At 53.1% G+C, this 57671-nt stretch carries 53 protein-coding genes and 1 pseudogene (2 of these 54 cut by a window edge); 23 read left to right on the forward strand and 31 right to left on the reverse strand.

Features of this window, described 5'->3' with window-relative positions; translation table 11 throughout:
• From aceE to ACLJPQ_RS11335, 4 genes are all read left to right on the forward strand, one after another.
• A protein-coding gene (aceE, locus tag ACLJPQ_RS11320; protein WP_000003841.1) for a pyruvate dehydrogenase (acetyl-transferring), homodimeric type crosses the window boundary here: on the forward strand, positions 1 to 146 show its end. It extends 2518 nt beyond the left edge of the window; only the last 146 of its 2664 coding nucleotides appear in the window; its start codon lies off the left edge, out of view; the stop codon is at positions 144 to 146.
• Between the two features lie 14 nt (positions 147 to 160).
• Positions 161 to 2053: a pyruvate dehydrogenase complex dihydrolipoyllysine-residue acetyltransferase gene (gene aceF / locus ACLJPQ_RS11325; RefSeq protein ID WP_080184986.1), complete on the forward strand. Its 1893-nt coding sequence runs from the start codon at positions 161 to 163 to the stop codon at positions 2051 to 2053.
• 201 nt (positions 2054 to 2254) lie between these two features.
• On the forward strand, positions 2255 to 3679 hold the full coding sequence (gene lpdA / locus ACLJPQ_RS11330) for a dihydrolipoyl dehydrogenase (RefSeq protein WP_001519338.1): 1425 nt from the start codon (positions 2255 to 2257) through the stop codon (positions 3677 to 3679).
• Positions 3680 to 3967: 288 nt separating this feature from the next.
• Complete coding sequence (locus ACLJPQ_RS11335; protein WP_000765363.1) at positions 3968 to 4252, forward strand: outer membrane protein; 285 nt, start codon at positions 3968 to 3970, stop codon at positions 4250 to 4252.
• A 37-nt stretch (positions 4253 to 4289) separates the two neighbouring features.
• Here the strand turns inward: ACLJPQ_RS11335 and ACLJPQ_RS11340 are convergent, their stop codons facing one another.
• Entirely contained in the window at positions 4290 to 5081 is a 792-nt protein-coding gene (locus tag ACLJPQ_RS11340) for a DUF2950 family protein (RefSeq protein WP_000757452.1), read from the reverse strand.
• A 12-nt stretch (positions 5082 to 5093) separates the two neighbouring features.
• Positions 5094 to 6716, reverse strand: a complete 1623-nt coding sequence (locus ACLJPQ_RS11345; RefSeq protein ID WP_080184985.1) for a DUF3300 domain-containing protein — start codon at positions 6714 to 6716, stop codon at positions 5094 to 5096.
• 388 nt (positions 6717 to 7104) lie between these two features.
• On the opposite strand from ACLJPQ_RS11345, the gene acnB reads away from it, so the two are divergent.
• A complete protein-coding gene (gene acnB / locus ACLJPQ_RS11350; protein ID WP_023138991.1) occupies positions 7105 to 9702 on the forward strand; it encodes a bifunctional aconitate hydratase 2/2-methylisocitrate dehydratase in 2598 nt (865 codons plus the stop codon).
• Between the two features lie 31 nt (positions 9703 to 9733).
• Here the strand turns inward: acnB and ACLJPQ_RS11355 are convergent, their stop codons facing one another.
• Complete coding sequence (locus ACLJPQ_RS11355) at positions 9734 to 10705, reverse strand: DUF4424 family protein (RefSeq protein ID WP_080184984.1); 972 nt, start codon at positions 10703 to 10705, stop codon at positions 9734 to 9736.
• Between the two features lie 138 nt (positions 10706 to 10843).
• Here ACLJPQ_RS11355 and ACLJPQ_RS11360 point away from each other — a divergent pair, with 138 nt between their 5' ends.
• Complete coding sequence (locus ACLJPQ_RS11360; protein ID WP_227490259.1) at positions 10844 to 11866, forward strand: DUF4431 domain-containing protein; 1023 nt, start codon at positions 10844 to 10846, stop codon at positions 11864 to 11866.
• The gene (locus tag ACLJPQ_RS11365; RefSeq protein ID WP_080184982.1) at positions 11867 to 12208 is read left to right on the forward strand and encodes a hypothetical protein; all 342 of its coding nucleotides are present in this window, start codon (positions 11867 to 11869) and stop codon (positions 12206 to 12208) included.
• Between the two features lie 14 nt (positions 12209 to 12222).
• Here the strand turns inward: ACLJPQ_RS11365 and ACLJPQ_RS11370 are convergent, their stop codons facing one another.
• Positions 12223 to 13155, reverse strand: a complete 933-nt coding sequence (locus ACLJPQ_RS11370; RefSeq protein ID WP_080184981.1) for a DUF4424 family protein — start codon at positions 13153 to 13155, stop codon at positions 12223 to 12225.
• A gap of 74 nt (positions 13156 to 13229) precedes the next feature.
• Here ACLJPQ_RS11370 and ACLJPQ_RS11375 point away from each other — a divergent pair, with 74 nt between their 5' ends.
• Together ACLJPQ_RS11375 and ACLJPQ_RS11380 are read left to right on the forward strand one after the other, a co-directional pair.
• Positions 13230 to 14363: a DUF4431 domain-containing protein gene (locus tag ACLJPQ_RS11375; protein ID WP_020898395.1), complete on the forward strand. Its 1134-nt coding sequence runs from the start codon at positions 13230 to 13232 to the stop codon at positions 14361 to 14363.
• A gap of 88 nt (positions 14364 to 14451) precedes the next feature.
• Positions 14452 to 14544: pseudogene (locus tag ACLJPQ_RS11380) on the forward strand (hypothetical protein); the annotation flags it as partial.
• Between the two features lie 39 nt (positions 14545 to 14583).
• Here the strand turns inward: ACLJPQ_RS11380 and ACLJPQ_RS11385 are convergent.
• Positions 14584 to 15048 (reverse strand): membrane protein, encoded by a 465-nt coding sequence (locus ACLJPQ_RS11385; RefSeq protein ID WP_000110435.1) that lies wholly within the window; start codon positions 15046 to 15048, stop codon positions 14584 to 14586.
• Positions 15049 to 15457: 409 nt separating this feature from the next.
• Positions 15458 to 15781 carry a low molecular weight protein tyrosine phosphatase family protein gene (locus ACLJPQ_RS11390; protein ID WP_001101536.1) on the reverse strand — a complete coding sequence of 108 codons (324 nt, stop codon included), beginning with the start codon at positions 15779 to 15781 and terminating at the stop codon, positions 15458 to 15460.
• A gap of 270 nt (positions 15782 to 16051) precedes the next feature.
• Here ACLJPQ_RS11390 and yacL point away from each other — a divergent pair, with 270 nt between their 5' ends.
• From yacL to ACLJPQ_RS11415, 5 genes are all read left to right on the forward strand, one after another.
• Positions 16052 to 16414, forward strand: coding sequence for a protein YacL (gene yacL, locus ACLJPQ_RS11395; protein WP_000384308.1), 363 nt, complete (start codon positions 16052 to 16054; stop codon positions 16412 to 16414).
• 234 nt (positions 16415 to 16648) lie between these two features.
• Positions 16649 to 17602, forward strand: a complete 954-nt coding sequence (locus tag ACLJPQ_RS11400; protein ID WP_001022089.1) for a 2-keto-3-deoxygluconate permease 1 — start codon at positions 16649 to 16651, stop codon at positions 17600 to 17602.
• On the forward strand, positions 17599 to 18870 hold the full coding sequence (dtnK, locus tag ACLJPQ_RS11405; RefSeq protein ID WP_023138986.1) for a D-threonate kinase: 1272 nt from the start codon (positions 17599 to 17601) through the stop codon (positions 18868 to 18870). Before ACLJPQ_RS11400 ends, dtnK begins: the two co-directional genes overlap by 4 nt.
• Complete coding sequence (locus ACLJPQ_RS11410; RefSeq protein WP_000448745.1) at positions 18860 to 19843, forward strand: D-threonate 4-phosphate dehydrogenase; 984 nt, start codon at positions 18860 to 18862, stop codon at positions 19841 to 19843. The genes dtnK and ACLJPQ_RS11410 overlap by 11 nt, the downstream gene beginning before the upstream one ends.
• A 9-nt stretch (positions 19844 to 19852) precedes the next feature.
• A complete protein-coding gene (locus ACLJPQ_RS11415; RefSeq protein WP_000678254.1) occupies positions 19853 to 20620 on the forward strand; it encodes a DeoR/GlpR family DNA-binding transcription regulator in 768 nt (255 codons plus the stop codon).
• Positions 20621 to 20649: 29 nt separating this feature from the next.
• Here ACLJPQ_RS11415 and speD read toward each other — a convergent pair whose 3' ends face one another.
• The 3 genes from speD to ACLJPQ_RS11430 form a co-directional block, all read right to left on the reverse strand.
• The gene (gene speD / locus ACLJPQ_RS11420) at positions 20650 to 21444 is read right to left on the reverse strand and encodes an adenosylmethionine decarboxylase (RefSeq protein WP_000734276.1); all 795 of its coding nucleotides are present in this window, start codon (positions 21442 to 21444) and stop codon (positions 20650 to 20652) included.
• 20 nt (positions 21445 to 21464) lie between these two features.
• Positions 21465 to 22325: a polyamine aminopropyltransferase gene (gene speE, locus ACLJPQ_RS11425; RefSeq protein WP_001534394.1), complete on the reverse strand. Its 861-nt coding sequence runs from the start codon at positions 22323 to 22325 to the stop codon at positions 21465 to 21467.
• Between the two features lie 106 nt (positions 22326 to 22431).
• Positions 22432 to 22779: a YacC family pilotin-like protein gene (locus ACLJPQ_RS11430; protein ID WP_000846613.1), complete on the reverse strand. Its 348-nt coding sequence runs from the start codon at positions 22777 to 22779 to the stop codon at positions 22432 to 22434.
• 201 nt (positions 22780 to 22980) lie between these two features.
• On the opposite strand from ACLJPQ_RS11430, the gene cueO reads away from it, so the two are divergent.
• A complete protein-coding gene (cueO, locus tag ACLJPQ_RS11435) occupies positions 22981 to 24591 on the forward strand; it encodes a multicopper oxidase CueO (protein WP_080184979.1) in 1611 nt (536 codons plus the stop codon).
• Between the two features lie 77 nt (positions 24592 to 24668).
• On the opposite strand, the gene ACLJPQ_RS11440 is transcribed toward cueO, so the two are convergent.
• A complete protein-coding gene (locus ACLJPQ_RS11440; protein ID WP_000829732.1) occupies positions 24669 to 27059 on the reverse strand; it encodes a glucose/quinate/shikimate family membrane-bound PQQ-dependent dehydrogenase in 2391 nt (796 codons plus the stop codon).
• 205 nt (positions 27060 to 27264) lie between these two features.
• On the opposite strand from ACLJPQ_RS11440, the gene hpt reads away from it, so the two are divergent.
• Positions 27265 to 27801: a hypoxanthine phosphoribosyltransferase gene (gene hpt / locus ACLJPQ_RS11445; protein WP_000683342.1), complete on the forward strand. Its 537-nt coding sequence runs from the start codon at positions 27265 to 27267 to the stop codon at positions 27799 to 27801.
• 57 nt (positions 27802 to 27858) lie between these two features.
• Here the strand turns inward: hpt and can are convergent, their stop codons facing one another.
• A complete protein-coding gene (can, locus tag ACLJPQ_RS11450) occupies positions 27859 to 28521 on the reverse strand; it encodes a carbonate dehydratase (RefSeq protein WP_000651590.1) in 663 nt (220 codons plus the stop codon).
• A gap of 108 nt (positions 28522 to 28629) precedes the next feature.
• On the opposite strand from can, the gene ACLJPQ_RS11455 reads away from it, so the two are divergent.
• Together ACLJPQ_RS11455 and ACLJPQ_RS11460 are read left to right on the forward strand one after the other, a co-directional pair.
• Positions 28630 to 29556 (forward strand): ABC transporter ATP-binding protein, encoded by a 927-nt coding sequence (locus ACLJPQ_RS11455; protein ID WP_138010015.1) that lies wholly within the window; start codon positions 28630 to 28632, stop codon positions 29554 to 29556.
• On the forward strand, positions 29553 to 30323 hold the full coding sequence (locus tag ACLJPQ_RS11460; RefSeq protein ID WP_000983418.1) for an ABC transporter permease: 771 nt from the start codon (positions 29553 to 29555) through the stop codon (positions 30321 to 30323). The genes ACLJPQ_RS11455 and ACLJPQ_RS11460 overlap by 4 nt, the downstream gene beginning before the upstream one ends.
• Before the next feature lie 112 nt (positions 30324 to 30435).
• Here ACLJPQ_RS11460 and ACLJPQ_RS11465 read toward each other — a convergent pair whose 3' ends face one another.
• The 4 genes from ACLJPQ_RS11465 to stiA are packed head-to-tail and all read right to left on the reverse strand — an operon-like array spanning position 30436 to position 35358.
• Complete coding sequence (locus tag ACLJPQ_RS11465; protein WP_042947563.1) at positions 30436 to 31512, reverse strand: fimbrial protein; 1077 nt, start codon at positions 31510 to 31512, stop codon at positions 30436 to 30438.
• An 8-nt stretch (positions 31513 to 31520) separates the two neighbouring features.
• The gene (locus ACLJPQ_RS11470; RefSeq protein ID WP_061424202.1) at positions 31521 to 34067 is read right to left on the reverse strand and encodes a fimbrial outer membrane usher protein; all 2547 of its coding nucleotides are present in this window, start codon (positions 34065 to 34067) and stop codon (positions 31521 to 31523) included.
• 26 nt (positions 34068 to 34093) lie between these two features.
• Positions 34094 to 34777 (reverse strand): fimbrial biogenesis chaperone StiB, encoded by a 684-nt coding sequence (gene stiB, locus ACLJPQ_RS11475; protein WP_001086403.1) that lies wholly within the window; start codon positions 34775 to 34777, stop codon positions 34094 to 34096.
• Between the two features lie 47 nt (positions 34778 to 34824).
• Positions 34825 to 35358 (reverse strand): Sti fimbria major subunit StiA, encoded by a 534-nt coding sequence (stiA, locus tag ACLJPQ_RS11480; RefSeq protein ID WP_061424200.1) that lies wholly within the window; start codon positions 35356 to 35358, stop codon positions 34825 to 34827.
• 369 nt (positions 35359 to 35727) lie between these two features.
• On the opposite strand from stiA, the gene ACLJPQ_RS11485 reads away from it, so the two are divergent.
• Both ACLJPQ_RS11485 and ACLJPQ_RS11490 read left to right on the forward strand, forming a co-directional pair.
• Positions 35728 to 36168, forward strand: coding sequence for a PTS sugar transporter subunit IIA (locus ACLJPQ_RS11485; RefSeq protein WP_000901958.1), 441 nt, complete (start codon positions 35728 to 35730; stop codon positions 36166 to 36168).
• Between the two features lie 61 nt (positions 36169 to 36229).
• Complete coding sequence (locus tag ACLJPQ_RS11490) at positions 36230 to 37459, forward strand: polysaccharide deacetylase family protein (protein ID WP_000245316.1); 1230 nt, start codon at positions 36230 to 36232, stop codon at positions 37457 to 37459.
• Between the two features lies 1 nt (position 37460).
• Here ACLJPQ_RS11490 and ACLJPQ_RS11495 read toward each other — a convergent pair whose 3' ends face one another.
• The 16 genes from ACLJPQ_RS11495 to thpR all read right to left on the reverse strand — a co-directional run bounded on the left by ACLJPQ_RS11495 (position 37461) and on the right by thpR (position 51983).
• Positions 37461 to 38522 carry a fimbrial protein StkG gene (locus ACLJPQ_RS11495; RefSeq protein ID WP_000777845.1) on the reverse strand — a complete coding sequence of 354 codons (1062 nt, stop codon included), beginning with the start codon at positions 38520 to 38522 and terminating at the stop codon, positions 37461 to 37463.
• A gap of 11 nt (positions 38523 to 38533) precedes the next feature.
• The gene (locus tag ACLJPQ_RS11500; protein WP_001186616.1) at positions 38534 to 39133 is read right to left on the reverse strand and encodes a fimbrial-like protein; all 600 of its coding nucleotides are present in this window, start codon (positions 39131 to 39133) and stop codon (positions 38534 to 38536) included.
• Between the two features lie 18 nt (positions 39134 to 39151).
• Positions 39152 to 39709, reverse strand: a complete 558-nt coding sequence (locus ACLJPQ_RS11505; protein WP_000673424.1) for a fimbrial protein — start codon at positions 39707 to 39709, stop codon at positions 39152 to 39154.
• Positions 39710 to 39735: 26 nt separating this feature from the next.
• On the reverse strand, positions 39736 to 40320 hold the full coding sequence (locus tag ACLJPQ_RS11510; protein ID WP_001267119.1) for a fimbrial protein: 585 nt from the start codon (positions 40318 to 40320) through the stop codon (positions 39736 to 39738).
• Between the two features lie 22 nt (positions 40321 to 40342).
• A complete protein-coding gene (locus ACLJPQ_RS11515; RefSeq protein ID WP_023181808.1) occupies positions 40343 to 42940 on the reverse strand; it encodes an outer membrane usher protein in 2598 nt (865 codons plus the stop codon).
• Positions 42941 to 43007: 67 nt separating this feature from the next.
• Positions 43008 to 43760, reverse strand: coding sequence for a fimbrial chaperone (locus ACLJPQ_RS11520; RefSeq protein WP_023181807.1), 753 nt, complete (start codon positions 43758 to 43760; stop codon positions 43008 to 43010).
• A gap of 86 nt (positions 43761 to 43846) precedes the next feature.
• Positions 43847 to 44452: a fimbrial protein gene (locus ACLJPQ_RS11525; RefSeq protein ID WP_020898401.1), complete on the reverse strand. Its 606-nt coding sequence runs from the start codon at positions 44450 to 44452 to the stop codon at positions 43847 to 43849.
• 280 nt (positions 44453 to 44732) lie between these two features.
• On the reverse strand, positions 44733 to 45113 hold the full coding sequence (gene panD, locus ACLJPQ_RS11530) for an aspartate 1-decarboxylase (protein ID WP_000621526.1): 381 nt from the start codon (positions 45111 to 45113) through the stop codon (positions 44733 to 44735).
• Between the two features lie 94 nt (positions 45114 to 45207).
• Positions 45208 to 46062: a pantoate--beta-alanine ligase gene (gene panC / locus ACLJPQ_RS11535; protein ID WP_080184978.1), complete on the reverse strand. Its 855-nt coding sequence runs from the start codon at positions 46060 to 46062 to the stop codon at positions 45208 to 45210.
• Positions 46063 to 46187: 125 nt separating this feature from the next.
• The gene (gene panB / locus ACLJPQ_RS11540; protein ID WP_000805493.1) at positions 46188 to 46979 is read right to left on the reverse strand and encodes a 3-methyl-2-oxobutanoate hydroxymethyltransferase; all 792 of its coding nucleotides are present in this window, start codon (positions 46977 to 46979) and stop codon (positions 46188 to 46190) included.
• Positions 46980 to 47099: 120 nt separating this feature from the next.
• A complete protein-coding gene (gene folK / locus ACLJPQ_RS11545; RefSeq protein WP_000150778.1) occupies positions 47100 to 47579 on the reverse strand; it encodes a 2-amino-4-hydroxy-6-hydroxymethyldihydropteridine diphosphokinase in 480 nt (159 codons plus the stop codon).
• A complete protein-coding gene (gene pcnB / locus ACLJPQ_RS11550) occupies positions 47576 to 48973 on the reverse strand; it encodes a polynucleotide adenylyltransferase PcnB (RefSeq protein ID WP_204355897.1) in 1398 nt (465 codons plus the stop codon). Before pcnB ends, folK begins: the two co-directional genes overlap by 4 nt.
• A gap of 161 nt (positions 48974 to 49134) precedes the next feature.
• Positions 49135 to 50031 carry a tRNA glutamyl-Q(34) synthetase GluQRS gene (gluQRS, locus tag ACLJPQ_RS11555; RefSeq protein WP_001682576.1) on the reverse strand — a complete coding sequence of 299 codons (897 nt, stop codon included), beginning with the start codon at positions 50029 to 50031 and terminating at the stop codon, positions 49135 to 49137.
• A 68-nt stretch (positions 50032 to 50099) separates the two neighbouring features.
• Positions 50100 to 50555 (reverse strand): RNA polymerase-binding protein DksA, encoded by a 456-nt coding sequence (gene dksA, locus ACLJPQ_RS11560; RefSeq protein ID WP_001155232.1) that lies wholly within the window; start codon positions 50553 to 50555, stop codon positions 50100 to 50102.
• 176 nt (positions 50556 to 50731) lie between these two features.
• Positions 50732 to 51436 (reverse strand): DNA/RNA nuclease SfsA, encoded by a 705-nt coding sequence (gene sfsA, locus ACLJPQ_RS11565; RefSeq protein ID WP_000899412.1) that lies wholly within the window; start codon positions 51434 to 51436, stop codon positions 50732 to 50734.
• A 16-nt stretch (positions 51437 to 51452) separates the two neighbouring features.
• Positions 51453 to 51983, reverse strand: coding sequence for an RNA 2',3'-cyclic phosphodiesterase (gene thpR / locus ACLJPQ_RS11570; RefSeq protein ID WP_001294178.1), 531 nt, complete (start codon positions 51981 to 51983; stop codon positions 51453 to 51455).
• Between the two features lie 72 nt (positions 51984 to 52055).
• Between thpR and hrpB the strand changes: the two genes are divergently transcribed.
• The 3 genes from hrpB to fhuA all read left to right on the forward strand — a co-directional run.
• Positions 52056 to 54485 carry an ATP-dependent helicase HrpB gene (gene hrpB, locus ACLJPQ_RS11575; protein WP_023252167.1) on the forward strand — a complete coding sequence of 810 codons (2430 nt, stop codon included), beginning with the start codon at positions 52056 to 52058 and terminating at the stop codon, positions 54483 to 54485.
• A 140-nt stretch (positions 54486 to 54625) separates the two neighbouring features.
• Complete coding sequence (gene mrcB, locus ACLJPQ_RS11580; protein WP_000918127.1) at positions 54626 to 57148, forward strand: bifunctional glycosyl transferase/transpeptidase; 2523 nt, start codon at positions 54626 to 54628, stop codon at positions 57146 to 57148.
• A gap of 292 nt (positions 57149 to 57440) precedes the next feature.
• Positions 57441 to 57671, forward strand: the 5' end (the start) of a protein-coding gene (gene fhuA, locus ACLJPQ_RS11585) for a ferrichrome porin FhuA (RefSeq protein ID WP_000113213.1). It continues 2013 nt past the right edge of the window; the window shows 231 of its 2244 coding nt (coding positions 1-231); its start codon is at positions 57441 to 57443; the stop codon falls past the right edge of the window.

Consider the following 57671-nt stretch of genomic DNA (forward strand, 5'->3'; position numbering starts at 1 on the left):
ACCACTTCGAAGTTGATGCTTCTTATGTGGTTGTCGCAGCGCTGGGCGAACTGGCTAAACGTGGCGAAATCGATAAGAAAGTGGTAGCGGATGCGATTACCAAATTCAACATCGATGCAGATAAAGTTAACCCGCGTCTGGCGTAAGAGGTAAAAGAATAATGGCTATCGAAATCAAAGTACCGGACATCGGGACAGATGAAGTTGAAATCACCGAGATTCTGGTCAAAGTGGGCGACAAAGTGGAAGCTGAACAGTCGCTGATCACCGTAGAAGGCGACAAAGCCTCTATGGAAGTCCCATCTCCGCAGGCTGGCGTCGTGAAAGAGATTAAAGTCTCTGTCGGCGACAAAACCGAGACCGGTGCACTTATCATGATTTTCGATTCCGCCGACGGTGCAGTCGACGCTGCACCTGCTAAGGCAGAAGAGAAGAAAGAAGCGGCTCCGGCAGCAGCACCTGCTGCGGCAGCGGCGAAAGACGTTCACGTTCCGGATATCGGCAGTGACGAAGTTGAAGTGACTGAAGTGATGGTGAAAGTGGGCGACACCGTAGAAGCTGAACAGTCGCTGATCACCGTAGAAGGCGACAAGGCCTCAATGGAAGTGCCGGCGCCGTTCGCGGGCACCGTGAAAGAGATCAAAGTGAACACCGGCGACAAAGTGTCTACCGGCTCTCTGATTATGGTCTTCGAAGTGGCGGGTGAAGCAGGCGCAGCAGCACCAGCGAAAGCGGAAGCCGCTCCGGCTGCGGCTGCTCCAGCAGCAGCGACGGGCGTGAAAGACGTTAACGTACCGGATATCGGCGGCGACGAAGTTGAAGTCACCGAAGTGATGGTCAAAGTCGGCGATAAAGTTGCCGCTGAACAGTCGCTGATCACCGTGGAAGGCGACAAAGCCTCCATGGAAGTGCCTGCGCCGTTCGCGGGCACCGTGAAAGAAATCAAAATCAGCACCGGCGATAAAGTGAAAACCGGTTCTCTGATTATGGTCTTCGAAGTAGAAGGCGCAGCGCCTGCGGCCGCTCCGGCTAAACAGGAAGCGGCGGCACCGGCTCCGGCGGCGAAAGCTGAGAAGCCTGCTGCCCCGGCTGCCAAAGCGGAAGGCAAGTCTGAGTTCGCTGAAAACGACGCTTACGTTCACGCTACCCCGCTGATTCGCCGCCTGGCGCGCGAGTTTGGCGTCAACCTGGCGAAAGTGAAAGGCACCGGTCGTAAAGGCCGTATTCTGCGCGAAGACGTTCAGGCTTACGTGAAGGATGCTATCAAACGCGCCGAGTCTGCACCGGCAGCATCTGCTGGCGGCGGTATCCCGGGCATGCTGCCCTGGCCGAAAGTGGACTTCAGCAAGTTTGGTGAAATCGAAGAAGTGGAACTGGGCCGTATCCAGAAAATCTCTGGCGCGAACCTGAGCCGTAACTGGGTGATGATCCCGCACGTTACGCACTTCGACAAAACCGATATCACCGATCTGGAAGCGTTCCGTAAACAGCAGAACGCCGAAGCTGAGAAGCGCAAACTGGATGTGAAATACACGCCAGTGGTCTTCATCATGAAAGCGGTTGCCGCTGCTCTGGAACAGATGCCGCGCTTCAACAGCTCTCTGTCCGAAGACGGTCAGCGTCTGACCCTGAAAAAATACATCAACATCGGCGTGGCGGTTGATACCCCGAATGGCCTGGTGGTTCCGGTCTTTAAAGACGTGAATAAGAAGAGCGTGACCGAGCTGTCTCGTGAACTGACCACCATCTCCAAAAAAGCGCGTGATGGTAAGCTAACCGCTGGCGAAATGCAGGGTGGTTGCTTCACTATCTCCAGCATCGGCGGTCTGGGAACTACCCACTTCGCGCCGATTGTTAACGCGCCGGAAGTGGCTATCCTCGGCGTTTCTAAGTCGGCGATGGAACCGGTGTGGAATGGGAAAGAGTTTGTGCCGCGTCTGATGATGCCTATCTCTCTTTCCTTCGACCACCGTGTGATCGATGGTGCTGATGGTGCGCGTTTCATTACCATTATCAACAATATGTTGTCTGACATTCGCCGTCTGGTGATGTAAGCGAAAAAGCCGGCCCGACGGCCGGCTTTTTTTTGATAATCTCATGTATTTTGTGAGGTTATTAGCGAAAGCGATAATTCGTGATCCGTTTGTTGTTTCAAAATTGTTAACAATTTTGTAAGATACGGGCGGATAGAACGACCCGGTGGATGATGGGCGATCAAGTACCCCGGACCGCCGGATACAAATAAAGAGGTCATGATGAGTACTGAAATCAAAACTCAGGTCGTGGTACTTGGGGCGGGCCCGGCAGGCTATTCTGCCGCTTTCCGTTGCGCTGATTTAGGTCTGGAAACCGTAATTGTAGAACGCTACAACACCCTTGGCGGTGTTTGTCTGAACGTCGGCTGTATCCCTTCTAAAGCGCTGCTGCACGTAGCAAAAGTTATCGAAGAAGCCAAAGCGCTGGCTGAACACGGTATCGTCTTCGGTGAGCCGAAAACTGATATCGACAAGATTCGTACCTGGAAAGAGAAAGTGATCACGCAGCTGACCGGCGGTCTGGCGGGTATGGCCAAAGGCCGTAAAGTGAAAGTGGTCAACGGTCTGGGTAAATTCACCGGGGCTAACACCCTGGAAGTTGAAGGCGAAAACGGCAAAACCGTGATCAACTTCGACAACGCGATTATCGCGGCAGGTTCTCGTCCGATCCAATTACCGTTTATTCCGCATGAAGACCCGCGCGTATGGGATTCTACCGACGCTCTGGAATTGAAAGAAGTACCGAAGCGTATGCTGGTCATGGGCGGCGGTATCATCGGTCTGGAAATGGGTACCGTATACCACGCGCTGGGTTCAGAGATTGACGTGGTTGAAATGTTCGACCAGGTTATCCCGGCGGCTGATAAAGACATCGTTAAAGTCTTCACCAAGCGCATCAGCAAGAAATTCAACCTGATGCTGGAAACCAAAGTGACTGCCGTTGAAGCGAAAGAAGACGGTATCTACGTTTCGATGGAAGGCAAAAAAGCCCCGGCTGAAGCGCAGCGTTATGATGCGGTTCTGGTGGCGATTGGTCGTGTGCCGAACGGTAAAAACCTCGACGCGGGCAAAGCTGGCGTGGAAGTTGACGACCGTGGCTTTATCCGCGTGGACAAACAGCTGCGCACCAACGTGCCGCACATCTTTGCTATCGGCGATATCGTCGGTCAGCCGATGCTGGCGCACAAAGGCGTTCACGAAGGTCACGTTGCCGCTGAAGTTATCGCCGGTAAGAAACACTACTTCGATCCGAAAGTTATCCCGTCTATCGCGTACACCGAGCCAGAAGTGGCATGGGTTGGCCTGACCGAGAAAGAAGCGAAAGAAAAAGGCATCAGCTATGAAACCGCCACCTTCCCGTGGGCAGCTTCTGGCCGTGCTATCGCTTCTGACTGCGCAGACGGTATGACCAAACTGATTTTCGACAAAGAATCTCACCGCGTGATCGGCGGGGCGATTGTCGGCACCAACGGCGGCGAGCTGCTGGGTGAAATCGGTCTGGCGATCGAAATGGGCTGTGATGCGGAAGACATCGCGCTGACCATTCATGCGCACCCGACGTTGCACGAGTCCGTCGGTCTGGCTGCTGAAGTGTTCGAAGGTAGTATTACCGACCTGCCGAACCCGAAAGCGAAGAAGAAATAATCTTCTGTAGGTGGCAATGCGCCACCCGATACAAAAAAGCGGCTTTACAGCCGCTTTTTTTATGCATGGCAAATCAGATGTGTCAAATGATGGCGAAGGATAACGAAACCGCAAAATTTATCGTTTCCGCAGCAGTACGTTTTTCAAAGCTTATGCCGTCGGTAGTGCCTTTGTCTGTCATTTTCGACCAACTAATTGTTTCATAAGAAATACCTCTCCTTACTTTGTCATCACCCTGAAATTAGTAACGCCATAAAATAATAGCGAGCTAATTATGAGGTTTGATATATGAAACTTTTTCTGACAACAGCAGCGCTAACCGCGACGTTGATCTCCGGCATGGCATTTGCCAGCGATCCCGTCATCCCCTGGGCGACTAACAGCGGCGGTACGGAAAGCACGCATATTGCGGCAATGGGCGAGGATTTGAATGCGCAGCATCAGCAGATCACCCACACGCATGAAGGCGTATGGGCGGCCAATTCCGGCAGCATTCAGGCTGATGAAGCCGCGCTGACCAGCAACAAGCCGCCGGTACAAGGTCACCCGGAATTAATGCCGCATCAGGGCTAATGATCACGGCCTGGCGATAACGCCAGGCGCTTACGGGTTATTCGGCGACCTGCCACTGCGCGTCTGGCGCAAAACGCGTGATAGCCTGAACTTTACTCTCCGTCTCCTTGCCTAAATCCGCCTGATAAATACGATCGTCCTGGTTGACCATAAAACTCATCACCCCGGTTTCGCCGTAATGCATCGGCCAAGCCAGAAGCGCCGCGCCGTGACCGTCGTTATCGCTGATAATACGGAAATGGTAGCCGTGGTAACCCTCGTCTGGCGCTGCGGGGCTAAAGTTTGGGCCTAAGGGACTGGGGACGTCGCCTGCTTTGGTTGGCCAGTACAGGCCATCTTTTTGGCCTTCGCTACTGATTATCCTGTGCGCCCAGCGATGGTTTTGTAAGTAATAGTCCTGCTGCGCATCAACGTAAGCATGCATGGCCTGTAAGGTAGAAAGTTCATTTCGCCCAATAGTACGGGTGAGGATCTCATTCCCGGCTGCCGCCATATCAAAGCGCCAGCCGCCAGTCTCTTTCACCATGGGCACCGGGAGCTGCCAGTCTTCTCGTCCGACATTCAGGTGCGCCGTATTGTCTTTCTGTACAATGCGATGGCCTTCGCGCCAGTCACGATTGAAGCGGGCCACGGCCTCGGGATCGGCACCTTCCGGCGGCAGAAATTGCCGCCAGTCATCGCCCAGTAGCGCGGTAAGCTGCGTTTCGTTTTTTCCGGCTACCGCCGCGGCGAAGGCGCTGGCGGCCGCTTCCGGGGAGGGGAACCGTTCCTGCGCGTAGCCCAGCAAGGGTAACGACAGTAACAGAGCGCTTAACATAACCTTTTTCATTATCTGCTCCGGTTAACGGCGATGAAATTCATGATGTTCAGAAAAATGTTCCCGCGCGGCGGCGCGTTGCTCGGTGTTTAAGTGACTGCCGCGACGGCTTTCCAGGCCGCGTAGCTGTTGCGATTGCCATGACGGCGATCGACTGTCGTTCCCGCTAAACACATTGGCGTGCATATTCTGGCGAAATGCCTGACGCTGCTGCGGCGTAGAGGATTCAATACGCTGGCGGGCGGTGTCTCTCTGCTGCTGTGAAACAGGGTGCTGCTGGGCTTTAGCCTTCAGCTCGGAACGATGCTGCTGCGTGGTGGATTTATTCAGTGTCTGCTGCGCCGCCTCGCGACGACTGCTGTTTTGTGTTCCGTCATAGCCACGGTAATTATTACGCTGGGCAATTTGATTTAACTGCTGCGATGCCGCTTTGCGCTGTCTATCGCGGGATGTCTCGCCTGACAGGTTAGCGGGTGATGTATGGCTGCGCTGTTGGAATTGCGTCATGGCCGCCTGGCGCTGACTGTCGCGAGACACTGGCGCTTGCTGCGTTGCGCTTAACCCGCCGCTAACATTGGTGGGATGGAACCGTTGCGCAACGGTATTATTCGGATAGGGGACGCCATTGCGCCAGGCGGGATTATGCTGCCAGCCCATCGTTTGGCCCGGCAGGTTTTGCCCGGATATCCGGTTGAAATTATTGACATTGATGTTGATATTATCGCCATTATGTTGATAACCGTTACCATCATGATGGTAATCATCATCATGATGGTCGTCGTCATGGTGGTGATGATCGTCGTCATCCCAGTCTATGCTGCTGAACAACGCATAGGTGGTAGCGACGCCCAGACTATAACCAAAACCTTTAACAAAACTGTCGGCAAACTGCTGCCCCGGAGGAGGCGGTAAATACACCGGCGGATAAGCGGTATTGGGCCAGGCGCCATACACCGTCGCGGGGTTATAGTTCGGCACGTACACCACCTGCGGATTCGCGGGTTCAATTTTGATGACGGTCGACGGTGTCGCTGGCGTAGTGGTGGATGTGGTGGTTGTCGTCGTGACGGCGGTAGAAGCGCTGGACTTCGGCACGCTGGTAACGGTTTGCTGCGGCGTTGATTTTAGCGAACCGGTTTGTTGAGCGAGCAGACGCAACCTTTGCACCGCATCCATCACATCCTGTGGCTGGGCTAAGAACGCATCGCCCAGGTTTTGCACCCATTGCGGATTCTCGCCCATAAGCGCCATCAACTGGGGAAAGGCGACCAGCGATTTGACGCTGGGGTCCCACGGTTGGCTGGCCACCGCCTGAATAGCGGCATCGCCCTGCAGCGTGGGGTTATCTCGCGACCACTGGACGGCCTGAACCACGTTCGCCGGGTAGGTGGAGGCCATGAGCACCTGCGACAGCAGGGCATCGGGATAAAGCGCGACAGGCGCGACCCATTGATCGATTTGCGCAGTGGTAAAGGTCGTTTTCGCGACAGGCGCGGGCACAGCGGTCTGCGTTTGCTCAGGGGCGGGAGCTGCCGCCTGCGCGGGCGCTTCGGGAGCGCGGCTTTTAACATACAGTACGCCCGAAGCGGCAAATAACCCGGCACTGCACACAAGGGCAATGAGATGGGGTTTAAAGGGCAACGTCATTTTATCTCTCCCGATTCCAGAGAATCGCTATGGTCATTATGCCTGCCGCCGACGGGGTGCAGTTTCGCGTGAGTATAAAGGGACGATAGTTTAATTTTTAGCTAATGTTGGGATCGATAACGTTACGTGACGATCAAAGCACGAAATGAGGTAAGCATTTATGGCTGCAGCTCCCGCCTCAGTAGAGCATTAGACCATCCTTAACGATTCAGCCACTTTTTTATGTTGCTTTTTTGTAAACAGATTAACACTTAAAGAAAATCCTGTTATTGTGCCTTATGCGGTACCGGGCATTTACCCTACTAACTACTGTCTCACAGGAGCGTGAAGAGAATCGCCCATCAACAAAAGCGCCGCATTATGACAATGAGAGCGAGGAGATATCGTCGTGCTAGAAGAATACCGTAAGCACGTAGCTGAGCGTGCTGCCCAGGGGATTGTGCCAAAACCTTTAGACGCAACCCAAATGGCTGCGCTTGTCGAGCTGCTGAAGACCCCGCCTGTGGGCGAAGAAGAATTCCTGTTAGACCTGTTGATCAACCGCGTTCCTCCTGGCGTAGATGAAGCCGCTTATGTTAAAGCCGGTTTTCTCGCTGCTGTCGCGAAAGGCGACACCACCTCCCCGCTGGTCTCCCCAGAAAAAGCCATTGAACTGCTGGGCACCATGCAGGGGGGTTACAACATTCATCCGCTGATTGATGCGCTGGACGATGCGAAACTGGCGCCGATTGCGGCCAAAGCGCTGTCCCACACCCTGCTGATGTTCGATAACTTCTACGACGTAGAAGAGAAAGCCAAAGCGGGCAATGAATATGCCAAACAGGTGATGCAATCCTGGGCCGACGCCGAATGGTTCCTGAGCCGTCCGCCGCTGGCGGAAAAAATCACCGTCACCGTTTTCAAAGTGACCGGCGAAACGAATACCGACGATCTCTCTCCGGCGCCGGATGCGTGGTCGAGACCGGATATCCCGTTACATGCGCAGGCGATGCTGAAAAACGCCCGTGAAGGCATTGAGCCGGATCAGCCAGGCGTTGTCGGCCCGATCAAACAAATCGAAGCATTGCAGAAAAAAGGCTACCCGCTGGCTTACGTGGGTGACGTGGTGGGCACCGGTTCTTCCCGTAAATCCGCGACCAACTCCGTGCTGTGGTTCATGGGCGATGACATCCCGAACGTGCCGAATAAGCGCGGCGGCGGCCTGTGCCTCGGCGGCAAAATTGCGCCTATCTTCTTTAACACTATGGAAGATGCGGGCGCGCTGCCGATTGAAGTTGACGTTTCTAACCTGAATATGGGCGATGTGATTGACGTCTACCCGTACAAAGGCGAAGTGCGTAACCACGAAACCGGCGAGCTACTGGCAACCTTCGAACTGAAAACCGACGTGCTGATCGACGAAGTGCGTGCCGGTGGTCGTATTCCGCTGATTATCGGCCGTGGCCTGACCACCAAAGCGCGTGAAGCGCTGGGACTGCCGCACTCTGATGTTTTCCGTCAGGCAAAAGACGTGGCGGAAAGCAGCCGTGGCTTCTCTCTGGCGCAGAAAATGGTCGGTCGCGCCTGCGGCGTGAAAGGTATCCGTCCGGGCGCGTACTGCGAACCGAAAATGACCTCCGTCGGTTCTCAGGATACTACTGGCCCGATGACCCGCGATGAGCTGAAAGACCTGGCCTGTCTGGGATTCTCCGCCGATCTGGTCATGCAGTCGTTCTGTCACACCGCAGCCTATCCGAAGCCGGTTGACGTCACCACGCACCACACGCTGCCAGACTTCATTATGAACCGCGGCGGTGTCTCCCTGCGTCCGGGCGACGGCGTGATCCACTCCTGGCTGAACCGTATGCTGCTGCCGGATACCGTCGGTACCGGCGGCGACTCCCATACCCGTTTCCCGATTGGTATCTCTTTCCCGGCGGGCTCTGGTCTGGTTGCGTTTGCCGCCGCGACTGGCGTGATGCCGCTGGATATGCCGGAATCCGTGCTGGTGCGCTTCAAAGGCAAAATGCAGCCGGGCATCACCCTGCGCGATTTGGTCCATGCCATCCCGCTGTACGCCATCAAACAGGGCCTGCTGACCGTTGAGAAGAAAGGCAAGAAAAACATCTTCTCTGGCCGCATCCTGGAAATCGAAGGTCTGCCGGATCTGAAAGTGGAGCAGGCGTTTGAGTTGACCGATGCTTCTGCCGAGCGTTCCGCTGCGGGTTGTACCATCAAGTTGAACAAAGAGCCGATCATTGAATACCTGACCTCCAACATCGTCCTGCTGAAGTGGATGATTGCGGAAGGCTACGGCGACCGTCGTACGCTGGAACGTCGTATCCAGGGCATGGAAAAATGGCTGGCGGACCCGCAGCTGCTGGAAGCCGATGCTGACGCGGAATACGCAGCGGTGATCGACATCGATCTGGCGGATATCAAAGAGCCAATCCTGTGCGCGCCGAACGATCCGGACGACGCGCGTCTGCTGTCTGACGTGCAGGGCGAGAAGATCGACGAAGTGTTCATCGGTTCCTGCATGACCAACATCGGCCACTTCCGCGCGGCTGGTAAGCTGCTGGATAACCACAAAGGCCAGTTGCCAACCCGCCTGTGGGTGGCGCCGCCAACCCGTATGGACGCCGCGCAGCTCACCGAAGAAGGCTACTACAGCGTGTTTGGTAAGAGCGGTGCGCGTATTGAGATCCCAGGCTGTTCCCTGTGTATGGGTAACCAGGCGCGTGTAGCCGACGGTGCGACGGTGGTCTCTACCTCTACCCGTAACTTCCCGAACCGTTTAGGTACCGGTGCGAACGTCTTCCTGGCCTCTGCGGAGCTGGCGGCGGTTGCAGCGCTTATCGGCAAACTGCCGACGCCGGAAGAGTACCAGACCTACGTGGCGCAGGTGGATAAGACGGCGGTGGATACCTACCGTTATCTGAACTTCGACCAGCTTTCTCAGTACACCGAGAAAGCAGATGGGGTGATTTTCCAGACTGCGGTGTAAAAGTGACTGGCCCGGATTTCCGGGCCAGTTTTTACAGCGAAGAATCGTAATAAAAATGGATATCCAGGTTTTCATCGGGCTTGAAGTTTTTTTGTTTAAACTCCAGGGTTAACGGATCAATTTGTTTTAGCGGGTAATTAAAGCAGGGGACAACCACTTCAGTCTCATCCTTCTTATGAATGCGCAAGGTAAAGTCGCCAATGATACCCTCTTTCCAGTTAGCGCCAGTTTTCAGAATATAGCCCAGATAGCCCCAGCCGATATTCGCGCTACCGTCTTCGTTTTTATATTTTATTCCTGCATCCAGCTGTTTTAACGCCTTGCGAGTGGCGGCGGTCAGGCATTGATCGCCGAATTCATCACCAAGAAGACTGTCAAGGCTGTCAGGCACGCCGGTGGATTTACTGGGCGTGTATGAGTGGTGAATAACGATCTCCTTGCCCGCCGGAAAACGTTGTTGCCAGATAAAATATTGTTGAACGGCAATATTCAGATAGCCGTCATCAAACCACTCTGACGGTAATTGCTGTTTTCCCTCTTTATATCCTTCTTCAATAGAGGCTTTGCCCTCGCGATTGAGGACATGGCGTAGCTGTGGGATCGTCCAGCCGGTTTGCAGTAGTTTCGCCGTAATGTCTTCTTCACCTTTACCGCCTAAGTCATGGATGACTCGCCAGCGGGACTCGCTTTTAACCGGTTTACCGTCCACGCTGATCTTAAAGTTGGCAATACCTTCTGTACTATCTCCCATATATCGTTGGGAAATAGCCGGCATCGGAAAGGCTACCGGAACGGTAATATCCTGCGCCGAATGATTAATAAATACATAATCGACATTGATACGATCGCTGGCAATCAACAATCGCTCTTTCGCCATGCTGATCTCATTTTGTTGCAGAAATTCAATGGAACCATTGGTTTCCCCGACCGCCGAGTCGTTTGCATAAGCATGGTAACTGGTAATAAAACACAGGAGTACGCTCAGCCATTTAAAATATGTCATACCGGTGCATTCCATGTCCGAAACATAATCATTATCATAATCCGGCGAGTGCCGTTTTTCGAGGGAAGAAAAATGCGGTATTATTTATTTTTATTATTAATAATTTGCCAAAATACATTTGCCGAAGAAATAAAATCATTGCCACAAGGTGATACCTGGCGCAAATATATTGCCCTGTCGCTGCGCGATGAAGAAGGGCTTGAGGATGGGCTGTTTAACCTGCGGCGGATTGAAGCAAACAGTAGCATTGCTTACGTTTGTGGCTTAATAAAAGACAAAAACGATAATTTTCTGACAGATGGGCAAAATCAATATCATCTTTATGACCGCGTGATGGCGATAGGTTATCGCTGGAGTTGGGGCAGCGTTGTGCGCTTTGATAAAACCATTGCTTCGCCGCAGGATGTTCACTGCCATTATGGTAAAAACGTACCGTTAACGTCTGCGCTCTTACGTGAGCAGGTCGCCGCGCAAGGGCGCAAAAATATTTGCCAGCCGGTAAAAGCCAACGACCCGCTGCGAAGCGATATTCTGAACGGCCTGCGCGCCAGTTATATTGGCGACAGCAATAGCTTAACCCTTAACGGCCCGCTGCCGACGGTAAAATTTATCGTCGAAGACCTTTGCGCCACGGAAGATTATGCTTACTTTTTGGGTAAGGCGACGGGAGATAAAACGAGTTTTTTTATCCATGATGACGCCAATAATCGGCTTCGCGTCGTGTTGAAAAAATCCCCGGATGGCGTGTGGCGCCCGCAGCCGGAAAACAACCTGCTGACACAACAATCTAAAGTGAGCGGCGGGTACTATAGCGATGGCACGCTGCGAGAAACCGATTTAGCGCAACTGGCGCAGGCGTGCAGGGTGGAGGGAGACACCGTTAACCTCACCGGCACGCTTCGCCAGCAGGGTGACGGCGAGTCCGCTTACTGGACCCTGACCCCGGATAACCCCCTTGCCTGCGTGCGCGATGCCAATAAGCAGCAGCCTGGCTGGAACCAGACGATGCAACTGGTGCTAACCCCACAAGAGCGGGAATCGCTCAACAATTTGGTCGGTAAAAAAGTCAGCGTCGGGGGCGATATTTTTCTGGCGCTGAGCGCCTCGCATCATACGCCGCTGTTACTGGATAATATTTTTCGCTTAACGGAAATAAAGTGAATGAGAAAGTTATGGGTTATAGGAATGCTATTGATGCTATGCGGCAACGCTGATGCGGCGGCTAAATTACAGTATTTACACGTTACTAACGGTGGGATGATGGCATTTTACGATGACGGTAACGCAAAAATGTGCGCGCGCTGCGAACCGATGGTGCAGAATCTCAAAGCAATGAATAACAAGGCGCCTTATGCCCGTTGGAAACAAATGGGGGATGTCATAAAACTGAAGTCGCCAAATAGCGAGAGTGATTATGAATTTTACCAGCAGGGTGAAATTCTTTCTACCTGGTGGATTTTTAATTATAAGACGCTTCATGCGCTCGTGGATTTGAGTGAGTAAAGCGTTTTATGCCATCATTCGTACATAGACGATAAAGAATAAAACGTCACTGCCAAATTTTCCGCAGGCCGGAAATTTTTCTGCTTAAATTCCAGCGTAGTGGCGTTAACCCGCGTCAGCGGCGGCTGAAAGCAGGTGGTTATCGCATCGCCGTGAAGGCGCAGCGTAAACTCGCCGATGTCTCCCTCTTTCCACGCGGGATCACCGGTTAGCACCACATCCATCCGGTTTTGCCCCAAAGCGCCTGCCGGGCCTTGCGTCGCCATTAACTGATCCAGCGCCTGCTGTATTTGCTGGCGGTTTTCCGCCGTCGGGCAGGTGTTGTCATTGCCCAGCTCATCCGTTGACATTAGCGCGCTGAGTGACACGCTCGGGGTATAAACCTGGTGGATCGTCACCGCTTTCCCCGCCGGAAAGGTCTGCTGCCAGATGAAGTTGCGCTGGATAGTAAACTGCGGCTGATTATCCTTAAACCATTCCGGCGGCAGCGCCGGGAGATCCGCCGGAGGCGAAAATTCACCGTCGCTTAGCGCGGCGATCAGTTGCTCCACCGTCCAGCCAGCCTGCTGAAGTTTATCGGTGATCTCTTCCAGCGGAGCATTCAGTACTACGGTCCAGCGTGGTTGCGGGGTCACGATCTGACCATCGACGCGGATTTTAATGTTGCGGATGCCGGGGATGTAATCTTCGCCAACTTCGTTAACGTCGCTAAATGACAGCGGCGGCATGGGGAAAACGACAGGAACGGTAATATCCTGCGTGGTCGGATTCACAAACAAATAATCGGCATTAATCCGCTCGCGTTCAATTAACAGACGCTCTTTCGCTAGTTGAATATCGCTCTGTGCCAGTAAATGCAATGAACTATTCGCCACGGCCTCATTGGCTTGCGCCGGATAAGGCAATACTGCCAGCAATAACGGGAAACCGAACGCGATCTTTTTCATGAGCAAATGATTACTGATAATAACGCAAAGCGCTATTATGGCACCCTCAATGCAATTTTTCGACGGTCACGTTCATGCGTTATTTTTTATTGGTGTTGATGATGATTTGTTGCAATTTATATGCATCAGATATGTTCCCGCTGAAGCCTGATGAAAATCCACGCGGCGCTATTGCATTAACGCTACGCGAGGAGGTTGGGCTATTAAACGCCCGCTTCGATATCAAGCGGATTGAAATCAACGAGACGCGCGAACTGGCCTATTTTTGCGGCCTGCTAAAAGATACTGACGGTCAGTATATTAAAGATGAAGATGATAAATATTATCTCTTCGATCGTATTCTGCTGGACAGCGGTACCGAAGGGTGGGTGAGTACGGTTTACCTGGATGAAGAGTTTAGCGCGCCGGAGCAAGCAAAGTGCCACTTTGCCGGGAATGTTGACCTGAAGTCACAGGAATTACGCGCGCTGGTGAAACAGTACGGGCGCATCGCAGCTTGCCTGCCGGTAGAAAAAGGCGATCCGTTGCGCACGCAACTGCTTGACGCGGTACGTGAAAACTACGTTGGCGATCTTAATCGTAAAACAACGCTGAATAATACGCCTGTGCCATCCTTCGTGGTGACGCAGCTATGCGCGGCGCAAAAATATGCCTATTTTTGTGGCGAACCTGCCAATGCCGATGCTGACTGGTATAGTCAGGATAGTAAAAAGCTGGATGTGGTATTGCAGAAAGACGCTAATAATACATGGTGGTTGCCCGTTCCTCAATTTCAGGGCATTAGTCGCCAAAGCTCACTGGCCTGGTGTAACCACAGCACCGACATTTTGCCAGTCAAAACGGTTGAAGAAATGGCGAAAAAACGGCAACAGCGCTGCGTGCGGGAAGGCGATACCGTGTCATTGCGCGGAATACTGGCAGAGCAAAAAAGCGGCGCGCAGCGTTATTGGGTGGTTAAACTCGAAGAACCGTTAACCTGCGTCCAGGATGCCGACATGCAGACAGCCGACTGGAATGGGCAAGTGCAACTCTTGTTGAGCGATGAGATCATAGAAAGAGTTAAAGTACAGTACGGCGACGATTTGTTAAACCAAGAAATTGTTGTCACAGGTGATGTTTTACTGGCATTAAGTTCAGATCACCACACGCCACTGGTACTGGAGAATATTGTGAAACTCATGCCCGTGATGGAGGGGCCGGGCTGGTGATGTGAGACTCCCCATTTTTAATGACTGCGCTCTTCCGGCGCATAATAAAAGGTCATCGACAGATCGTTTTCCGGCTTCTGCGGAGCTGGCGGCGGTGGATACCTACCGTTACCTGAGCTTCGACCAGCTCTCTCAGTACACTGAGAAAGCGGACGGCGTGATTTTCCAGACGGCGGTGTAACAGAGACGGGCCCGGATTTCCGGGCCCGAATGGCGCTTCTTATTTATTATTACGCTTCACTTCCCGTAGCCCCGGCAAATACGTAATTACCCCGCCCATTATTGCCCCGGCTACAATCGCTGGAATAAGCATAATCAATACTTCACCATATATTAATGGTAGTATGCTTATGTCAAAACCATATCGCGCAAAATTAAACAGCGTCGTGATCAGACCACCTGCAATGGCGCAAAGGATCATCCTGTTAATTATTTTTTGATATAATTTCAGGGGTATCAGCGCGCAGGCGACACCGGTTAACCATGCGGGGAGGAGACTGTATATCCAGCCGGTAATAATCACTAATTCTGGTATTGTTCTGCAGAAATAGAACAAAAATGAGTCTGGTCCGCCAATAATGGCGGGTAAAAAGTTTATGATACCTATCGCGATGGCTGCGCCTATTAACGGCCCAAACAGAATAAACCAACCGCTATGATAAATTATTCGTCGAAATACAGACATAATGTATCCTTCCTGAATTTTCCTTCAACCGTCTGACAAAAAATACAACTCACTACGGCTTCTCTGCTGATATCGCCCATTGCTGGAGCTCAGTTGAAAAGCGCTTATCAAGTAGCCAACAATTTCATGACAACGACCCGGATGATAAGGAAGCGTCTGAAAGACTAGCAGGCGTCGGCGTGGGCAGGGTATTGATGATTTCTGAAAAAACGCCAGAGGGACACCGGGCTGGTAATGCTATAACTGGATGAGGGGCAGCCATTTTTAATGACTGCGCTCTTCCGGCACATAATAAAAGTTCATCTAAACGGCGTGCTGCCTGATGTGAAATTTGTCGTCGAGTTTTCGCTTAACGGAGAGTAAGTGAATGTAAACGTGATCGATGATGGACATTTCCTTGCGGCAATGCCTATATCCCCAACACTTCCGGCACCAGCTCTTCCAGTTGCCTGACCAGCTCAGGGTCCATGTAGCGGTAGTCGTCGGGGATGTCGAGTACGTGCAGGGGCTTATTTTCAATAATACGACGATATTCAGCCATCAACCGGTCTTTATGTTTCTGCTCCATAACGCAGATAACGTCAGCCCACTGAAGTAACCCGCACGACACGCTTTTTTTGGCATTACGGCTGGTGCCGGCGGAACGGACGCTAAGGCCGGGATAGCGGCGGAACACCTGCTCCGCCGTGGGGCTGCGCCATTGATTACGGCTGCATATGAAAAGCACATTCATTAAATAAATACTCTCCCAGATCGCGCTTCGCTAACGGCGAGTTTGTCAGTCGTGGAGACTCAATACCCCACGGTGCGGCACGTAGCACTTTGTCGGAGCGCGTGTAGATATATTGAAGCGCTAGAGTGACTTTCTGTATGAATAATAAACCGTTTTGGCATTTTTATTTTATCTTTTGTGCGCCCCGCTGTTTTTCTTTCACCGTGCTGCGATAATTACCTCAAGGCGCAATGCGGTATTGGCGCATTGCCAGGGCAGAGGAAAACAATTATGGATTACGAATTTCTGCGCGACGTTACCGGAGGGGTAAAAGTACGAATGTCGATGGGCCACGAGGTGGTCGGTCACTGGTTTAATGAAGAGGTTAAAGACAATCTCTCGCTACTGGATGAAGTAGAACAAGCCGCGCGTACGGTCAAAGGCAGCGAACGCTCCTGGCAACGAGCAGGGCATGAATACACGATCTGGATGGACGGCGAAGAGGTGATGATTCGCGCCAATCAGCTGGATTTTTCCGGCGATGAGATGGAAGAGGGGATGAGTTATTACGATGAAGAGAGTTTATCCCTGTGCGGCATGGAGGATTTTCTACGGGTCGTCGCCGCGTATCGGGAATTCGTCAGTAAAGCCTGACCCTCTCTTCGTTATTGTCCCGCAACGCCAGTCGACGGACAGTTGGGGGCGGTAGTGGAAACGAAATCACCACACATTCCAGCCGGGAGTATCCCGGCTTTTTTATAGCAGAATGATTTTTTGATTTTTATTAATCATTTTAAAACTGTGATCTGACGCGTTTGTGATCTTAATTTGATTGAATATAATCGTTATGATTTTATTCAATCACAACAAGCAACAGGCGGTAAGACCATGAACATCAAAAAAGCAATAGAGCGCGTACCCGGCGGCATGATGGTCGTACCGCTCGTTATTGGCGCAGTCATTAACACCTTCGCCCCGCAGGCGCTTGAGATCGGCGGTTTTACCACTGCCTTATTTAAAAACGGCGCGGCGCCGCTGATTGGCGCTTTTCTGCTGTGTATGGGAGCCGGTATCAGTGTGAAAGCTGCGCCCCAGGCGTTATTGCAGGGCGGGACGATTACGCTCACCAAGTTGCTTGTCGCCATCGGCATTGGCCTGGGCGTGGAGCATCTTTTCGGCGCGGAGGGTATTTTTGGCCTGAGCGGCGTGGCGATTATCGCGGCGATGAGCAATTCAAATGGCGGACTTTATGCTGCGCTGGTAGGCGAATTCGGCAATGAGCGCGACGTCGGCGCTATCTCTATTTTGTCTCTTAATGATGGCCCTTTCTTTACGATGATTGCGCTGGGCGCGGCAGGGATGGCGAACATTCCCATTATGGCGCTGGTGGCGGTGCTGGTTCCGCTGGTTGTCGGCATGATCCTCGGCAATCTTGATCCTCATATGCGCGATTTTTTGACCAAAGGCGGCCCGCTGCTCATTCCTTTCTTTGCTTTTGCGCTGGGGGCGGGCATCAACCTGGAAATGTTACTGCAAGGCGGACTTGCCGGAATTCTGCTCGGCGTGCTGACAACGTTCGTTGGAGGTTTCTTTAATATTCGCGCAGATCGTCTGGTTGGCGGAACTGGCATTGCCGGGGCGGCGGCCTCCAGCACCGCGGGTAATGCCGTTGCGACGCCGCTGGCTATTGCGCAGGCCGACCCTTCGCTCGCCGAGGTGGCCGCTGCTGCCGCTCCGCTGATTGCCGCCTCGGTGATCACCACGGCAATCCTGACGCCAGTGTTGACCTCCTGGGTTGCGAAAAAACAGGCGCGTCAGGCTTCTTTGGAGAAAAACGCATGAAAATGATGGTTATCGCCGATGATTTTACCGGATCGAATGATACCGGCGTCCAGTTGGCGAAGAAGGGGGCGAGAACGGAAGTCATGTTGAGCGCGTCGCAAAAACCGTCCCGCCGCGCCGATGTGTTAGTCATTAACACCGAAAGCCGGGCGATGCCCGCAGATCAGGCGGCATCTGCCGTTTATGCCGCGCTTTCCCCGTGGTGTGAGACATCGCCAGCGCCGCTGGTGTACAAAAAAATCGACTCTACATTTCGCGGCAATATCGGCGCCGAAGTGACGGCGGCCATGCGCGCCAGTCAGCGAAAACTGGCCGTTATCGCCGCGGCGATCCCTGCGGCCGGACGCACGACGCTTGAAGGAAAATGTCTGGTTAATGGCGTCCCGCTACTGGAAACAGAATTTGCCAGCGATCCGAAAACGCCCATTGTCTCTTCCCGCATTGCCGAGATAGTGGCGTTGCAAAGTGAGATCCCTGTGTATGAAGTCTTTTTGCAGGATGTCCGACGCGGTGGGTTAAGCGCCTTACTTACGGCTTATGCGGCTGAGGGCGAAGGGATTATCGTCGTGGATGCGGTGGAAGAGCGGGACCTGACGTTGATTGCGCAAGCGGCGTGCGAACAACCGTCGATGCCGCTGCTCGTCGGCGCAGCGGGTCTGGCGAATGCGTTGCCGGTTGAACTTTTTATGCAAGACCGGCAGCGGCTGCCGGTGCTGGTGGTGGCCGGTTCGATGAGCGAAGCCACGCGACGTCAGGTGGATAATGCGCTGTGCCGGGGACGTGCGGAGGTCGTGGATATTGATGCCGCGCGCATGGTGTCGGATAGCGCGGAACAGGAAATCGCGTCTGTCGTAGAGCAGGCCTGCGCGCTGTTAAGTCAGCATCGACATACGATATTACGCACCAGCCGTCGCGCAGAAGATCGACAGTTAATCGACGCGCTGTGCGAAAAATCCGCGATGAGCCGTCAGCAATTGGGCGAGCGACTGAGCCAGCGGCTTGGCGTCGTCACGTTAAACATTATCGAGCAGGCGCGGATTGGCGGGCTGTTTCTGACCGGCGGCGATATCGCTACCGCCGTCGCCAGCGCGCTTGGCGCTGAAGGTTATCGCATTCAGAGCGAGGTGGCGCCCTGTATTCCCTGTGGAACGTTTGTAAACAGCGAAATTGACGATCTGCCGGTCATTACCAAAGCGGGCGGATTCGGTTCAGACAGTACGTTGTGTGACGCGCTTTATTATATTGAGGAGATGTATTGTGGAGACTAAAACCGTTGCCATTACCATGGGCGATCCAGCGGGCATTGGGCCGGAAATTATTGTTAAAGCGCTAAGCGAAGACGGTCTCAACGGCGCGCCGCTGGTGGTTATTGGATGCCTCGCAACGTTGAAACGTTTACAGGCGAAGGGCATCACGCCGAACGTTGAGCTACGGGCCATTGAACGGGTCGCCGAAGCGCGTTTTGCGCCCGGCATCATTCATGTGATTGATGAGCCGCTGGCGCAGCCGGAGGCGCTGGAGGCCGGGAAAGTTCAGGCGCAGGCGGGGGATTTAGCGTATCGCTGCGTGAAGCGCGCCACCGAGTTAGCGTTACGGGGCGACGTACAGGCTATCGCTACCGCGCCGCTGAATAAAGAGGCGCTGCATCTGGCGGGGCACAACTATCCGGGCCATACCGAGCTGCTCGCGACCCTGACCCATAGCCGCGATTACGCGATGGTACTTTACACCGATAAACTAAAAGTGATTCACGTTTCAACGCATATCGCGCTGCGTAAATTCCTTGATACGTTAAGTACCGCGCGTGTCGAAACGGTGATTGGCATTGCTGATACTTTCCTCAAGCGTGTGGGTTACGTTAAACCGCGTATCGCCGTGGCAGGCGTGAATCCTCATGCGGGCGAGAATGGCCTGTTTGGCGATGAAGAGACGCGTATCCTGACGCCAGCCATTACCGATGCCCGCGCAAAAGGTATGGACGTTTATGGGCCGTGCCCGCCGGATACTGTATTTCTCCAGGCTTATGAGGGACAGTATGATATGGTGGTGGCGATGTATCATGACCAGGGGCATATCCCGTTGAAATTGCTTGGCTTTTATGATGGCGTGAATATCACCGCAGGGCTGCCGTTTATCCGGACTTCTGCCGATCATGGCACCGCATTTGATATCGCCTGGACGGGAAAAGCAAAATCTGAGAGCATGGCCGTATCGATCAAACTGGCAATGCAACTGGCATAATTCCCTGTTATGAAAGGACAACACCGTCTGGATCTCATTGTGGCGTATCTGAAAAATCATACGCTGGTTACGGTAGAACAGCTGGTTGAGGCGGTTGACGCATCGCCAGCCACTATCCGTCGCGATTTGATCAAGCTGGATGAGCAGGGCGTGATCAGCCGTAGTCATGGCGGCGTGGCGCTGCGGCGTTTTGAACCCGCCCAGCCCACCACCAATGAAAAACAACTGCGATCGCCCGCTGAAAAACGGGCGATCGCACGCGTTGCCGCATCGCTGGTCAATGCTGGCGATGCCGTCGTGCTGGATGCCGGTACGACAATGATGGAACTGGCGAAATGCTTAACCCATCTTCCGCTGCGGGTCATCACCGTCGATCTGCATATTGCGCTGTTTTTAGCTGAGTTCCGGCAAATTGAAGTGACGATTGTCGGCGGTCGTATCGATGACAGCAGTCAGTCCTGTATCGGTGAGCATGGGCGTAAGCTGTTGCGTAGCGTGTATCCGAACATCGCGTTTATGAGCTGTAATTCATGGGGGGTAAAAACGGGCGTGACGACCCCAACGGAAGATAAGGCCGGGCTTAAACAGGAGATTATTGCTAATGCGCAGCGCAAAGTGTTGCTGGCGGACAGCAGTAAGTATGGCGCGCATTCGCTCTTTAATGTGGTGCCGCTTGAGCGCTTTAATGACGTGATTACCGACGTCAATCTGCCGCCGTCAGCGCAGGTTGAACTGAAAGGGCGCGCTTTTGCGCTAACGCTGGTGCAGCCGGAGTGACAGCGCCGTCAGGCGCTGTCAGTGATGAATCAGACCGCAGAAATATTGCGGCCGTAGTAAATCTCGCGCATCTCTTTCCACAGCGCGGCGGTGATCTCCTGGCGTTCGGTTTCAGTGAGATCTTCTGGTTTGGTGTGAAACATGTAGTGCTTAAGATCGAACTCTTTAAGCAGCATCTTGGTATGGAAAATATTTTCCTGATACACGTTTACATCCACCATGTCATACAGCGACTTCATATCTTCCGACATAAAATTCTGAATAGAATTAATCTCATGATCGATAAAGTGCTTCATACCGTTGACGTCGCGCGTAAAGCCGCGCACGCGGTAATCGATGGTGACAATATCGGACTCTAGCTGGTGGATCAGGTAATTGAGCGCTTTTAGCGGTGAAATCACCCCGCAGGTTGACACTTCGATGTCGGCGCGAAAGGTGCATAGCCCGCCTTCCGGATGGCTTTCCGGATAGGTATGCACGCAGATATGGCTCTTATCGAGGTGCGCCACCACGGTTTCCGGCAGCGGGCCGGGATGTTCGGTTTGATCGATAAGTTTCGGGTCGATCGGTTCTTCGCTCACCAGAATCGTGACGCTGGCGCCCTGGGGTTCATAATCCTGACGGGCGATGTTCAGGATGTTCGCGCCGATAATGGAGCAGGTCTCCGACAGGATCTCGGTCAGTCGGTTGGCGTTATAGAGTTCATCGATATAGGCGATATAGCCATCGCGCTCTTCTGCGGTTTTGGCGTAGCAGATATCGTAAATACAAAAACTCAGGCTTTTCGTCAGATTGTTAAAGCCATGCAGTTTCAGCTTTTTCAATTTTTATCACCTCCTTAACGTCACTGTGCGGACAGTGCGTCATGTAGATATTGCGGTAGCGCAAATGCAGCGGCATGAATAGCCGGGTTGTAATAGCGACATTTGAGGCCGGCGGCATGAAAACGCGCCTGAATAATTTCGCTCGACAGGTGACGAAGAGCGTCGTTGTCCGTCGCCCAGGCGAAGGTCATAATGCCGCCGTAATAGGTCGGAATCGCCGCCTGGTAGAAGCCGACATCGCTGAAGTAATGACTCAGCTTGCGGTGGCTGTCGAGCGCTTCATCCTGTTGCAGGAAGCACACGCCGTTCTGGGCGACAAAAATGCCGCCCGGATTCAGGCAACGCTTACAGCCTGCATAAAAGGCGGAGGTAAACAGGCTTTCGCCGGGGCCTATCGGATCGGTACAGTCGGAAATGATCACATCAAAGGTCTGATGGGTCTGATTGACGAAATTCACGCCGTCGTCGATTACCAGCGTAAAGCGCGGATCGTCGTAGCTGCCGGCATTGTGGTTGGGTAAATACTGGCGGCAAAACGAGACTACGCCAGCGTCTATCTCTACCATGGTGATGGTTTCGACGTTTTTATGCCGGGTGACTTCACGTAGCATTGCGCCGTCGCCGCCGCCGATAATCAGAACGTGTTTCGCATGACCGTGCGCCAGCAGCGGGACGTGGGTCATCATTTCATGATAAATAAACTCGTCGCGTTCGGTGGTCTGTACCACGCCGTCCAGCGCCATCACGCGGCCAAAAGCGGCGTTTTCAAAGATGATTAAATCCTGGTGATCGGTTTTTTCATGATACAGAACGTTGTCTACGGCAAAGTACTGACCAAACTGGTCGTGTAGCGTTTCATGCCACATCGTATTTTCGGCCATTGGCTGATACCTCCATTGTTAACACCCGTAAAAAAAGGGCGCAACATCATAGCTAACAATGACCGTGGATGCACGGTCATTATTTCAGCAATAGGATCGCGGAGGATTATTTAACGTAGGCTAACAGGCTCAGAGAATCGCGGGCCAGAGCTTTGCATTTTTTAGCGACCGGAATACCGATGCCGCTAAGATCGCGGTAGCTGTCTTCGCCCAACGATTTCATATCGAAGGTGTCGTAGTTACTCAGGTCCCACTGATTCTGCTGGGCAAAAAAGACCAGCGCACGGCGAATCTGACTGTTGGGTAAATTTTGGTAACCACAGTCATTTTTCAGAAAAACGAAAACCGCCGTTAAATCGGCCATATCTTCAGCTTCGGATTCAGTAAGCGCATAGCTATTTGCGCATAAGGCCATCAGGCTGCCAAACAACACGGGTCTGAAAAACGTCTTCATTGCTTCTACCACGGCATCAGGGAAAGTCAACGTTAGCATACTGAGAACGTAGCGACGACTTTTATTATCAGGATTGGTCGCGGCGTTTTCATTCTTATTGTATTGCTGTCAGGAATGGTAAAGACGTGTTGCTGGCTTGACCTTCCCGTTAGGGCAGGGTCTAAGCTTAGACACCCGCCTGTTCATTATAAGGAAATGATTATGTTACGCCGTGATTTCTTAAAATATTCAGTGGCGCTGGGGGTTGCATCAGCGCTGCCGCTGTGGAGCCGCGCCGCTTTTGCCGCCGAACGTCCCGCGTTGCCTATTCCTGACCTGTTAACGGCAGATGCGAGCAACCGTATGCAGTTAATTGTTAAAGCCGGACAGTCGACATTCGCCGGTAAGAACGCGACAACCTGGGGCTACAACGGTAATTTGCTGGGGCCAGCGGTACAGCTTCACAAAGGAAAAAGCGTGACCGTTGATATCCATAACCAACTGGCCGAAGACACGACGCTTCACTGGCATGGTCTGGAGATTCCGGGCATCGTCGACGGCGGTCCGCAGGGGATTATTCCCGCAGGCGGAACCCGCACGGTGACGTTTACGCCGCAGCAACGCGCCGCGACCTGCTGGATTCATCCGCACAAACACGGCAAAACCGGGCGCCAGGTGGCGATGGGCCTTGCCGGACTGGTGCTGATTGAAGATGACGAGATTCGCAAATTGCGCCTGCCGAAACAGTGGGGCATCGACGATGTACCGGTGATCATTCAGGACAAACGCTTCTCCGCCGATGGCCAGATTGATTATCAACTGGATATTATGACCGCCGCCGTCGGCTGGTTTGGCGATACGCTGCTGACCAATGGCGCTATCTATCCGCAGCATTCCGCACCGAAAGGCTGGCTACGTCTGCGCTTGCTAAATGGCTGTAATGCGCGTTCGCTGAATATCGCCGCCAGCGATAATCGTCCGCTTTATGTGATCGCCAGCGACGGCGGCCTGCTGGCGGAGCCGGTGAAAGTCACCGAACTGCCGTTATTAATGGGCGAGCGTTTTGAAGTGCTGGTGGATATCAGCGACGGGAAAGCCTTTGATCTGGTGACCCTGCCGGTCAGCCAGATGGGAATGGCGATCGCTCCGTTTGATAAACCGCATCCGGTGATGCGTATCCAGCCGCTGCGGATTACCGCCTCCGGTACGCTGCCGGATACGTTGACGACGATGCCGGCGCTGCCGTCGCTGGAAGGGCTGACGGTGCGCAACCTGAAACTGTCGATGGACCCACGCCTTGATATGATGGGGATGCAAATGCTGATGAAGAAATATGGCGCTCAGGCGATGAGCGGCATGGATCATGACAGCATGAACGCGCATATGCAGGGCGGCAATATGGGGCATGGCGAGATGGATCATGGCAACATGGATCACAGCGGGATGAATCATGGCGCGATGGGCAATATGAATCACGGCGGAAAATTCGACTTCCATAACGCTAACTTTATCAACGGCCAGGTCTTCGATATGAACAAACCGATGTTCGCGGCGCAAAAAGGCCGACATGAACGTTGGGTCATTTCCGGCGTGGGCGACATGATGCTGCATCCTTTCCATATTCACGGCACGCAGTTCCGTATTCTGTCAGAGAACGGCAAAGCGCCAGCGGCGCACAGAACGGGCTGGAAGGATACGGTACGCGTTGAGGGCGGTATCAGCGAAGTGCTGGTCAAGTTCGATCACGACGCGCCGAAGGATCATGCCTATATGGCGCACTGTCATCTGTTAGAACATGAAGATACGGGAATGATGTTAGGATTTACGGTCTGACCGATGTCTGTGACGCAGGCCGGGTAAGGCGAAGCCGCCACCCGGCACAATGCCCGGCATACGCCGGGCATTAATGGTTATTTCGCGTCGTCAGGCAAAGCATAGGCCACGATATAGTCGCCCATCTTCGTACCAAACGAACCGTGGCCTCCGGCAGAAACGACCACGTACTGCTTACCGTTTACCTCATAGGTCATCGGCGTTGCCTGGCCTCCGGCGGGTAAACGTCCCTGCCACAGTTTTTCCCCGTTGCTCATGTTATAAGCGCGCAGGTAGTTGTCGGCGGTCGCGGCGATAAACAGCACGTTACCGGCGGTTGAGATTGGCCCGCCGAGCATGGGCATCCCCATGTTGAACGGCACCGGAACCGGCATCGGGAACGGCATACTGTCGCGCGGCGTCCCTATACGTTTCTTCCATACGATTTCATTGGTCTTCAGATCCAACGCGGAAATATAGCCCCAGGCCGGTTGTTTACACGGCAGGCCAAACGGCGAAAGGAACGGATTCAGCGTGACGCCGAACGGTACGCCGTACTGTGGCTGAATACCCGCTTCTGTTCCGGTACCTTTCGCGTCTTTCGGCGGCTCCATCGGATTACCCGGGCCGCGTGGGATCAGCTTCGATACAAACGGCAGCGCCATCGGGTTAGCGATAGCGACCTGACGGTCTGGATCGACGGAAATACCGCCCCATTCAAACATCCCCAGGTTGCCAGGGAATACCAATGTCCCCTGCTCGGACGGCGGGGTGAAGATACCTTCATAGCGCAACTGGTGGAACATAACGCGGCACACCAGTTGGTCGAACATGGTCGCGCCCCACATATCCGCGCCGGAGAGATCTTTTTTCGGGCGGAAGGTTAAATCAGAGAACGGCTGAGTTTTGGCGACGTAATCGCCTTTTGCCGCGCCCTGCGGGACCGGTTTTTCCGGGGCGGGCACGACCAGCTCGCCATTACGTCTGTCGAGCACAAAGATATTACCGGTTTTCGCTGGCGCATAGATAACCGGAACGGTGGTACCGTCAACGGTAATATCTGCCAGCGTCGGCTGTGCCGGCAGGTCCATATCCCACAGATCGTGATGGACGGTCTGATAACTCCAGGCCAGTTTCCCGGTGGTGGCATTCAGCGCCAGGATGGAGCTGGCATAACGCTCCTGCTCCGGCGTGCGGTTACCGCCCCAGATATCCGGCGTGGTCACGCCCATCGGCAGATAGACCAGATCCAGTTTCGCATCATAGGCGGCAGGCGCCCAGGAGTTCGGCGAGTTAAAGGTAAAAGCGTGCTCATCGGCTGGAATCGCGTTCGGATCTTTCGCCCCCGGATCGAAGGCCCACAGTAGTTTACCGGTATTAACATCAAAACCACGGATAACGCCGGACGTTTCGCGGGTAGAGAAGTTATCCGTGACCGAACCGGCAATGACAATCGTTTTATCGGTGATAATCGGCGGCGACGTCGGTTCATACAGTCCCGGCGTGGTGTCCGGCATATTGGTTTGCAGATTCAGGACGCCTTTGTTGGCGAAGGTTTCACACAGCTTGCCGGTTTCGGCATTCACCGCGAAAAGGCGACCGTCGTTGACCGGGAGGATAATACGGCGCGGACAGTCGGCGATGACCTCCGGCGAGGCGGTATCCGCTTTGGCCTCATGATAAGAGACGCCGCGGCAGGTCACATGCTGGAAAGACGAATCGGTCTTCAACTGAGGATCAAAATGCCACTTCTCTTTACCGCTGGCGGCGTCCAGCGCGAACAGTCGCTGGTGAGCTGTACACAGATAAAGCGTATCGCCGACTTTAATCGGGGTCACTTCGTTGGTGATTTCGCCCGGATCGTTGGGTTGTTTCAGATCGCCGGTGCGGAAGACCCACGCTTCTTTCAGTTGGTGAACGTTATCCGCAGTGATCTGTTTCAGCGGCGAATAGCGTTGGCCTTCCTGATTACGTCCATAGGCCGGCCAGTCTTCGTCGGCGATCGACGAGCTTGTTGCGGCGGGCGTGGCGTCGGCGCGAAGCGTACCGTTGATCTCCTGCGGGTCGTTGAAACCAGCCCAGGTCAGAATGCCGCCGCTAATCAGCAGCGCCACGACCAGCGCCGCCACTGCGCCGCTGGAAGGAACCACCAGCCGATGCCAGACAAACGGCAATATTAGCCAGATGCCGAAAAACACCAGAATATCGCTACGCGGCGTGAGCGCCCAGAAGTCGAACCCGACTTCCCACACGCCCCAAATCATTGTCGCCAGCAGCAGGGCGGCATACAGCCACAGCGCGGCACGTTTACTGCGCCATAGCAATCCGGCCACAACCAGCATCACGAGGCCCGCGATGGGGTAGTACCAGGAACCGCCAATAGCAACCAGCCAGACACCTCCGATAAGAAGATACAGCCCACAAAGTGCTGCAAAGAGGGCCGTCAGCGTCACGAGTAATCGTGGCGATCGTGCGTTATTTTCTGCCATAAAAAGACACCATCCCAAATTGTTAATTTTTTAGTAGCAATTAAGTATAGGAATTAACATGTGTGATCGTCATCACAAAATGAGCTTTCTTATCAAATGCCGCGAATGGATACGTTTGCTGTTATACTGCGTGCCTTGCGCGTCAATGCGGCGTTATTAGTCACCGGCATTGAGTGATTTGTTTTTAAATCATATGGTTATAAATATGAAACATACTGTTGAAGTCATGATCCCCGAAGCGGAGATCAAAGCACGTATTGCCGAGCTGGGTCGTCAGATTACCGAACGTTATAAAGACAGCGGCAGTGAAATGGTGCTGGTAGGTCTGTTGCGTGGCTCATTTATGTTTATGGCGGACCTGTGCCGTGAAGTTCAGGTTCCTCATGAAGTCGATTTTATGACCGCCTCCAGCTATGGTAGCGGCATGTCCACCACCCGCGACGTGAAAATCCTCAAAGATCTGGATGAGGATATTCGCGGTAAAGACGTGCTGATTGTCGAAGACATTATTGATTCCGGTAATACGCTGTCGAAGGTCCGTGAAATCCTGGGCCTGCGCGAGCCGAAATCGCTGGCGATTTGTACGCTGCTGGATAAACCGTCTCGCCGCGAAGTGGACGTGCCGGTTGAGTTCGTTGGCTTTTCGATTCCGGACGAATTTGTAGTCGGTTACGGTATCGACTACGCCCAGCGTTATCGCCATCTACCGTATGTTGGTAAAGTGGTGCTGCTGGACGAGTAAGCGCAGAAATGCCGGATGGCGTCGCTAAAGCGACTTATCCGGCCTATAGCTAATGGCTTATTGGTGGGGAATATATTTCAGACTTAGGGCGGAGATACCCTTATGATAGCCGTTCTCCAGCGTTTTTTTGTTGGTGGCGGTGACGTCAAGATCGCGCAGCAGGCCATCATTGATACTGTACGCCCAGCCGTGAATGGTCACATTCTGCCCGCGTTTCCACGCTGACTGCATAATGGTGGAATGCCCCAGGTTATAGACCTGCTCCATGACGTTCAATTCATAGAGCGCGTCCAGACGTTGCTCTTCGGGCATTTTTCCCAACAGCGAGCTATGTTTAAGCCAGATGTCGCGGATATGCAGCAGCCAGTTATTAATCAAGCCCAGCTCAGGGTTTTCTACCGCAGCCTTGATACCGCCGCAACCGGAGTGGCCGCAAATGATAATATGCTCAACTTCCAGAACATCTACCGCATACTGAACCACGGAGAGACAGTTCAGATCGGTGTGAATAACCAGGTTAGCCACATTACGGTGAACAAACAATTCGCCCGGTTCAAGCCCGGTTAAACGCTCTGCGGGAACGCGGCTGTCGGAACATCCAATCCATAGAAAGCGCGGTTTTTGCGCTTGCGCCAGTTTCTCAAAAAATCCGGGGTCCTCTTCCACCAGCATTTTTGACCATAGTGCATTGTTGCTGATGAGTGTATCTATGTCTTTCATGGAAGTTAACGACCTGTAACCAAATAAGTGCGTTGGGCTAATATAGGGCAACTCCGTAGTTATTTAAACCATATATAAAGTGTAAGAACGTAAAGTAAGTGAGAATTTATGACCATTGCGCTGGAACTTCAACAACTTAAAAAAACCTATCCCGGCGGCGTTCAGGCGCTGCGCGGCATAGATTTGCAGGTCGAAGCGGGGGATTTTTACGCGCTTCTGGGGCCAAATGGAGCAGGGAAATCGACCACCATCGGTATTATCAGCTCATTGGTGAATAAAACGTCCGGGCGCGTTAACGTTTTTGGTTACGACCTGGAAAAAGACGTGGTTAACGCCAAGCGACAGCTAGGATTGGTGCCACAGGAGTTTAACTTTAACCCGTTTGAAACGGTGCAGCAGATCGTAGTGAATCAGGCCGGTTACTACGGCGTGGAACATAAAGAGGCGGTTTTACGTAGCGAAAAGTATTTAAAACAGCTCGATCTGTGGGAAAAACGTAATGAACGCGCGCGGATGCTCTCCGGTGGGATGAAACGCCGCCTGATGATCGCCCGCGCATTGATGCATGAACCTAAGCTATTGATTCTCGACGAGCCGACGGCGGGCGTCGATATCGAATTGCGTCGCTCGATGTGGGGATTCCTGAAAGACTTAAACGCCAAAGGCACCACCATTATTCTCACCACCCACTATCTGGAAGAGGCGGAAATGCTGTGCCGCAATATCGGTATTATTCAGCACGGCGAGCTGGTGGAAAATACCTCCATGAAAAATCTGCTTTCAAAGCTGAAATCGGAGACGTTTATTCTGGATTTAGCGCCAAAAAGCCCGCTACCTAAGCTTACGGGTTATCAATATCGTCTGGTGGATACCTCGACTCTGGAGGTGGAAGTGTTACGCGAGCAGGGGGTTAACAGCGTCTTTAGCCAACTGAGCGAGCAGGGGGTACAGGTATTAAGTATGCGTAATAAAGCCAACCGTCTGGAAGAACTGTTTGTGTCGCTGGTGCATGAAAAACAAGGATATCGCGCATGATGCAGCTTTACTGGGTTGCCCTTAAAAGCATCTGGGCGAAAGAGATCCACCGCTTTATGCGGATCTGGGTGCAAACGCTGGTGCCGCCCGTCATCACCATGACGCTCTATTTTATTATTTTCGGCAACCTGATTGGTTCGCGCATCGGCGAAATGCATGGTTTTAGCTATATGCAATTTATTGTGCCGGGCCTGATTATGATGGCGGTCATTACTAACTCCTACGCGAATGTCGCGTCGTCATTTTTTAGCGCCAAGTTTCAGCGCAATATTGAGGAGCTGCTGGTCGCGCCGGTACCAACGCACGTGATCATCGCCGGATTTGTCGGCGGCGGCGTAGCGCGCGGGCTGTGCGTGGGGATTCTGGTGACGGCGATTTCGCTCTTTTTCGTGCCTTTCCAGGTGCATTCCTGGGTATTTGTCGCGCTAACGCTGATTCTGACCGCGATTCTGTTCTCGCTGGCCGGACTGCTGAACGCCGTGTTTGCGAAAACCTTTGACGATATCAGCCTGATCCCGACCTTTGTGCTGACGCCACTAACCTACCTCGGCGGGGTATTTTACTCGCTGACGCTGCTGCCGCCGTTCTGGCAAGGGCTGTCGCACCTGAACCCGATCGTCTACATGATCAGCGGCTTCCGCTACGGCTTCCTGGGTATCCATGATGTACCGCTGGTGACGACGTTTGGCGTACTGGTGATCTTTATCGCCGCTTTCTACCTGCTGTGCTGGTCGCTGATCCAGCGTGGGCGCGGGTTGCGCAGTTAAGCGTTGACAGGGGCGTTGGGTTGCGCTTTGCTTCACCCCATCTACGGGGCCGTAATATCAATGGGTTACGGGGCTGTAGGTGGGGGGAGGCTGCTGAAACCCAACGCTTCTCTCAGCGAATCTGAATCTCCAGCGTGGCGGTAGCCTGGTATTCTCCGGTGTGGGGAACATGTCCGGTGGTATTGACCGGCGCGGCGGTGAACTCGGTGCTGCCTTTACCGTCTGTGTAATCTTCAATCGGCAATTCGGCGCTACCGCCGGGAACGATGGTCTTATCGTATTTATCGGAAATCCGTATCCCTAAATTCTCATTGTCGGTTTTCAGGTATTCCGGGTTGTGCGGATCGGTTTCTCCGTTCAATGACATTGACAGGTTGGTGCCGTCCGCCACGTTGCTACAGGTAAAGTTTACCTGAGTGGTGACGTGCGAGTTCTGCGGACTGTCGCCGAGATTACGAATATCTTTGCCCTCAATATCCGGCAGCCTGACCTCGATAACCTGCCCGGCGTTGATGGAACAGGACTGCGGCACGGTAATAGTTCCGGACATGGTGACGTGCGCGACAGGGGGAACGGCGGGGGGAATATTATCTCCGCTGCTGCCCGGCGTTTTTGATAAATAGAGATTCATGATCGTTGTTTGCGGGATCGAGATTTCGCCGACCAAAGGATGAGTAATATAAATCCTTACCGTGCCTTTATTGCCCGCCGTCATTGATTTCATTTCTGCATCGCCACAGCCGCCTGCGGAACTATCTTCATTGCTGATTGAGGAAAACGGGACAGGAATATTCTGGTTCAACTTCCCGGCTACATACGCTTCGGTGCCAATTTCCAGTTTGCCTGCCACGAGGACATAGTAATCCATATGTCCGTAGTATCGCGTCTCGCTGTGCGTGCCTTTCTGCGTCAGATCACCGGTGGTCGCGGTGAAATAGTTGTACCCGCGATAATCACTGTTATCGCAGTCGCATTTAGCCGAATATTCTCCGCCTGCTGACCAGTGCTCTTCAACGATGGTTCCCGTCTGGTTCCCATCCGTATCGGTAATGGTTTGATTAAAACTAAAAGGAAAATTATGCGTGCCGCTGGTGGGTTGACACCAGCCGCTTCCGTTGCCCATCGTTCCTTCTGCCAGCGCATGGCCTGAAAATAGCGCCAGCGCCAGCAGCATCCATAAATTCTTCATTGTGTTCCTCACTGGCAGACGGCGTTCGCCATCACGATGCCGTTCATATTTTTGCTGATATCAAGGCGGTAATCCGCGCGGCAAGAGGCGCTTCCCCAGTTCACCAGCAGCAGGCCCTCTTCCGGCAGGCCGCTGAGGAAGACCTGGCCTTTATCGCCGACGATACTGGCCAGGTTCGCATCCTGCCCATCGACGCTTGCCGTCGCGCCAAAGGGCACGGGCTCGCCATTGCTGCGCGTCAGCGTTAACAGCACGCGATAGCCCTTATGCGTGTCATACGCCGCGCGCACCACCGCATTACGCGTCGGGTAGACGGTCTGGTTGTTGAGCGGAATATCCACGTTGTCGGCAAACGTGCTGCTGTCGAGCGAGATATCGTAGCGAAAATACGGCGTGACGTTGGGGATCACCGTATAACCCCGGAAGTCGGTGGCGACGCCGGTCTGGTTTTCAACCGAAACGCCGCTGGCGCCGGGCGCTTTAATTAAAATCGCCGCGCCGGTAATCGGCTGGCTCAGGGTAATACCGTTTTCGTGCGCCAGAATGCCGCCGCTGATGCCGTAGCTGACCTGTTGGCTATCTGGCGACTGATTGTAACCGGCGTTGAGGTTGGCATAAGTGCCTTTATAGCTGGCGTTTACCCCGCCGGAATCACCGTCTTGTGTGCTGTGGCTTTGCTGTAACGACCAGTTCAGGTTTCTGTCACGCAGCGCGGTGCCGCTAAGGGTGGTGCTGTTCACCGTGGCATCATGCTTACGCGTGTTCAGCATATAGCTGGCGTATAGCCTGGAATCGAACACCGTAAACGGAACGTGCAGCGACAACGTGAACAGCCGATCGTTCTGGTTATAACGATCGTCGTCGTTATCATCATCGTCATTGTCCGAACGGTACTGGTAGGTGTTTTTGTTATAGCTGTAGCTCAGCGTATAGCTCACCGGACCCCAGCTATTGTTGTAACTGGCGCTCAGAGACTCCATCTGCTGCGCGCTGTGCCAGTAATCTTCTTTTACCCAACTTAGCGTTAAGGAACCGAGCGTATCGCTAATTTGCTGGTTGACCGAGGCTTCGAAACGATTATGGCGCTTGCCGTAGTTATCATAAAAATCGTAGTCCGGGTTGATCACCTCGCTCAGCGAATTGTAGTTTTCGCTGGCGTAACGATAGCCGGCCAGCGAAAACGTGGTGCCCGTACTGACGACGCCCTTGCTGTAGCGGACGCGCCAGGATTGCCCGATTTCTTTGCGGCCATCGTCAAATTTGGCGTGCGACCAGATGCCGTCCAGGGAAATGGCCCCCAGCATCTGCATATTTTGCCCGACGCCGAAGGCGACGGACTGGTATTTATCGCCGGCAATCTGGCTGCCGCCGTACAGGGTGATGCCCCATGGCAGGCCGTACAGCAGGGTCGCCTGGCCGAAGTCGTCCAGCGTGTGGTTGTTATAATCGCGGTATTTACCCACGGTCACGCTGTATTTTGCCCGTCCGGTGCGTTGCAGAATCGGCAGCGAAGAGTAGGGCACGATAAAATGCTGTTCGCTGCCGTCGGCTTCTTTTACCGTTACGTCATAGTCGCCGTTGCTGCCGGTGGGAAACATATCGTTGATTTCAAATTCGCCCGGCGAAACGGCAGTCTGATAGGCGATATAGCCGTTTTGCCGCACGATAACCTGCGCGTTTGAGCGGGCAATGCCGCGAATCGTCGGGGCGTAACCACGCTGGCTGTTGGGCTGCATTTGATCGTCAGAGGTAAGCTGGAGGCCGCGAAAAGGTACGCTGTCGAACACGTCGGATGGCGTATTGCTGTCTCCGGCGGTGAACTGGCTTTTCAGCGCGATAATGTCGCGCTGTAAATAGTTATAAACGCTGTTCCAGCTACCGCTCTCGCCGTTATTTGAACTCCAGTTACTGTAGTTGCGAAAACGCCACGGCCCGAGGTTAAAACCCGGCTGGAGAGCGAGATACTTCGATTCCGCATCGTCGGAATCCTCGCTGGAACCGTACTCTTTATAGCCGCTGAAGCTGTAGTTCAGCATCAGCGCGGTAATCCCCTCCTGCCACTTTTCCGGCGGCACGTAGCCGCGCGCGTTGTTGGCGATGTAGAGTTGCGGGATGCTTACTGATAATGTCTGTCGCTGAAAATCAAACCGCTGGCTGGCGCCGGGGATAACGCTGAGATCGACGCAGCCTTTTTCACTCTCCAGGGTTGGAAAAAGGTCGGTTTTGACGCTGTTATCTTTTAGTTCCTGGAGCCGTAAACAGCCCTGTAATGCCTGTTGACCGTCACTGAGCGTCGTGAGTTGAAAATCAACGTTTCGCGCGCCGATTTCTGTTTTATTGATATTGATAGTGACGTAATAGGTGCCAGGCAGCTGGCTTTTGTCGTTATCAAATGTCGACAGATCGACGCTTGTGCGACTCGCCTGCCCATGGTTTTCAATAAATGCCGGATTGAAATAGTCGCGCGCCCATGCAATGTGTGCGAACGTGCTGCCCAGCGCGATACACACAGCGCAGCGCGATAAATAAAATACCCGGTGTTGCCTTTTGCGCATCGGCACTCTCATCCCTGTCACTCTTCTCAAGGCGTTTGTTTATGTTCGGGGCCAGTACCGCCAAAATCGTTGATGATAGACCAGACAATCGGGCCGCTGGCGGCGGCAGGCAGCGTGTACTGCGCGTTGCCGAAAGGCGCCACATAGCGCGGGGCTTTCACTTTTTGACTGCCAACGGAAAGGGTGGCGAAGTTCATATAATAGGGCGTGGGGTTCTTCACGGTGAGCGTGCGACCCTGACGCGACCACGTTAACCGATCGGCAACCTCTTCTGGTTTTTGGGTTAACGCTTTTGGCCGGTAAATCAGCTTAAATTCCGCTTTAACGGCCAGCATGAGTGTGTTGTGTTTATTGTCCGGATTGCTGCTGGGAATCGATTTAATATCCAGCCAGTACAGCGACTCGCGATCTTCCGGCAAATTGCCGCCGGTACGGATAATTCGTAGTACGTTCTTTTGCCCGCCATTAAGGCGAAAAAGCGGCGGGGTGACCATAAACGGCGCATCGCCGCTCGCCCCGGTTTCGCTGATCGATTGCGCCCAGGACTGAATTAAATAGGGAACGTTGTCGTTATTGCTTATCGATATGGACGCATCTTTGGCATCGCCGTGAAAAATAACCCGCGTTGTGCCGATGTTTATCCCTGCGGCATGCGCCAGCGAACCGCACAACAGGCAACAAAGCAACCCTGCTTTAGCCAATGAATTCATTGATGACCTCAATAAACAAAGGGGCCAGCCGACGCTGGCCGCCAGGATCAGTTATATTGCAGATAGAATGTTGCGGTTGCATCGACCGTTCCCGACTTAACGGGAACCGCGGTGGAGATATAGCGGGCGGTGAAAGGCATTGAGAGTTCCGTCACCCCCTCTGTGAGCGCGACTGCGGCAGACCATGCCTGAAGATCGTTAAAGGTCATAGGGGTGCTAGATTTATCAAGAATTTGCACGCCAATATTCTCAGCATCATCCTCATTTTTCAGGATGGTCGCATCGGTTCCGTCGAGTGTGCCTTCAAAGCGCGCCTGTACACTGCTGTAGACGTTTGCGTCGCAGTTTTCGAGTTCGATGGTGAAGTCTGTATCCCCTGCCGTCTGCCCTGCGGCAGTGAAAAGAGAGGCAAATTCTTCCTGTAATGTCACCTCTACTGAATCCGTTTTTACCGTACAGGCGTTTTGCTTAATGAGGCCGGTGATATGTACGGTGCCGTCTTTGGCGGTGTCTGCCAGCGCGGCGGGGGAGAGGGTGATGGCAGCCAGTGCCACAGTGAGTGTTTTTAAGGTGAGTTTCATTATCTTTGATCCTTTAAGATATTATAAATATTGACATAGTAACAATATCTATAGTGTGGGAAGTTATTGTTCTTTTTATTGCCGAATGAGTAAATATAATGTCCGATGATTTTTGCGGAGCGAAGAAAAATTCAGAATACATAAATATGAAATATTTATAATATATATTTAATCAATTATTTTGGTGAGTGTTTGTTTAATTGAATCGCCGTGATTACCCTTTAATGGGCCAGATTCTATGAAGGCTGTTAACAATTTTAAAAATAATGCAAATTTTTTTGAATAAAAAATGATCGTGGTCATAGTGTATTGTCGGCCAAAAAAACATGCTGACATCATGCAGGATTGGAGCTCAATGGAGGAGAAGTTATGCTGGGATGGGTCATTTCCTGTCATGACGATCGGGCGCAGGAAATGCTCGAAGGTCTTGAAAAGAAATATGGGCCGTTGGCGCAGTGTCGGGCGGTCAATTTCTGGCGTGGGTTAAGCGTAAATATGCTCAGCCGCATGATGTGTGACGCCCTCCATGCCACCGACTCCGGTGAAGGCGTGATATTTTTAACCGACATTTCCGGCGCGGCGCCTTATCGTGTAGCGTCGCTGATGAGCCATAAACATTCTCAATGTGAAGTTATTTCCGGTGTCAGTTATTCATTGATGGAGGAAATGATTCCCTGGCGAGAGTCAATGAGCAGTTCAGCATTTCGCGACCAGATTGTCGCGCTTGGCGCGCCGGATGTCACCAGTCTCTGGCATCAGCAGCAGAAAAATCCGCCTTTTGTATTGCTGCATGATTCGTATGAGTTTTGATCAATACCATTGACGACGCTTTTGCTACAATGACGGCGTTTTTTCGCCTCGGTTATGATATATGGTTATGCGCGTTGTTCTTATCTTGCTGTTCTTTTTCGCCGGTAATGTGTTGGCTGCCTTGCCCGCTCGTTATATGCAAACGACGAAAGATGCCGCCATCTGGTCGCAGATTGGCGACAAAATGGTGACCGTAGGGAATATCCGCGCCGGACAAATTCTTTCCGTAACGCCTGTTGCGGCTGATTATTATGCCTTTAAATTCGGCTTCGGTGTGGGGTTTATCGATAAAGGCCATCTGGAATCCGTGCAGGGAAAACAAAAAGTGGAAGATGGCCTGGGCGATCTTAACAAGCCGCTCAGCAATCAGAATCTGGTGACCTGGAAGGACACGCCGGTGTATAACGCGCCGGACATCAGTAGCGCCCCGTTTGGCGTATTGGTGGATAATTTGCGTTACCCCATTATTAGCAAGCTGCAAGGCCGGCTACACCAAACCTGGTATCAGATCCGTATTGGCGACAGGCTGGCTTATGTCAGCGCCATGGATGCGCAGGAAGACAACGGCATTCCGATTTTGACCTATCATCACATCTTACGTGATGAAGAGAATACCCGTTTTCGCCATACGTCCACCACGACTTCGGTTCGGGCATTCAGCAACCAAATGACCTGGCTTCGCGATCGCGGCTATGCCACGTTGACGATGTACCAACTGGAGGATTACATCCATAACCGCGCGAATTTCCCGGCGCGCGCGGTGGTTATCACCTTTGACGATGGCCTTAAATCGGTGAGTCGCTATGCGTATCCGGTATTAAAGCAGTACGGTATGAAAGCGACGGCATTTATTATCTCATCGCGTATTAAGCGCCATCCGCAAACATGGAATCCCAGATCGCTGCAATTTATGAGCGTGTCCGAATTGCGCAAGATAAGCGACGTTTTTGATTTTCAGTCGCATACTCACTTTTTACACCGGGTAGATGGGCATCGTCGCCCGATTTTATATAGCCGCAGCTACCATAATATTCTGTTTGATTTTGAACGCTCGCGGCGGGCGCTCGCACAGTTTACTCCGCACGTATTTTATCTTTCTTATCCCTTTGGCGGTTATAACGCGACCGCGATCAAAGCAGCAAAAGACGCCGGTTTCCATCTGGCGGTCACCACGGTGAGAGGGAAGGTGAAGCCGGGAGATAATCCGATGCTGCTCAAAAGGCTGTATATTCTGCGCACGGATTCGCTGGAAACCATGTCGCGGCTGATCAGCAACCAGCCGCAGGGGTAGTTTACTCGTAGGTTACCTGGAAGGTGACAGACGATCCGAAAATACCGGGTGTCACGGCCTCCGTCCCTGTTTTGACCAGCTTTGCCTTAAAGTTGGCGTTTACTGAGGTCACCGGCCTCCCGATTATCTCGCCCACGGCAATGACTTCTGGCGTACTGTCGGCATGAATTTGCGGATAGGCCGGTGAGCTTATTTTTACGCCGACGCCGCCAGCCGCGGTAACGCTTGAGTTGCTGGTAATCGAGTTGGTGAACAGGTTCTTATCCGCATTGGTATATGAGGATTTCGCCACGAACGAGACTGCAATCGTCCCGGTACAGGTTCCGGTAATCTGAAAAGGCACCTCGGTGGTCTGATCTTTCTCCAGGTCGCTTCGGTACCAATCACCTAAATTCACGGTGGTGGGCGCGGTAAGAATACAGGTCGGTTCGGAGAATGGAATGTTAAACATCATATCAGAAATGGTGATTAGCGGGCGAGGATGGTCAGACTCAGAACCTACGGGGTCTCCGAGAACAATGCGCCCCAATGGGCCGCCGATTGAGCTAATAAAACCGACTCCTGAAGGCACGCCATTAAAGCCGGGCATCTGGTAGATTTCCATCACGGCGTACCATTTTTTTTCATGGTCGAAATAGCCTTCGTTGTCGTCAGCATAAGCGGTCATATAATATTGACCGGAATTGACGGGAAACCATCCGGTAATGCCTTTCCCTGCGGGGTATAACCCAATGGCATACGTAATGCCGGGTATATTGGTGCGAAACAAGGCCTTACCGTCGACATACCCTTCAAGTAAGGTGTTGTCCGTCATCTGGTAAATGTTCTCTCCATCATCCCCCACTGCACAGTGGCTGTGCATTTCCGGCGTTAATTCCATCGTAATACCGCTAGCCAGCAGCGTGGCGGTTTGCACCGAGGGGTGAAAGGTAATGATTGGTTGAACGCCTGGCGACATTATCTGTCGTGTATCGCCATTGTAAAATTTACATTCCATAGCACCATAGGCTGCGCCGGATGCGCTCAACAATAACAGTGCGGCCAGATAAGGGGATAGCTTCATCATAAATCCTTTTATTCGTAGCTGACGTCAACCAACACGTTGCTGGTGACAACGCCGCTGACAACTGCGCCCGTATTCTGATAGCGCGCGTAAAACTGATAATCCGTTAAATACAGCGAACTGCTTTTTCCGCTGACGTCGTAAACCACGTTAGAACTGCCATCGCTGTTTAAGACGTTAGTTTTATAGTCTGCCGAGAAAATGACGATACCCACGTTTTGCGCCGCGCCTGTTGTGGCATCATTTTTGAAAACCTGGTTTTGGTTGCTCCAAAAACCGGATTGCGGCGTAAAACTGAACATCAACTGCTTGATGCTACTGTTATCTGCACAGTTTTCGAGACGCACGTTAAAAGGCGTGCCGCCCGCTTCGTCGGTAGGCGCATATTTACTGCTGCCGTCGTTATTGTAAAACCATGCCCGCGTGACGTTGGGAAGGTAGACTTCCCCCCCGTTTTCCAGACTGAGTTTGCAGGTGCTGTTAACAATACTGGCGGTCAGATTGATATCCAAATTGGAACCCGCCTGGCTGATGCCAGACCAAAACCCGCCCGTCAGACCCATAAGCAACACAAGGCCGGGCTGGCGTAAAAGAAACAGTAATTGTTGCATGAACAAAGCACCTGAAAATTAAGGGTATGTCACAACAAAGGTGACCGGAGCCGTGACATCGCCGGCGGTGACGTCGCTCAGGCTTTTACCGTTTGCCACCACAATGCGTGACGTCATTGGGTAGGTACCCGCACCGTTGGTAATGGTCACCTTCTGTGCGGCTGGTGGCGTTTTACAAGACAGTTTCACCCCCGTGTCTGCATCGCCGCCCCAAATTTCGAAGGCGGTATTCAGGCCCGCCGCGTAAGAGTCGCCGTCTAAATTATCACCGGAGCAGGTGCCGCCGGTGCCCGCTTTTGCTTCTACTTCTGCGATGGTTACGCCGGAACAATTGCTCAAGACAATGCTCAGCGGCATCGCTTTCTTGTTAAGATCCGATTTATATGTCTCACCATAGCCAATGGTGCTGACATTTTTTCCGTCACCATTAACGACGATAGCTTTACAGGTACCGGTTGTCACTGTGGTCTTAAAGGTCATTTGTACACTGTCGGTACCGGTAATAGCGGCTCTGACCACTCCAGAGAATAAGACGGCAGAAACGGATAATGTGATTAAAGCTGATGTAAATTTCATAGTGATGCTCCGTAGATCTGCGTTAATTACTCGTAGCTAAATACGAAAGTCGCAACGGCTGAGAAAGCCCCGGTGGTAGCCGAATTTGCCTTGGTCTCTTTCATGATGGCGATCAGCGGAACCTCTTTATTGTTAATTTCTACCTCACTCCAGACCAGACGTTCTGAATCGGCGGTGGAGTTAATAACAAAAGGTTCATCTGGTTTGGATGCGCGCGCTACTGACACCCCCATATAGTCGGCTGAGCCTTTTGTTCCATTCGTTAATATTTTTGTTGAATACCCGGATGGCGTTCCGTTGATTGATGTCTTTAATGATTGAAGCGATGCCGGGCATTCAACAATCACTAATTTAAAATCTGCCGTTGCTGTTCCCGCTCTTACATCATCAATACGAACTTCACCACTACTATTACCAATGATTAATTCCTGTACCGTGTCGGAGCCTGTACCACCGACCAGTTTCATGTTACACGTCGTCTCTAAAATTGTGGCCGTGAAATTAACATCCAGGTTAGTGGAGTTAGCGGCAAGCGCGCTTCCAGAAGCTGCCATTACGGCAAGTGCCGCGATGGGAAGACTGAGGCGGTTTCTTTTCATATAAACTCTCATTAGTTTTTCCCTAAACAGGTCATTACATGTGACAAAGTTGATTGCTCAGTACGGGGGTGAGTCCCGCTTTTGCCGTGGTTTCAGCTAATTGGTAACGCACCGTACAGGTACTTTCTTTACCACTGCCCCACACCACGCGAAGTTCGCCTTGCTGTTCTACGCCGCGCACGTACGCCTGTCCGGCCTGGCCTACGGTACCGACAGTTTCATTTTTCTCGTTAAGGACATCTGCGCCTAAAGGAATAAAGCCTTTATCGCTACGCAGTAATTCCAGAATCAGTGAGCGACCTTCATCGGTTTCAAAATTCACCAGCACGACGGCGCCGCTACGCGGTACGGTAACCGTGCTGGTGCTTTTGATTTCAACATCGTTCTCCAGTGTGCTGATATCCAGCGACACCCGGTTTTCGCGGTAGGCTGACATATACGGTAAAATGCCATAGCCCGAACTGCCGATTTCGCTGCTGCTGTAGCCCAGTCCTGCGCCTTGTGCGCCGCTGGCTTTCACCAGCGCGACGGCGTCGGTTTCGCCAATGCTGCCCGGCGCGAACGCCACGCCGCCAGAATGCAGCACCATGCCACCGCTGTAACTGGCGGAATATTGCTGGCTATTGTCGTCGCCAAACGAGGCGGAAAGCCCTAATGGGCCATAGCTGCTGTTAAGGGAGCCAAAGCCACTTACCTGATTCAGGTTGCCGTAATTACCGCTGCTGGAGGTGGCGCTCACGGAGTAGCTGATGTCGCTATCTTTGGTATTACCGCTGGCGGTGGAGTTGACGTTAGTACCGCCCTTCATGTCAGAACGCAGGCCCATGTTGATATTGGAGAAACCGCCAGAGCGTTCCCCGTTGTGGGAGAACATACTCAACGGAATACTGAAACTTAAATAGACGCTGTCGTCTTTACTGCCGTTCTGGTCATAGGCGCGTTGTAATGACACGCTATAGCTGCCGTAGGCAAAACTGTTGTTGTAACCCACGCTATAGTTGGCCGTGGAGCCCGCATCATTCCAGTAGTCCTGCCATGTTCCGCTGACATACACAGAACCCCAGGTTGTTTCTCCCTGGTTTAAGGGCTGGTTGATGCTGATTTGCACCTGATTTTTGGTACGCTGGTAATCGTCATATAACTCATCACCTGAGCGATAACTTTGCTGCGCATATTGCTGATGTTTAACGCTGTCTTGCAAAGACGCGGCGTCATTCAGGCTGAGGTAGTCTTCAGTAGAAAAACGATAAGCGGCGACGTTAAATGAGGTATTGGTCGCCTCGATCATTTTGCTGTAGGTCAGCCGGTAGCTTTGCCCGCTGAGCGTGCCTAAATCATCAATACTGGCGTGAGATTGCGTCACATCAAAGGCGAATGCGCCAATACCGGTGTTCATTGCCAGACCTAATAACCCAGCATAGAAATTCATATCGGTATATTGCGCGCCGATATAGCCGGTAAAGGTGTTGTTCAGGCCATAGTAAAACTGCGCGTAACCCACCTGTGGTTTATCATGTAAAGAATCATCGTTCAGCTCGCCGACGCCGATATCCCAGCGTGTCGCGCCGGGGCGTAACATTTGGGTGACTGACGAAAAGGGAACGGTAAAGCTGCGTTTGCTGCCGTCCGCTTCTTCTACGGTGACCAGCAGATCGTTACCATAACCTGTGGTGCTAAGGTCGTTAATCTCGAACGCCCCCGGCGGTACGGTGGTTTCGTAGATTTTATTGCCGCTTTGCATCACCGTGACTTTGGCATTGCTGTTGGCGACGCCGCGGATAACAGGCGCGTAGTTGCTGGAGCCCATCGGTAACATGCGGTCATCGTTATACATCCGTATCCCGCTCAGGCTGAAGGAGTCAAACGCATCGCCACGCGTGTAGGAGTCGCCTATCACCATTTGCGCTTTCAGCGCGGTGATATCTCGCTGTAAATAAACGTCCTGATTGTTGTATTCGCTACCGGTATCTTTGTTCCAGTTAAGGCTACCTCGGGAACGCAAACGCCATGGTCCCATATTTAAACCGTAACGTAGCCCCACGTAAGCGGTATCGGACGTTGTGCCATTGCCTTCACTGTGCCAGGCGTTCATATCGTAAGAGACGATGGCCGCCGGAACGCCATCTTCCCACAGTGAGGGGTCAACATACCCGGCAGGACGCTTCAGGATATAAATCTGCGGGAAGTTGAGATCCATGGCCTGTTTGCCGGAATCGTAATTCGCCGTCGCACCGGGGTAGTATTTTTTTATATCCAGACACGTGGTGTTGTCGTCGACCTCGACGTCATCGCGCATTGCGGCGGGATCAACGCCTGCCTGGGTGAGTAAAAGCGGCGTCAGACATGCACTGGCGCGTGGCGTACCGTTTTCATTAAAGGTAATTTCAGAGGTAGATTTCAACGCATTGTTAAGATTCACTTTCACACGATAGGTTCCGGCAAGCACCGGGTTGCCATATGCATAGCGACTAATATCGATATTAGCGCTGCTATTAAGTAAAAATTGTTCGTTAAATTCTATGGCTTCGTCCGACTCAGCAACGGTTTTTTCTGCTGCTGAATTTGCAGCAGAAACGGAAAAAGGGAGTGCAGCGCCAATAGTAAGACATAATAATGAGCGTTGAAATAGCATTGTTTTTCCGAATAATTAACGTGGGCCAGAATGGCCCACTACATTGGTACGTAATTGTTATAATTGATTAGTCTATTTTGGCTTCTCGTTTATTTGTGCCGCCATTATCATTAATGGTGTTATAGATAACGGTACCGTTAATATTATTCGAAAGGCCTTTTACGGGCATGCTGACCCCGCTAAAGGGTAAAACGGATTTGCTGTCGACGGTATATTCTTTACCGCCCACTTTAAATTTTACGTTGGAAATAGAAACGTTGTACGCGCTGTCATTTTGGGCAAATAGTGAAAGCGTACTACCTTCTTTTTTCTGCGACCATTTCAGATTTGCCGCCGCATCGCCAGGCGTGCCTTTCAGGCCATCCGGGCGGAAAAATAATTTGATCCGCGTGCGAAAGGCGAGTTGAAGTTGATTTAAACTCTCACCTTCTTTCGCTTTTGATTTTGGCGGAATTTCCAGCACGTTAAACCAAAACAGCGATTCCCGATCCTGAGGTAATGCGCTACCCATATACGTAATACGCAAGGATTGCCCTTTTTGTGGATCGATACGAGATACCGGAGGCGTAATGACAAACGGCAGTTTTAGCTCCTGCGGATCAACACCGTCACGCCCGTCATCCAGCCAGGTTTGCACCAGTAGAGGTTTATTGCCCCGGTTATCCAGGTTCACAATCACGTCTTTTGATGACGCTGGGTACACAATACGTGTTCCGGATATGACGATATCCGCGTTTGCCTGGAATGTGGCAAATGCCGTGAAGGCCGCGGCAGCGAAGCAGGTGGTTTTAAATCCCTTTGTAATAACCGTATTGACCATTTTACCCTCCCTGTAGGTATACTTTAAAATTAAAATCCCCCAGCACAGCCGCTGAGGGATTGGCTAATCTTTTTAAATACAAAGGATTAGTTATAAATAACGGTGAAGGCAACTTGCGCCTGTACGGTTCCTGCCGTTACCGGGCTGGTGTCTGCATTCCACTTCTGGCCCTGGGTGTAGGCTACGCGGTAGAACAGGTCACCGGTGCCATCAGCGGAAATAGTGGCTTTCTGCGTGTTGTTAGTCTGGTCAATTTTGATCAGATCGGTAGCGCCGTTACCGTTGTTAGCCAGCACCAGGTTAACGTTTTCTGCTGCTCCTTGCAGATTAGCCGGTGGTACTAACAGACCACCTGACGTTGAACTGGAACCGCCCCAGGAATTAAACTGAGCGGAGGCATCTTTTACCGTTGCGTTATCACATTCGCTCAGATTCAGAGTGAACTGTTTTTCGCCCAGAGTACTGTTAGCACCCAGTGCGGTAGCGAAGTTTTTAACAAAAACGGTATCCAGAGTAATGTCAAAATCATTACCGTCTTGATCTATTTTATTATCAAGAGAGATTTTACAGGTATTGTTAGAAACCAGACCGTGGAAAGTAATAGTACCCGTATCTGGATCTGCTGCCATTGCAGACCCGGCACCCAAAGTCATTGCAATAAAAGCGGCTACGCTATATTTTCTGAAAAACATTTAGAATATCCATATTTTAGTGATAAATATAAATAAAATATATTATTTATATATCTTATTTGTTGAAATATTATATTTCGAGGCGGATTTTATAGAGAGTTGCGATGAAAAGGAATAAAGTTATCCATTAGAAATACTTTATGTTCTTTTAAGTAAAACTAATGTTTTATTATTTAAGCAATAAGATAAATAATAAATAATATTATTTATTGGTGATTTAAAAAAAAGACAACCCGTCCCAAAATATGTTTTTCTGGAAGGGTTGTCCTATTATTGAAAATCAGGCAACCTGTACCGGAATAGCTTTCGCGGTGCGCTTCATTTCGTTGTCGCCTTCAAAATAGGCCACTTTCGGACGCCATGTACGCGCTTCTTCATCAGACATGGTGACGAAGCTGGCGATAATCACAATGTCGCCAACTTCAGCGCAGTGCGCCGCCGCACCGTTCACCGAGATGATTCTGGAGCCGCGTTCAGCCGCAATCGCATAGGTTGAGAAACGTTTCCCATTGGTCACGTTCCAGATATCAATCGCTTCGTTTTCCAGAATACCGGAGGCATCAAGGAAATCCTGGTCAATGGCACAGGAACCTTCGTAGTGCAGGTCCGCCTGCGTGACTTTTACGCGGTGGAGCTTGCCTTGCAGCATGGTGCGAATCATAACTTCTTTACCCTGTCGTTTACCTTGGCTAAGCAGGCGCTTGTGGCCTGCTTTGGAAATTCTCAGGCAGTATTGCCCGATTTTTAACCCCTGTCTACTGGGCTAATGTAACGCTTTGATTATCGATCAGACGCGCCTGACCCAGCCAGGCGGCGGCCAGAATCACTGCGCGTTTGCTGGTTTCCGTCAGCTCCTGCAGCGTGTCGGCATCACGAATTTGAATGTCGTCGGCACGGAAGCCTTTTTCATTCAGTTCCTGTTCGGCAATGGCGATAATCTCTTGCAGCTCACGATTACCCGCAATCAGTTTTTCAGCGATGCTATTCATCACGTTGTGTAGACCCGGCGCAATTTTGCGCTGCTCTGCGGTCAGATAACTGTTACGTGAGCTGAGCGCCAGACCGTCTTTAGCGCGAATAATCGGCACGCCGACGATCTCAATGTCATAACTCATATCCGCCACCATTTTGCGGATCAGCGCCAGTTGCTGGAAATCCTTCTCGCCAAAGCAGGCGATATCCGGCTGGATCAGGTTGAACAGCTTGCTGACGATAGTCGAGACGCCGCGGAAGTGGCCCGGACGGCTGGCGCCTTCCAGCATGGTGGAGAGGCCGGGAACATCAACGTACGTCTGGCCTGCCAGCCCCTGTGGGTAGATTTCCTCAACGGCTGGCGCAAAGACATAATCGACTTTGCGTTTGTTCAGCTTTTCACAATCTTCCTGCAGCGTGCGCGGATAACGCACCAGATCGTCCGGCCGATCAAACTGCATCGGATTGACGAAAATGCTGACGATCACCACATCAGCCCGGGCTTTTGCCTCATCGACCAGCTTCATATGGCCGTCGTGCAGGTTGCCCATGGTGGGAACCAGTGCGACGCGTTTACCTTCCTGACGCAGACGACGAATATGCTGGCGCAGCAGCGGCAGGGTTTCAATGATTAGCACAACAAAACTCCTTGAGTTGCTTGATGATCCTGCCCGATGGCGCTGCGCTTATCAGGCCTACATCCGTTGAGGATCGGTAGGCCGGATAAGACGCGTCGCGTCGCCATCCGGCACGGTCAGAAAAATTAGTGAAAGCTGTGTTCTTCGCCCGGATAAACGCCGGACTCCACTTCAGCCATATACTGCTGTACGGCGGCGCGCATGTCGCCCGCCTCGGCAAGGAAATTTTTCGCGAATTTGGGAATATGGCCGCCGGTGATGCCAAACGCATCGTGCATCACCAGGATCTGACCGTCGGTGACGTTGCCCGCGCCGATGCCGATCACCGGAATCGAGAGCGCTTCCGTGACGCGCTTCGCCAGCTCAACCGGCACGCACTCCAGCACCAGCAGTTGAGCGCCAGCCGCTTCTAAAGCCAGCGCGTCATCCAGCAGCACTTGTCCGGCGTCGCCGCGGCCCTGAATTTTATAGCCGCCGAAGATATTCACCGACTGGGGCGTTAGCCCCAGATGACCACAAACCGGTACGGCGCGTTCGGTGAGCATTTTCACCGTATCAACCAGCCAGGCGCCGCCTTCAATTTTGACCATATTGGCCCCCGCACGCATCACGATAGCCGCGTTTTCAAACGCCTGTTCCGGGGTGGCGTAAGCCATAAACGGCAGGTCGGAGAGCAATAGACAGTTGGGCGCGCCACGTCGCACGGCACGAGTGTGGTAAGCGATATCTTCCACGGTGACAGGCAGAGTGGAGTCGTGCCCCTGAATCGTCATGCCCAGCGAGTCGCCAACCAGCATCACATTGATACCTTCGTCGGCAAATAACTTAGCGAAGCTGTAGTCGTAGGCGGTAATTGTCGCGAAGCGTTTTTTCTCTTGCTTGCATTTCTGCAGCAGTGAAATGGTGGTGGGTTTCATAACGTTTCCTGATGGTAAAAGTTATATTTCCCGGCATTCTAACAGTCATATTCAGGGGGGCAATTGATTTAAGCAATCGTTTGGCGCTAAAGCAGTAAACGCTAAAGGGGAGGCGATATTTTACCAGTGGGCGGGTTTTGCAGCACCAAGATGGGTGAGATGCTGATGCAGGCTGATACCATCCGGAAAGATCAGCTCAGGAGCGATTTCGAATAACGGCCACAGCATAAAACCGCGGTTTTTCATGTCGTAGTGCGGTACGGTCAGACGGTCGGTGTTAATGACTTCATCGCCAAACAGCATAATGTCGAGGTCCAGCGTGCGCGGCCCCCAGCGTTCGGCTTTGCGCACCCGGCCCTGTTGCAGCTCAATGCGCTGGGTATGGTTAAGCAATTCTTCGGGGGCGAGGGCGGTATCCAGCGCCACCGCGGCGTTCAGGTAATCGGGCTGATCCTGTGGGCCAAGCGGCGGCGTGCGGTAAAACGAAGACACCGTGACGATACGGCTATCGGGAATGTCGGCGATAGCCTTCAGGGCGGCATTGACCTGCTCCAGCGGAGAGGCCAGATTACTGCCAAGCGCGATATACGCGATCGTCATACGGTGCCCTCGCGGCGCGGCGCGCGTTTGCGCGGACGTGAACGGCGGCGGCGTGGAGCAGGATCGTCGTCCAGCTCGTTGAGCATTCCTTTTTGTTCCGGCGGCGCGGAAGCCTGAAACTCGGCCCACCACTGCGCCAGACGTTGCAGTTCAGTATTATTTTCCACCTGAGCGCGCAGCTCCAGTAAATCAAACGCGGCGCGGAATTTGGGATGTTCCATCAGTTTCCAGGCGCGTTTGCCCTGACGTCGCGACATCCGTAACTGAAGCTGCCAAATATCACGGGTAAGCGTGGTAAGGCGTTTCGGGATCGCCAGTGAACGGCAGGCTTCATCCAGCACGTCATTCATGGCCAGCGCGAAAGCGTCGTAATAGGCCAGACCGCTCTCCTGAGCGATTTTTTGCGCCATCTCCAGCAGCGGATACCAGAACATGGCGGCAAACAAAAATGCCGGATTAACGCGCATCTCGTTACGGATGCGGTTATCCGTATTCTTCAACACCTGCGCAATGATGCGTTCCATTGCGCTGTCGCCGTTTTCGGTGAAATAACGCGTAATGGTAGGAAACAACGGCTGGAAGAGGTTGTATTCCCGCAGTTGTTGATAGGTTTCAAAACCGTTCCCCGCCTGCAACAGCTTCAGCGACTCTTCGAACAGACGCGCGGGAGGAATGTCGTTTAGCAAGGTTGCCAGACGCGGGATTGGCTCAGCCGTTTCAGGGCTGATACGCATATTGAGCTTCGCAGCGAAACGCACGGCGCGCAGCATTCGAACCGGATCTTCGCGGTAGCGCGTTTCCGGATTGCCGATCAGGCGAATCACGCCTTCTTGCAGATCCTGCATTCCGCCGACGTAATCGCGCACGGTAAAATCCGCTACGCTGTAGTAAAGGCTGTTGATGGTGAAATCGCGGCGCTGGGCATCTTCTTCGATAGAGCCGAAGATATTATCGCGCAGCAGCATACCGTTTTGCCCACGCTGGGAGGTCGTACGGTCGCTTTCACTGCCTTCATGATGACCACGAAACGTTGCCACTTCGATAATTTCCGGGCCAAACATCACGTGAGCCAGGCGGAAACGACGCCCCACCAGACGGCAATTGCGGAATAATTTCCGTACCTGATCCGGTGTTGCGTTGGTGGTCACGTCGAAATCCTTCGGCTTTTTGCCGAGCAGGAGATCGCGGACGCCGCCGCCGACCAGGTAGGCTTCATAGCCCGCTTTGTTCAGCCTGTACAGTACCTTGAGGGCATTTTCACTGATATCTTTGCGGGAGATAGCGTGCTGTTCACGCGGGATAATCGTCATATGTGGACGGGCGACGGCTTGTTCTGCCTCGCTCTCCTCGCGGCTTAACACCTTACGGCAAAAATTAGCGACTCGGGTAAAAATAGCGCACCTCGGTAGTGTCATACATTAATAAGATCAACTTACTCTATGTCTTTCGCATTACGGCAGACGGGCGTAAGAGAGCAACGCGACCTGGGCTGTAAGCATCATTAACGCCGCAGCAATGCGAAAGACGATGAGCAAAAATAGCGGCTAATCATAGCTCAGCGAGACGCATTTGAGAATGCCGGATTTACATTAGCCGATGTGGGTACGGCTGTAAGCCTCCAGTGCGTCACCGCAAAGCGCAGCAACTCCTCAACAGACATCTCCTGCCACGCTACGACGTCGCGTTGGCCTAAAAAGCGCAATGCCTGGACCAGTACCGGGCGCGGATCGCCTGTCGCAAGCGCAGGGGCATGATTTTGCTTGGAAAGTTTAGCGCCTTGTTCGTTGAGCGCCAGCGGAAGGTGCACGTAACCTGGCGCACGCCAGCCAAACTGTTTATACAGCGAAAGTTGTCGGACAGTGGGTTCGATTAAATCTGCGCCGCGGACGATCTCCGTCACCCCCTGAAAATGATCGTCGACCACCACGGCCAGATTATAAGCAAACAGTCCGTCGCGGCGGTGGATAATAAAATCTTCGCTCGCCAGCTGTGGGTCAGCCTGGATGTCGCCGCGCAAGGCATCATGGAAACGCATCACCGGATGCTGCTGTTTAATTCTGACGGCGGCATTCTCCGGCCCGTGGCATAACGTCCGGCAATGGCCGTCGTAAATACCGCCCAGACGCTGAATGCGCGAGCGGGGGCAAGTGCAGTAGTAGCTCAGTCCCTGCTCGTGAAGCCAGGCCAGCGCCTCGCGATAAGCCTCATGACGCTGTGATTGCCATAAGACCTCGCCATCCCAGTGCAGGCCGTAATGTTCCAGCTGGCGCAGAATGGTCGCTGCGGCACCGGGAACTTCACGTGGGGGGTCGATATCCTCTATGCGAACGCGCCAAATTCCGCGTTGCGCACGGGCTTGTAGATAGCTGCCGAGGGCGGCGATTAACGAGCCGAAATGCAGTTCGCCGGATGGCGACGGCGCGAAACGGCCAATATAGTGTGAGTCAGTCATGCTGCGGGCAATAAAGAATAAGGCGGGAAAACTCCCGCCTGTCATAAATAGGGTAGAAACGAACGGGATTAACCCGCCATCTGTTTTTCGCGAATTTCAGCCAGCGTTTTGCAGTCGATGCACAGATCGGCTGTTGGACGCGCTTCCAGGCGGCGGATACCAATCTCCACCCCGCAGGACTCGCAATAACCGAAGTCTTCATCTTCCACTTTCTTCAGCGTCTTCTCGATCTTTTTGATCAGTTTGCGCTCACGGTCACGATTACGTAACTCCAGGCTAAACTCCTCTTCCTGCGCGGCGCGATCGACCGGATCGGGGAAGTTGGCGGCTTCGTCCTGCATGTGCGTCACAGTGCGATCGACTTCATCCCGGAGTTGATTACGCCATGCTTCAAGAATACGCTTGAAGTGCGATAGCTGGGCTTCGTTCATATACTCTTCGCCCGGTTTCTCCTGGTACGGCTCCACCCCAGCGATGGCGAGAATACTCAGGGACGATGTTTTACGGTTTTGCCCTTCTTGCATGTTGCTTCTCCTTAACACGCACTATCGATCCCCATGTTCGGGGGAAAATCAGGTCGCTATAAATAGCAGATGCTTTTCCGGATAGCAATTATCTAAACGTAACACTTGACAACCCTGTGAGGAAAAGCGTATTTACGCACGCGGCCAGAATACTTAATAATCAGGCTGTTATTCCACTACAACGTTATGGGTACTGGTTCGTTCAGTTCCATTTTTTGGGCTGAAAGTTCTGCTTTATAAGCTAAAACTTCCACGCCTTTATTCTGAGCCTCGCTCAATAGCTGCGCGTATTTTATATCGATATGACGTGCGGGTGAAAAACGTGTAATGGCGGAGTGCAGCACCGCGAACACCACCACCGCGCGATGACCTGCCGCCGCAACGCCCATCAACTCCCGAAGATGTTTTTGCCCTCGTTCGGTGATGGCGTCGGGAAAATAACCGTTTTCTTTTTCCGCTAACGTGACCGATTTCACTTCAATATAGCAGTCCGGGCGGAAATCTGCCTGTAACATAAAATCTATACGGCTGCGCTCGGCGCCATATTTGACTTCACTTTTCAGAATATTGTACCCCGCCAGCGCCGGCAGGCGATTCTCCTGAATCGCTTCTTTCGTTAGCTGGTTCGCCCGCAGCGTATTCACGCAAATGAATGCGCCGGATTGCGTTTCAGTCAATTCCCAGGTATGCGGATATTTGCGTTTAGTATTTTCTGATGTCGAATACCAGACGGTATCGCCAGGCGTGGCGCAGCCGGTCATTGCGCCGGTATTAGGACAGTGCAGCGTAAGCGTCGTACCGTCAGGGGTGATCACATCGGCTAAAAAACGTTTATAGCGCTGAATCAGCGTAGCGCGTTGTAAAGGGGGGGAGAATAGCATCGACATTCCTTCATTATTATTCGCCCAGCGTCCAGCGCTGCAGCTCGGCATAGCGGGTACGGCCTTGCCCATACGAAGAGGCGTAAAGCGCAAACGACGTGACCGGAAATGACCAGCAAAAGCCCGGCGGCGGGATAGCCACCGTATGGCTGGCGTCGCGCAGCAGCGTAATATGCGGGTGAAAAGGCTGCGGGCTTTGGTAACAACCGCTGCGGGCGGCCTGCGCGCGCAGCATATTAGCCAACTGCAACAACCCGCGCGGCGGCTGGCGCATCCCCAGCCACACCACGCGCGAACGCAGCCACTGACCGGCGTCATCCAGATGTAGCGTAAAGCCCGGCTGGCGAATTCGTCCGGCCAGTTGCGCAAGCGCGCGCTGCTTATCGCTACTGACGTCGCCTAAAAAGGCCAGCGTCAGGTGTAGGTTCGCCGCTGCCACGGGGCGTCCGTCTTCAGACGCAAAATGGGCGGCGCGCCAGGCGATAATTTGCGCGCGCGCGTCGTCGGGTAAGTCAATCGCAAAAAACAGCCGTTTTGGCTCAGACATAGGGATACTCGGTTATGGATTAACACGATGCTACAATGCGGCGCAAAGAAAGTTAACCCCGTGGAGCCGTTTGTGACGTCATTGCCCGTTGCCGCCGTATTGCCTGAATTGTTGACAGCCCTAAAAACCGCGCCGCAGGTTTTGTTGTCCGCGCCTACCGGGGCGGGGAAATCCACCTGGCTGCCGTTGCAACTCCTGCAACAGGGGCCGGTTGCTGGAAAAATCCTTCTGCTTGAACCGCGTCGTCTGGCGGCGCGTAATGTCGCGCAGCGTCTGGCGGAAGCGTTGAATGAAAAGCCTGGCGAAACGGTAGGTTACCGGATGCGCGCGCAAAGCTGCGTGGGGCCGCGTACCCGGCTGGAAGTAGTGACCGAAGGCGTATTGACCAGAATGATTCAGCGCGATCCCGAATTACGCGGCGTGGGGCTGGTGATACTGGATGAATTTCATGAGCGCAGTTTACAGGCGGATTTAGCGTTGGCGCTGTTGCTGGATATCCAGCAAGGGCTTCGTGACGATCTCAGGCTGTTAATCATGTCTGCGACGCTGGATAACGACAGGCTTTGTCAGCGACTGCCTGATGCGCCGACGATCGTCTCGGAGGGGCGCGCGTTCCCGGTGGAGCGACGTTATCAGCCGCTTGCGGCGCATTTGCGTTTTGATGAAGCCGTCGCGATGGCGACAGCGGAACTGCTGCGCAATGAAAACGGTTCGCTGCTGCTATTTTTACCCGGCGTAGGCGAAATACAGCGCGTTCATGAACATCTGGCGTCGCGGGTAGGGAGCGATGTCCTGCTTTGTCCGCTGTATGGCGCATTGTCTCTGGAGGCGCAACGCAAAGCGATTGTTCCCGCCCCCGCCGGGATGCGTAAAGTGGTGTTGGCGACTAACATTGCCGAAACCAGTTTGACGATTGAAGGGATTCGTCTGGTCGTCGATAGCGCTCAGGAGCGCGTGGCGCGATTCGACGCGCGAACGGGACTGACGCGGCTGGTTACGCAGCGTATCAGTCAGGCGTCAATGACGCAGCGCGCGGGGCGCGCCGGACGACTGGCGCCGGGTATCTGTTTACATCTGCTGGCCAAAGAACAGGCGGAGCGGGCGGCGGCGCAAAGCGATCCGGAAATCTTACACAGTGACCTTTCCGGTTTGTTGATGGAGGTGTTGCAGTGGGGATGTCACGATCCGGCATCGCTTTTCTGGCTGGACAGACCGCCGGAGGTGAATCTTCAGGCCGCCCGCCGTTTATTATTGATGTTAGGCGCGCTGGAGGGCGAGCGGTTAAGCGCGCGGGGCCGGAAAATGGCGGCAATGGGTAACGATCCGCGCCTGGCGGCGATGTTAGTCAACGCCGACGAGGGCGACAGCGCCGCCACCGCCGCCATGCTCGCGGCCATCCTTGAGGACCCGCCGCGCGGCGGCGGTACGGATTTAAGCGTGCTATTTTCGCGGCGACAGCCGGGCTGGCAGCAGCGTAGCCAGCAGCTTTTAAAACGGCTGCAGGTGCGTAATGGCGAGCCGGATAGCGCGCTTATTATGCCGCTGTTGGCCAGAGCGTTTAGCGACCGCATCGCGCGGCGTCGTGGTCAGGAAGGGCGCTATCAGTTAGCCAATGGTATGGGCGCGATGTTAGATGCGGATGACGCGTTGGGACGTCATGAATGGCTGATCGCGCCGCTGTTGCTGCAAGGTAGCGCCTCGCCGGACGCCCGAATATTGTTGGCGCAGCCGCTGGATATTGCCTCGCTGATTCAGGCGTGTCCTGATTTACTGCGCCAGTCTGACACGGTTGAATGGGACGAAGCGCAGGGAACGTTGAAAGCGTGGCGCAGAATGCGTATTGGACAGTTGACGGTTAGCGTTCAGCCACTGGCGAAACCGTCTGAAGAGGAGCTTCATCAGGCGATGCTGAACGGCATCCGCGATAAAGGTCTGGCCGTCCTTAACTGGACGCCGGAAGCGGAGCAGTTCCGTCTGCGTCTGCACTGTGCGGCGAAATGGTTGCCGGAATATGACTGGCCTGCCGTGGATGAGGCGTCGCTGCTGGCGACTCTGGAAAACTGGTTGCTGCCGCACATGACAGGCGTACAGTCGTTACGGAGTCTGAAATCTCTGAATGTGACTCAGGCGTTACGGGGACTGCTTGACTATGCCATGCTGCAACGTCTGGATAGTGAACTGCCTGGGCATTACACTGTGCCGACGGGAAGCCGAATAACGATTCGTTATCATGAAGATAACCCGCCCGCACTGGCGGTCAGAATGCAGGAAATGTTTGGCGAAGCGAAGACCCCAACCATCGCTCAGGGCCGCGTGCCGCTGGTGCTGGAACTGCTTTCGCCTGCGCAGCGACCGCTACAGATTACGCGCGATTTAAGCGCTTTCTGGCAGGGGGCGTATCGCGAAGTGCAAAAAGAGATGAAGGGCCGTTACCCCAAACATGTCTGGCCGGACGATCCGGCGAATACGGCCCCAACGCGGCGCACGAAGAAGTATTCGTGACGTGTTATACGTTGCCTCCAGGCCGGATAAGGCGTTAATCGCCATCCGGCAAAAGGGTAAATTGAGAGATTTCTTCTTCTGTCGTCTGGCGGAAGAATACAGAATCGGGCCTTTGCGCCTGTATGTTGCGGAGAAAAAGCATGGCGGGGAATGACCGCGAGCCGATTGGACGTAAGGGGAAACCGTCACGTCCTGTGAAACAAAAGGTGAGCCGTCGTCGGCAGCATGACGACGATTATGATGATGACTATGAGGATGAAGAACCGATGCCGCGTAAAGGTAAGGGCAAAGGGCGTAAGCCTCGTGGCAAGCGCGGCTGGCTGTGGCTATTGCTAAAACTGTTTATCGTTTTTGTGGTGCTGTTCGCCATTTACGGCGTCTATCTGGATCAAAAAATCCGCAGCCGTATTGATGGCAAGGTCTGGCAGCTTCCGGCGGCGGTATATGGCCGGATGGTGAACCTTGAGCCAGACATGCCTGTCAGCAAAAACGAGATGGTGAAATTGCTGGAAGCGACGCAGTATCGTCTGGTGACGAAGATGACCCGTCCCGGCGAATTTACCGTGCAGGCCAATAGCATTGAGATGATCCGTCGTCCGTTTGACTTCCCGGACAGCAAAGAAGGGCAGGTGCGCGCGCGGCTGACGTTCAGTGACGGGCGTCTGGAAACCATCGTCAATCTGGATAACAACCGCCAGTTTGGCTTCTTCCGCCTCGATCCGCGGCTTATCACTATGCTTTCTTCGCCAAATGGCGAGCAGCGTTTATTCGTCCCGCGCAGCGGTTTCCCGGATCTGCTGGTCGATACGCTGTTGGCGACGGAAGACCGTCATTTCTATGAGCATGATGGCATTAGTCTTTACTCTATCGGGCGTGCGGTACTGGCCAACCTGACGGCGGGACGTACGGTGCAGGGGGCAAGTACGCTAACCCAGCAGCTGGTGAAGAACCTGTTCCTCTCCAGCGAAAGATCATACTGGCGTAAAGCGAATGAAGCCTACATGGCGCTGATCATGGATGCCCGTTACAGTAAAGATCGTATTCTTGAGCTGTACATGAACGAGGTCTACCTCGGTCAAAGCGGGGACAATGAAATTCGCGGTTTTCCGCTGGCGAGCCTGTATTACTTTGGTCGTCCGGTAGAGGAACTGAGCCTCGATCAGCAGGCGTTACTGGTGGGGATGGTAAAAGGGGCGTCGATTTATAACCCGTGGCGCAACCCGAAACTGGCGCTGGAGCGTCGTAACCTGGTGTTACGCCTGTTACAGCAGCAGAAAATCATCGATCAGGAACTCTATGACATGCTGAGCGCGCGTCCGCTTGGCGTACAGCCGCGCGGCGGCGTTATCTCACCGCAGCCAGCGTTTATGCAGATGGTTCGCCAGGAACTGCAGGCGAAGCTGGGGGATAAAATTAAAGATCTTTCCGGCGTGAAGATCTTCACCACCTTTGACTCCGTGGCGCAGGATGCCGCAGAAAAAGCCGTTGTCGAAGGCATTCCGGCGTTGAAGAAGCAGCGTAAATTGAGCGATCTGGAAACCGCGATGGTGGTAGTGGATCGCTTTAGCGGCGAGGTGCGCGCGATGGTTGGCGGGGCGGAGCCGCAGTATGCCGGCTATAACCGTGCCATGCAGGCGCGCCGTTCCATCGGGTCGCTGGCGAAACCGGCGACCTATCTGACCGCGTTAAGTCAGCCGAACTTATACCGTCTGAACACCTGGATTGCCGATGCGCCGATTTCTCTGCGCCAGCCGAATGGTCAGGTCTGGTCGCCGCAGAACGACGATCGTCGCTACAGCGAAAGCGGGAAAGTGATGCTGGTGGATGCGTTAACTCGCTCAATGAACGTACCGACGGTCAATCTGGGGATGGCGTTAGGTTTACCGGCGGTAACCGATACCTGGACGAAGCTCGGCGTGCCGAAAGATCAGCTCAATCCGGTTCCGGCGATGCTGTTAGGGGCGCTGAACCTGACGCCGATCGAAGTGGCGCAGGCGTTCCAGACTATCGCCAGCGGCGGAAATCGCGCGCCGTTATCAGCGCTGCGTTCGGTTATTGCGGAAGATGGTAAGGTGCTGTACCAAAGTTATCCGCAAGCTGAACGCGCCGTACCGGCACAGGCGGCTTACCTGACGCTCTGGACAATGCAGCAGGTCGTCCAGCGTGGTACGGGGCGTCAGCTTGGCGCGAAATATCCGGGTCTGCATCTGGCGGGTAAAACCGGGACGACAAACAACAATGTCGATACCTGGTTTGCCGGTATCGACGGCAGCCAGGTGACTATCACCTGGGTAGGCCGTGATAACAACCAGCCGACGAAATTGTACGGTGCCAGCGGCGCGATGGCGATTTACCAGCGCTATCTGGCGAACCAGACGCCGACGCCTTTAGTTCTGACGCCGCCGGAAGATGTGGTGGATATGGGCGTTGATTACGACGGTAATTTTGTCTGTAGCGGCGGTATGCGCACTCTGCCGGTCTGGACGGACGATCCAAATACGCTGTGCCAGCAGGGCGAGATGATGCAGCAGCAACAGCAGCCGTCAGGCAATCCGTTCGATCAGTCGTCTCAGCCGCAGCAGCCTGCGCAGCAACAGCCGCCGAAAGAAGAGAAGAGCGACGGCGTTGCCGGCTGGATTAAGGAGATGTTCGGCGGCAATTAATCACGGTAATAGTGCCGGGTGGCGCTGTGCTTACCCGGTCTACACCGTTACGACTCCATTATGTGCGACGTAGGCCGAATAAGACGCTTACGTCGCCATCCGGCAAATCCCCTATAAATAACATTTCAGTCTAATTTATTAACCCTTCCTTTTCATCTGGTTATTTCTTAACCCCTTAGTTTTCGTAGGGCCGCGTATCGCTTGCCATTGCGACGATATTTCGCCTATCATGCTGCGGTTATAATAATAATTATCGTTTACGTTATCATTCACTTTCATCAGAGATATACCAATGGCGCGTCTTAAAACTGCTCAGCCAAACTCCTCACTGCGTAAAATCGCAGTTGTAGTAGCCACAGCGGTTAGCGGCATGTCTGTCTATGCACAGGCGGCGGTTCAACCGAAAGAAGAAACCATTACCGTAACCGCAGCGCCTGCCGCGCAGGAAAGTGCCTGGGGACCGGCGGCAACCATCGCTGCAAGACAATCCGCCACGGCAACCAAAACGGACACGCCGATTCAA

Source organism: Salmonella sp. SAL04213, from assembly GCF_046550535.1.
GTDB lineage: Bacteria > Pseudomonadota > Gammaproteobacteria > Enterobacterales > Enterobacteriaceae > Salmonella > Salmonella enterica.

Excerpts from the sequence above, each read along its gene's own strand:
- ACLJPQ_RS11500 (WP_001186616.1), bottom strand. The coding sequence starts at position 39,133 with ATGCAACAATTACTGTTTCTTTTACGCCAGCCCGGCCTTGTGTTGCTT.
- ACLJPQ_RS11490 (WP_000245316.1), top strand. The coding sequence starts at position 36,230 with ATGGTTATGCGCGTTGTTCTTATCTTGCTGTTCTTTTTCGCCGGTAAT.
- hpt (WP_000683342.1), top strand. The coding sequence starts at position 27,265 with ATGAAACATACTGTTGAAGTCATGATCCCCGAAGCGGAGATCAAAGCA.
- dtnK (WP_023138986.1), top strand. The coding sequence starts at position 17,599 with ATGAAAATGATGGTTATCGCCGATGATTTTACCGGATCGAATGATACC.
- ACLJPQ_RS11345 (WP_080184985.1), bottom strand. The coding sequence starts at position 6,716 with ATGACGTTGCCCTTTAAACCCCATCTCATTGCCCTTGTGTGCAGTGCC.
- ACLJPQ_RS11460 (WP_000983418.1), top strand. The coding sequence starts at position 29,553 with ATGATGCAGCTTTACTGGGTTGCCCTTAAAAGCATCTGGGCGAAAGAG.
- ACLJPQ_RS11525 (WP_020898401.1), bottom strand. The coding sequence starts at position 44,452 with ATGTTTTTCAGAAAATATAGCGTAGCCGCTTTTATTGCAATGACTTTG.
- ACLJPQ_RS11335 (WP_000765363.1), top strand. The coding sequence starts at position 3,968 with ATGAAACTTTTTCTGACAACAGCAGCGCTAACCGCGACGTTGATCTCC.
- yacL (WP_000384308.1), top strand. The coding sequence starts at position 16,052 with ATGGATTACGAATTTCTGCGCGACGTTACCGGAGGGGTAAAAGTACGA.
- stiB (WP_001086403.1), bottom strand. The coding sequence starts at position 34,777 with ATGAATTCATTGGCTAAAGCAGGGTTGCTTTGTTGCCTGTTGTGCGGT.
- speE (WP_001534394.1), bottom strand. The coding sequence starts at position 22,325 with ATGGCCGAAAATACGATGTGGCATGAAACGCTACACGACCAGTTTGGT.
- gluQRS (WP_001682576.1), bottom strand. The coding sequence starts at position 50,031 with ATGACTGACTCACACTATATTGGCCGTTTCGCGCCGTCGCCATCCGGC.
- sfsA (WP_000899412.1), bottom strand. The coding sequence starts at position 51,436 with ATGCTATTCTCCCCCCCTTTACAACGCGCTACGCTGATTCAGCGCTAT.
- ACLJPQ_RS11465 (WP_042947563.1), bottom strand. The coding sequence starts at position 31,512 with ATGAAGAATTTATGGATGCTGCTGGCGCTGGCGCTATTTTCAGGCCAT.
- aceF (WP_080184986.1), top strand. The coding sequence starts at position 161 with ATGGCTATCGAAATCAAAGTACCGGACATCGGGACAGATGAAGTTGAA.
- can (WP_000651590.1), bottom strand. The coding sequence starts at position 28,521 with ATGAAAGACATAGATACACTCATCAGCAACAATGCACTATGGTCAAAA.
- ACLJPQ_RS11370 (WP_080184981.1), bottom strand. The coding sequence starts at position 13,155 with ATGAAAAAGATCGCGTTCGGTTTCCCGTTATTGCTGGCAGTATTGCCT.
- cueO (WP_080184979.1), top strand. The coding sequence starts at position 22,981 with ATGTTACGCCGTGATTTCTTAAAATATTCAGTGGCGCTGGGGGTTGCA.
- ACLJPQ_RS11515 (WP_023181808.1), bottom strand. The coding sequence starts at position 42,940 with ATGCTATTTCAACGCTCATTATTATGTCTTACTATTGGCGCTGCACTC.
- ACLJPQ_RS11340 (WP_000757452.1), bottom strand. The coding sequence starts at position 5,081 with ATGAAAAAGGTTATGTTAAGCGCTCTGTTACTGTCGTTACCCTTGCTG.
- panB (WP_000805493.1), bottom strand. The coding sequence starts at position 46,979 with ATGAAACCCACCACCATTTCACTGCTGCAGAAATGCAAGCAAGAGAAA.
- ACLJPQ_RS11505 (WP_000673424.1), bottom strand. The coding sequence starts at position 39,709 with ATGAAATTTACATCAGCTTTAATCACATTATCCGTTTCTGCCGTCTTA.
- ACLJPQ_RS11365 (WP_080184982.1), top strand. The coding sequence starts at position 11,867 with ATGAGAAAGTTATGGGTTATAGGAATGCTATTGATGCTATGCGGCAAC.
- ACLJPQ_RS11455 (WP_138010015.1), top strand. The coding sequence starts at position 28,630 with ATGACCATTGCGCTGGAACTTCAACAACTTAAAAAAACCTATCCCGGC.
- ACLJPQ_RS11400 (WP_001022089.1), top strand. The coding sequence starts at position 16,649 with ATGAACATCAAAAAAGCAATAGAGCGCGTACCCGGCGGCATGATGGTC.
- ACLJPQ_RS11355 (WP_080184984.1), bottom strand. The coding sequence starts at position 10,705 with ATGACATATTTTAAATGGCTGAGCGTACTCCTGTGTTTTATTACCAGT.
- ACLJPQ_RS11385 (WP_000110435.1), bottom strand. The coding sequence starts at position 15,048 with ATGTCTGTATTTCGACGAATAATTTATCATAGCGGTTGGTTTATTCTG.
- ACLJPQ_RS11415 (WP_000678254.1), top strand. The coding sequence starts at position 19,853 with ATGAAAGGACAACACCGTCTGGATCTCATTGTGGCGTATCTGAAAAAT.
- ACLJPQ_RS11440 (WP_000829732.1), bottom strand. The coding sequence starts at position 27,059 with ATGGCAGAAAATAACGCACGATCGCCACGATTACTCGTGACGCTGACG.
- folK (WP_000150778.1), bottom strand. The coding sequence starts at position 47,579 with ATGACGATCGCGTATATCGCGCTTGGCAGTAATCTGGCCTCTCCGCTG.
- ACLJPQ_RS11470 (WP_061424202.1), bottom strand. The coding sequence starts at position 34,067 with ATGCGCAAAAGGCAACACCGGGTATTTTATTTATCGCGCTGCGCTGTG.
- lpdA (WP_001519338.1), top strand. The coding sequence starts at position 2,255 with ATGAGTACTGAAATCAAAACTCAGGTCGTGGTACTTGGGGCGGGCCCG.
- ACLJPQ_RS11520 (WP_023181807.1), bottom strand. The coding sequence starts at position 43,760 with ATGGTCAATACGGTTATTACAAAGGGATTTAAAACCACCTGCTTCGCT.
- mrcB (WP_000918127.1), top strand. The coding sequence starts at position 54,626 with ATGGCGGGGAATGACCGCGAGCCGATTGGACGTAAGGGGAAACCGTCA.
- thpR (WP_001294178.1), bottom strand. The coding sequence starts at position 51,983 with ATGTCTGAGCCAAAACGGCTGTTTTTTGCGATTGACTTACCCGACGAC.
- ACLJPQ_RS11390 (WP_001101536.1), bottom strand. The coding sequence starts at position 15,781 with ATGAATGTGCTTTTCATATGCAGCCGTAATCAATGGCGCAGCCCCACG.
- stiA (WP_061424200.1), bottom strand. The coding sequence starts at position 35,358 with ATGAAACTCACCTTAAAAACACTCACTGTGGCACTGGCTGCCATCACC.
- ACLJPQ_RS11485 (WP_000901958.1), top strand. The coding sequence starts at position 35,728 with ATGCTGGGATGGGTCATTTCCTGTCATGACGATCGGGCGCAGGAAATG.
- ACLJPQ_RS11375 (WP_020898395.1), top strand. The coding sequence starts at position 13,230 with ATGCGTTATTTTTTATTGGTGTTGATGATGATTTGTTGCAATTTATAT.
- ACLJPQ_RS11510 (WP_001267119.1), bottom strand. The coding sequence starts at position 40,320 with ATGAGAGTTTATATGAAAAGAAACCGCCTCAGTCTTCCCATCGCGGCA.
- dksA (WP_001155232.1), bottom strand. The coding sequence starts at position 50,555 with ATGCAAGAAGGGCAAAACCGTAAAACATCGTCCCTGAGTATTCTCGCC.
- panD (WP_000621526.1), bottom strand. The coding sequence starts at position 45,113 with ATGATTCGCACCATGCTGCAAGGCAAGCTCCACCGCGTAAAAGTCACG.
- ACLJPQ_RS11430 (WP_000846613.1), bottom strand. The coding sequence starts at position 22,779 with ATGAAGACGTTTTTCAGACCCGTGTTGTTTGGCAGCCTGATGGCCTTA.
- ACLJPQ_RS11495 (WP_000777845.1), bottom strand. The coding sequence starts at position 38,522 with ATGAAGCTATCCCCTTATCTGGCCGCACTGTTATTGTTGAGCGCATCC.